The sequence below is a fragment of the Gloeomargarita sp. SKYB120 genome (assembly GCA_025062155.1).
GTDB lineage: Bacteria > Cyanobacteriota > Cyanobacteriia > Gloeomargaritales > Gloeomargaritaceae > Gloeomargarita.
The window spans coordinates 1-57,671 of record JANXAM010000012.1; the positions used below are offsets into that span (position 1 = coordinate 1).

A 57,671-nucleotide genomic window follows, 5' to 3' on the forward strand; every position below is an offset into this window, starting at 1 on the left:
TGTAAGGCTTAGACATGAAAAACCTCTATGAACTCATTAGCCCTATTCTATGCCAAGCTAAACGTTTTTAGCTATAACTTGCTGTCGAAGCGTGTTGTTGAAGCACTCAATCAAGGACGTCCTACCACTCCCCTTGGCACTGGCTACGTGTTGAGAGTTCGGAATCACCTTCCGATAAACTGACCATGAATCAGTATAAAATTTTGCCTGTTTTCGTCAAATAATCGATACTCTCTCCCATAACTTTTTTGCCGTCTCTACGCTTCTATCCCCTACACAGGCCGCTACAATCATACGTGTCTTTCTCCCTAGAACTAGCCAGAGCCATTGGAGATGCTTTTTCGAGCCGCAAAACGATCCTATCTCGTCGCACTCCAGCTCTATCTCTTCATCGTTGTCGGGCTGAATATCCATCACTTCTGATGTATTTATACAGCCAAGATTGCGAAATTCCGGTCACCCGTGAGATGGCGGTAATTGAAAGTCGCTCTAACAAGTTGCCTTTGGGCTTCAGAAATGTATTTTTTTCCTAGCTTCAGGCGTAAATTGCTGATGGCAGTCATAGCAGATATAACGCTGTTTTCCATTGTGGATACGACCGTACTTTACAACGTTTTGAGGCTGGCAACGGGGGCAATTGTACCCATGGCTTCACCCAAATCTAACTACCCCCCTATTTTAACCATTACAAGAACAGGACTACCCGCACACGCCGGCGTAGCAGGAATTTTTCCCATTTCTACTGACTGGCAAATGCCTCAAAGAGTTGGTTGCCGCTCAAGTCGTCACCCGTCGGATGTCCGCCCCAAGTGCCCGCAATTTTTCCTCCAACCGCTCGTAACCCCGGTCCAGATGATGCAACCCACTAATCACGGTCTCGCCTTGGGCTGCTAACCCAGCCAACACCAACGCCGCCGAAGCCCGCAAGTCCGTTGCTGTTACCGGCGCTCCCGATAGAAATGGCACCCCTTGAATCAAAGCATGATTGCCCTTGACACGGATATTGGCTCCCATGCGTTGCAGTTCTGCTACGTGCCGCAGCCGGTTCTCAAACACCGTTTCTGTGACCACGCTGGTGCCCTCGCTCAGGGTCAATAAGGCCATGAATTGCGCCTGCATATCGGTGGGAAAGCCTGGAAACGGCAGCGTTTCAATGTCCGTTCCCCGGTAGGGCCCCTGACCCGGTCGTACCCGTATCGCATTGGGGGGTTCAAACGTCACCGAAAACCCAACTTCTGTTAACTTGGCGGTCACTGGCGTGAGATGCTCGGGAATGACCGGACTGATCCACAACTCAGAGCGAGTAATCGCCGCCGCCACCATAAACGTTCCGGCCTCAATCCGGTCCGGAATGATGGTGTACTCCGTGCTGTGCAATCGCGGCACGCCGACAACCGTGATGGTTTTGGTCCCAGCACCCCGAATTTTAGCCCCCATGCTGCGACAGAAGTTGGCCAAATCCACCACTTCTGGTTCCTGCGCCGCATTTTCAATCACTGTTTCGCCTTCCGCCAGCGTCGCCGCCATCATCAGGGTTTCTGTGGCCCCCACGCTGGGGTAATCCAGGTAGATATGGGCACCTCGTAATTTGCGCGCGTAGGCCTGCACCATCCCATGTTCAATCTGGACTGTTGCACCTAGCGCCTGCAACCCCCGCACGTGCAATTCCACCGGTCGCGCCCCAATCGCACATCCCCCCGGCATGGGAACCCGCGCCACTCCCAACCGCGCTAGCAACGGCCCAATTACAAAAAAACTGGCCCGCAGTTGACTCACAATTTCGTAGGGGGCTAACGAACGGTGCAGGTGCCGTACGTCCAAATCTAAAACGCCGCGATGGTAATGAACTTTCACCCCCAGCGCCGTCAGGACTTGACCCATGCGATGCACATCCACTAAATCTGGCACATTGCGAATCCGGCAATCCTGCGAACACAACAGCGCTCCCGCCATCAAGGCCAGTGCCGAATTTTTTGCCCCACTAATAGTTACTTCTCCCGCTAGCGGCAACCCCCCACGAATCCGCAAGACCGCATTCGCCGCCGTCGTCTCTTGCACTTGTAGATGCATTTTTTCAACTCCTCACCACCGCACTAACCCCCATCTTACCCCAACCCCCAGACCGGTCAAGGGGTTGGTTGCCGCGCGGGTATGGTCAATATACCAACAGGTGCTTGCAGCTTAGGCATGGCTTGTCGCACGAGCGCTGTCACCTGGGTGGTCGTCGCATCGTACATACTCGTGACCAAACGGGGGTATAGACCAATCCCAATCACCGGCACCAGGAGCGACGCAATAATGAACACCTCGCGCGGTTCCGCATCTATAAGCTTTTCGTGAGATACCAGCTCCTCGTTCTCCGGCCCGTAGAAAATTTGTCGCAGCATTGAGAGCAGATAAATCGGCGTCAAAATCACACCGACCGCCGCCAGCAGCAGCACCAGCACCTTGAACGGCACACTGTAGGCATCACTCGTCGCAAAACCGATAAATACCATCAATTCCGCCACAAACCCGCTCATCCCTGGCAGGGCCAACGACGCTAGGGAACAGGCGGTAAACATGGCAAAAATTTTCGGCATCTTTTGTCCCACCCCGCCCATTTCCTCCAAGATCAGGGTGTGCGTGCGGTCGTAGGTGGCGCCTACCAGAAAGAACAAACTCGCCCCGATTAAGCCGTGGGAAATCATCTGCAACACCGCCCCGCTCAACCCCGTCGTCGTATAGGACGCAATCCCAATCAACACAAATCCCATGTGGGAAATCGAAGAATAAGCAATTTTGCGCTTCAAGTTACGCTGGGCAAAGGACGTCAACGCGGCATAGATGATATTCACCACGCCCAAAATCGCCAGGATGGGTGCAAACAGGGCATGGGCGTCCGGCAGCATCCCCATATTCATGCGGATCAGGGCATAGCCGCCCATCTTCAACAAAATCCCCGCCAGCAACATGTGTACCGGCGCCGTCGCTTCCCCATGGGCATCAGGCAACCAAGTGTGGAGCGGGAAAATGGGCAACTTCACCGCATAAGCAATCAAAAACGCCACGTAGCACCAAATCTGCAACGCCAGCGGGTAGGACTTCAGCGCCAACTCCCGCATGTCAAAGCTGATGGGATCGCCGTAAAAAGCCATCGCCAGGCCCGCCACCAAAATAAACAGCGACCCCCCCGCCGTGTACACGATAAATTTGTTAGCTGCGTACTGTCGCTTGTAGCCACCCCAGATTGCCAGCAGTAAATAAACGGGGATCAACTCCAACTCCCACACCAGGAAAAACAACAACATGTCCTGCACGGCGAACACCGCAATCTGTCCCCCGTACATCGCCAGCATCAGGAAGTAAAACAAGCGGGGTTTCAGGGTCACCGGCCAGGCCGCCAGGATGGCCAGCGTCGTGATAAAGCCAGTCAGCAGCACCAGCGGCATGGACAAACCATCCACCCCCACCGACCAATTCAGGCCAATCTGGGGCAACCAGGGATAGCGCTCCACCAGTTGCAAATCCGGCGAATTTAAGTCGTAGCCTTGCCAAAAGCTGTAGCTGATCAACGCAAAATCCACTAGCCCCACCACCAGGGCATACCAGCGTACCGTCCGGCCTTCTTTATCCGGCAGAAATGGAATCGCCAACGCCGCCACAATCGGCAGGAGAATAATGGTCGTCAACCAGGGAAAACTGCTCGTCATGACCCACCACCCTCAACCTAGGAAAACCAGCCCGACACCAGCACCAACCCCAGCACCGCCAGCAGGATCACCAGCGCATAGGTCTGTACCCGCCCATTGTTCACGTACTTCAAGACTTCCCCCGTCACTAGCGTCACTAGCCCTGTCAAATTCACTAGGCCATCAATAATGCGATAGTCCGTCTCCAGGGCTTGGCGGGCCAACCGGCGCAAGGGCAGAGCAAAGTACTGCTCGTACAGGTCATCCCAGTACCATTTGTTCACCAAAAACTCGTACAACTTGGGCAATCGCTCCGCTAGGGGTTCCACACCCGTGTATTTCCCTCCGTAAACAACAAACGCCAGGGTGATGCCGATCAAACCCACACCCACCGACGACCCAGCCATGACCAAAAATTCACCCCAGTCAAAATGCGCCCAGTCTGCCCCAACAGTTAAAACTGACGCCGGTTCCTCGAGAAAATACTCAAAGTAGTTGGCAAATGGCAGTCCCACCCAACCCACCGCCACCGACGGAATGGCGAGTAACACCAGGGGCAAGGTCATGGTCCAGGGTGATTCATGGGGTTCGGCGGCATGACCATGGGTTTCCATGTGGGCTAACTCCTCCACCTGCATGGCACCTGGCCCGAACGCTAACCCGCGAAATTCACCGCCAAACGTCAACAGGTAAATCCGAAACATGTAAAACGCGGTCATTCCTGCGGTCAGCCAACCCACCAACCACAGCCCAGGATTGGCCGCAAACACCACGTGTAGGATTTCATCCTTCGACCAGAAACCAGCAAACGGCGGAATGCCACAGATGGCCAGCGTCCCAATCAAAAACGTCGCAGCGGTAATGGGCATGTATTTCCGCAGACCCCCCATGTTGCGCATATCTTGTGCTTTGTCCGGGTCATGACCCACCACCGCCTCCATCGCGTGGATCACCGACCCTGACCCCAAAAACAACATCGCCTTGAAATACGCATGGGTCATCAGGTGAAACATGCCCGCCGCCGGCGCTGCCACGCCCATCGCCATCACCATGTAGCCCAACTGGGAGATGGTGGAATAGGCCAATCCTTTTTTGATGTCGGTTTGCACCAGGGCAATCGTCGCTCCCAAAAACGCCGTAAACGCTCCTGTCCAGGCCACTACTTGTAACGTTCCTGGCAAGTGTTCGTACACCGGCATCATCCGCGCCAGTAAAAACACCCCCGCCGCCACCATCGTCGCCGCATGAATCAGGGCAGAAATCGGCGTGGGGCCTTCCATGGCATCTGGCAACCACACATGCAGCGGCGCTTGCGCCGATTTGGCCACTGGCCCTAAAAACACCAGAATCCCCAGTCCGGTCGCCGCCCACAACGGCAAGGCGCCTGTGGTCAACAAATCCCCAACCCGTTCCGCCAGCCGCTCAAACTCAATTTCCCCCGTGGTCCAGTAAAACCCCAGAATCCCCAGCAGCAGGCCAAAGTCCCCCACGCGGTTGACAATAAACGCTTTCTGGGCAGCTTCGCGGGCGGCAATCCGCTCATACCAGAACCCAATCAGCAGGTAGGAGCACATCCCCACCAGTTCCCAGAACACATAAATCTGCACCAGGTTCGGGCTGATCACCAACCCCAGCATGGACGCGCCGAACAAACTCAGGTAGGCAAAAAAGCGCGAATACCCTTTGTCATGGGCCATGTAGCCGTCGCTGTAGAGCATCACCAGCAGGGCCACTGTAGTGACAATGACCAGCATCAGACTACTTAGCCGGTCAATCACCATGCCCATGTCCAGGTGAAACGGCCCCGCGACCGCCCAAGTGAAACTCCAGTAGTAGGGTGGGTGTCCTTGCGCTTGACTCCAGAGCAGCGCCAGGGAGTGGCCGAGCGCGATACCCATGAGTGTGAGCACCAACGCCGCATTCACCCGCTTGAGTCGGCTTGTCCACTCGCCAAAGGTAATCAATCCCGTTCCGACGACCGTCGCCCCTAGCAAAGGCAGCACCGGAATGAGCCAAGCGTACTGATAAAGCAACTCTTCCATAGACACCCTACACACGGGGAGAAAACCGCTAACATTTTGCCACAAGTGGATGGGTATGACGGTAGGAAAAAAACCATGACCAGCCCGGCGTTACCGCTTGTTCTCCGGCTTTAGCTCATCCAGAATCCTTTAACAATTGCGCCCAGGGAATGTACGCCGCCACGGTTTCGGTCAGGGTCTGCAGCAGATGTTGGCGTTGTTGAGAAAAGTCAGGCACCTGCGTTGTTAACGGTGGCAATCCCTTCCGAGTACGGAGTTGGTTCAGCCAGGTACGCCGCCAGGCTCCATTCTCAAAAATCCCATGCAGGTAAGTCCCCCACACCCGGCCTGTCGTATCCACATAACCGAGCGCTGGGTCGGTGAACAAGGGTTGGACGTGGCCGGCGATGTGAGTGGAACCCTGGTGAATCTCGTAACCTTTGACGGTTAAACCTGGCACGGGGTACTGGGACAACACCTCCCGCTGGCGCGTGATTTTGTGGGGAGCGATCACAGTCGCAATCGGTAGGAGATTCAATCCCTCGGCCTGCACGTCTTTCCCCTCAAGTCCTAGGGGGTCTTGTACCGTTTTCCCCAGCATTTGCATCCCGCCGCAAACGCCCAGCATCCATCCCCCTTGCTGGTGATAGGCGATGAGCTTTTGCGCTAGGCCCGTTTGATGCAACCACTGTAAATCGGCAATCGTCGTTTTACTCCCCGGCAGGATAACTGCATCGGGATCACCGAAATCTTGTTCACTTTTGACGTACTTCACTTGCACCGTTGGCTCAAATAGGAGTGGGTCAAAGTCAGTAAAGTTACTAATTTTCGGAAGTTGAATCACAGCAATGGTTAGTTCGGAGCTGGTTTTACGGGGCGATAACAAACTCAAAGAGTCTTCCGCCGGTAAATGCGTTTCTAACCAAGGAATCACCCCCAGCACCGGAATTCCTGTTTTTTGCTCTAACCATGCCAGCCCTGGTTGCAATAGCGACAATTGCCCCCGGAATTTATTAATCACCAACCCTTTGATCAACGCCCGTTCTTCTGGTTCCAGCAGCGCCAGGGTTCCTACGATGTGGGCAAATACGCCGCCGGGGTTAATATCGCCCACCAAAATGGTTTTGGCTTGCAGGTATTGGGCCACCCGCATATTGGTCAAATCACGATGCTTTAAGTTGATTTCCGCTGGCGACCCCGCCCCTTCGCACACGATGTAGTCATACTGGCTTTGCAATTCCGCCAGCGCTTCGGTAATTGCCCGCCATCCCCGCTCAAAATAATCGCGGTAATAATCTTGCGCTTGGGTTACCCCGGCCACCCGTCCTCGGATGATCACCTGGGATGTCCGGTCGCCCTGGGGCTTGAGCAGGATGGGGTTCATGGCGGTCGTGGGTTCGATGCCAGCAGCCCAGGCCTGTACTGCTTGGGCGTAGCCCATTTCGCCCCCGTCGGCTGTTACGTAGGCATTCAGCGCCATGTTTTGTCCTTTGAAGGGAGCCACCCGGTACCCCTGCTGCGCCAGCCACCCGCACAACGCTGTTACCAGCAACGACTTTCCGGCATTGGACGTGCAACCGACGACCATCAACGCGGGCATAATAAGGGAAAATCTGCTACCTACTCACTCCTAACCATCATGCTGACCAAATCCCGCTATGTCAAAGGTTTGCAATGTCCCAAATGCCTGTGGTTGGATGCTCATGCGCCAGAAAAAGCCAGTGTTTCGGAAGCGCAAAAACTGCAATGGCAACAGGGGACAGATGTGGGAGTCTTGGCGCGGGATTACTTTCCTGGGGGCGTGCTGGTGACGGGATTTGGGAATCATCAATGCCAACAAAAAACGGCGCAATTGCTCGCCCAAGGAGCAACCTGTCTGTTTGAAGCCACATTCGCCTGGGAAGGGCTGGTGGTGAAATGCGATGTCCTGCGGCAAGTGGCGCCTGACGCCTGGGAAATGGTGGAAGTCAAATCCACTACCCGCGTCAAACCGGAGCACCTGGAAGACCTGGCGATCCAGTGGTATGTCGTGGCGAAAAACGGCATCGCTCTACACAGAGCGGTGATGATGCACTTGAACCCCCATTGTTGTTATCCCGACCTGTCGAATCTCTTTGCCCAAGTAGACGTCACTGCTGAGGTGCAAAAAATTGTCCAACAGATTCCCGAGCGTCTCGCCCAATTCAACGCGATTCTGAGTCAAACAGACGAACCTGACCATCCCATTGGCGACCACTGCGACCAGCCCTATACCTGTACCTTCAAAGCCTACTGCTGGCGTGACGTTCCTGAAGTTTCTATCTTTCAAATTGCTCGACTAGATAAGCAAAAGAAACTTGAATTAATTCGTCGCGGCATTTTCCACATTGAACACCTGCCACCCGAATTGATCCCGACGCTTTCGGAACGACAACAAGCGTTTATCCGGCAATATCTCAGCGGCAAACCCTTGGTTGACTACGACGGTATTAAAGAATTGTTGAACCAGTTGCGTTATCCTCTGCATTTCTTTGATTTTGAAGCCACGAACCCGGCCATCCCCCGCTACCCTGGCACGCGTCCCTACCAGCGCGTTCCTTTTCAATTCAGCTGTCATGTTTTGACGGCAGACGGTACGTTAACTCATTACGACTATCTGCATACTGACCGCGATGACCCACGTCCTCCTTTGGTGCAGGCTCTCGTGCAAGCCATTGGTGAAGAAGGTTCCATCATTGTGTACAACCAGGGCTACGAAAAATCGGTGTTGCAGGAATTGGCAGCAATGATGCCGGAGTTTGCGCCCCAGTTAAACAGCATGGTGGACCGCCTGTGGGACCAAATGGTGATTTTTCGGGACCATTACCAGCACCCGGATTTTTTAGGTTCCACTTCTCTCAAAAAGGTGCTCCCTGTGCTGGTGCCGGAATTGAGCTATCAGGAGCTTGCGATTCAACAGGGGGATATGGCTAAATTCCGTTGGGAAGCTGCCATTTTTAGTGATGACCTAGCCTTCCAAACCCAAACCTGGCAAGAGTTGCGGCAATACTGCCATCAAGACACGCTGGCCATGGTGGCGCTGCACCGGCATTTGGTGGGGCTGGTGGATTCTCAATAAAAAACCCCTCTCCGCAGGGGAAAGGGGCTGTTTCAGCTAATCAGACTTAAGCCTTATACCGCCACCAGCTTGCGGGTTTGGGCTTTCAGTTCACCTTTGGCGTACTTGGCGGCGTACTCTTCGCAGGACATTTGCTTGATTTTGCTGGCGTTGCCCGCCGTCCAGAATTGCTGGTAGCGCTCAGCGCACACCTTCTTCATGTAGGCGATAGACGGCTTCAGGAAGTGACGCGGGTCAAATTCCTTGGGCGCTTTCGCCAGGGCTTCCCGCACCGCCGCCGTGATCGCCAGGCGGTTGTCGGTGTCAATGTTCACTTTGCGCACCCCGTTTTTGATCCCCCGCTGGATTTCCTCCACCGGCACGCCGTAGGTCTCAGGAATCGCGCCACCGTAGGCATTGATCAGGTCAATCAAATCCTTGGGAACGGAGGAAGAGCCATGCATCACCAGGTGGGTGTTGGGCAAGCGCCGGTGCAATTCCTCAATCCGGTCCATGCGCAGGATTTCTCCTTCGGGTTTGCGGCTGAACTTGTAGGCCCCATGGCTGGTGCCAATCGCTACCGCCAGCGCATCCACATCGGTTTTTTCCACAAAGTCCACCGCCTGGTCTGGGTCGGTCAAGAGTTGGTCATGGGAGAGCACCCCTTCGGCGCCGTGACCGTCCTCCTTGTCGCCCATGCCCGTTTCCAGCGAGCCAAGGCAACCCAGTTCCCCTTCCACGCTGACGCCGACCGCATGGGCCACCTTGACCACTTCCGAGGTCACCGCCACGTTGTACTCATAGCTGGCTGGGGTTTTCGCGTCCTCGAGCAACGACCCGTCCATCATCACGCTGGTAAAGCCCAACCGGATGGCCGAGTAGCAAGTGGCTGGGCTGTTGCCGTGGTCTTGGTGCATCGCCACCGGAATGTGGGGGTAGGTTTCCACCGCCGCCAGCACCAAGTGCCGCAGGAAGTTTTCACCGGCGTACTTGCGCGCCCCCCGCGATGCCTGCAAAATCACTGGACTGTCGGTTTCGTGGGCCGCCTGCATGATCGCCTGAATTTGCTCCATGTTGTTGACATTAAAAGCCGGAATTCCGTAGTCGTGCTCGGCGGCGTGGTCCAACAACAACCGCATGGGAACCAGTGCCATAGTCTCCTCCTAAGCTTGCACGCCAAAAGTCTTCACATTATTTTTAACATCTTCCTGGGCCGCCTGGGAAATTTTTAGTTTTCACGCTGCAAACGGGTTAAGTCGGCTAAGACCTGCTGGGCGTGGGTTTCCGGCTTGACCTGGCGGTAGATTTGGGCGATTTGCCCCTGGGGATCAATGAGAAACGTATGGCGAAAGACGCCCTCGAAGGTCTTGCCCATAAATTTTTTGGGGCCGTAGCTGCCGTAGGCGCGCGCTACCTGTCCATCGGGATCAGAAAGCAATAAAAACGGTAGGTTGTACTTACGGCTGAATTTGACATGACTCTCTGGCGGGTCGGTGCTGATGCCAATCACCACCGCCTGGGCCTGCTGCAACGCCGGGTAGATATCCCGAAACCCGCAGGCTTCTTTGGTGCAGCCAGGCGTGTTGTCGCGGGGATAAAAATACAGCACCACCCATTGCCCTCGAAACTGGGCCAATGTCACGGTTTGACCGTCCCCGCTGACAAGGCTGAAAGGGGGTGCCGGCTGTCCCACCGTTAGTTCCCTCATGGGCGTTCCCCCATCGCTAAAAACAAGGCCGGTCGTCCGGGTAGAGGCTGGCTGAGGGCGGTCGCCGGTAGATGCAACTGCAACCGCGCCCCGTACAACAGCAGGTCGTCTATAGTTTTTAAGCGCGCTCGCCAAGTGTCTACCCGCCACGGGTGAGCCGGCCAATCGTCTAGATGGTGCGCCAACGTCTGGAGGGCGGCGCGTGCCGTTTGCCAATGGGTTTTGCTGGGGTGTTGCACCAACTGGGTCAGGGCGCTGTTGACCTGTTGGAATAGCCCTGGGTCGGGAACCGGCAACTGTCCCTGGCGCACCAGAAACAGCCATTCCTGCTGCTGGGCTTGGTAACGTTGCAGCGCGCTTTGAAACGGTTGCCGGTGAGGCAAGGGCACGCTGGTCTGTTGCATCAAGGGTTCCAGCGCCCCGTTGAAGTGGGACATGGCAAACAGGGCGTAACCAGGCCCCAACCCACTGTGGCGCGCCGCCTGCACCTGATCCAGCACGGCGATGGGGGTTGTCCGCATCAGGGAAATCCCCGGCAAAAACAACACCGGCGCCCTCAGGAGCTGCGCAGGTTTGAGCAAATCTTGCAATCCCCTGGTATCTTCCGCGTAGGACATCAGCACTATCATGTCCACCGCCCCCGTCATGGCCCAGGTCTCCCAGTCCTGTTGCAGGCGGTACAGCCGTGAGGGCCGGGAATAGGCAAACACTGCCGCTGAGAGCAGGAGTTCAGGGCGCTTCTGCTTCAGGCGCTGGCTGAGGGTCGTGACGAAATCCGTAACCTGCTGGCTGCGCCAGTGGGTCCAGTCCTGCCACTGCGGTTGGCCAGGGGTCAAAGTCAGCGGGTCGAGACCCGTGCGTTCCTGGTACACCCGCCGTGACGCCATCCCGTAGCCGTAATGCACCCCGCCGCTCTGGAACGGGTAACGGATATAGTCCAAGTGCAGGCCGTCCACGTCGTAGCGGGTGACGATTTCCTCAAACAAGCGGAACAGGTATTCCCGCGCCTGGGGATGGGCCGGGTCTAGAAAGGGTTTGTCCTGCTGGGGCGGGATTGGGTGACCACGGTTATCTAAATTGGCCCAGTCGGGATAAACGCTCAGCACTGGCCCCAGGTAATGCAGCGGTTGACCCACTAGGACGTTGTGGCGTTGATTCCCCACTGCAAACACCCATACCCAGGGGTGCAATTCCAGCTGCCGCTCTTTGGCCAGTTGCACCGCCGCCGCTAGGGGGTCCCACCCGCGCGTCAAAGGATTTTGCTGGGGCGCCACTCGGCTGGGATAGATGGGATAGCCCGCATTCACGGTCTCAAAAAACACCAGGTTCACCCCCGCCGCTTGCAGCCGGTCAAACAGTCGCGCCAGGCCCGCCTCAGAACCCGCCTGCACAATCGCTCCCCGGTCGAGCCACATGGCCCGTATCTCGGGTTTTGCCGGAGCCGCCAGCGCCGGATAGGTTTGCCACAGGCGTTCCTGAGCCTGCAACCACTGCTGGCGAGCTAGTTCTGTTTGTCCTTGCGCGAGCCAGGTGTCCAATTGCCCCAGCACCGATTCAGCCAACTGCAACGCCTGCATTGCCTCAGCGACTTGGGTTTCCCGGTTTTGCATCTGGGCTGAGAGCACAATCGCCCGTACCCGCTCCACCAGTCCACCCAGTTGCCGTTTCATCGTGCGCAGTTGAAATGGATTCAGAGTACGGGGCGCCGGTCGGGCTGGTAGAACCCCGTTGCTGGGGTCGTAGGTGTCCAGGGGAATGCCCCCTTCCTGGGCGTTGACAGCGGGAACCGCACTGATGACCGCCGCCCAGGCGATGACGCTGAGGAGCCGTTTCATAGCGACTTGCTGCGACAGGCCCCTCGAATTGTACGCGCAAATCCCACCCCTTGACATCCCTTGTTAGACTAAGGGGGAACGCGGGCAATGGGGGCCATTCATGGTGGACCATCTCTTTATCCTGGTTCTGAATGCGGGTTCCAGCAGCCAGAAAAGTTGTCTTTACCAATTGCCAACGACCGCATTACCGGACCATGCCGTTGCCCCCCGCTGGCAAGCCCATATTGACTGGACTCGAACACCTGGTCAGGCCGCCATCAAAATCAAGTCCAATAACCAAGTTCACACCCAGGAAATGCCCTTGGCGTCTCGGGCCGAGGTCATGCATAAAGTGCTGCATACCCTGGTGTCTGGACCCACGCAAGTTTTAGAAAGTTTTCAACAAGTGACCCTGGCGGGGCACCGGATCGTGCATGGGGGGACGAAATACGCCGCGCCGACGCGGATCACGCCCACCGTCAAGCAGGACATTCAGGATTTGGTCCCGCTTGCGCCCAGTCACCATCCGGCTCATCTCGAAGGGATTGACGTGCTGGAACAGTTGTTACCCCAAGCCCCGCAGATTGCCGTGTTTGATACCGCGTTCCATCAAACCTTGCCGCTGGCGGCCCAAGTCTATCCCATCCCCTATGCCTGGTACGAAAAAGGCATCCGTCGCTATGGGTTTCACGGGATTAATCATGAGTATTGCGCCCGTCGCGCCGCACAATTGCTGGGCCGACATCCAGCGGACTTACGCTTGATTTGTTGTCACTTGGGAAACGGCGCTTCGTTGTGTGCGATTGAAGGCGGCAAAAGTGTAGATACCACCATGGGGTTTACGCCTTTAGAGGGTTTAATGATGGGGACTCGTTCCGGCTCAATTGACCCGGGTATCATCCTGCACTGGTTACGTCATGAATCCCTCACGGGCGACCAGATTAGTCATTTACTCAATCAAGAATCGGGCCTAAAAGGGGTCTCCCAGCTTTCGGGCGACATGCGGCAGATTCTCCAGGCGCGAGCGCAGGGCCATCCGGGCGCAACCCTGGCGTTTGAGGTTTACATCCACCGGTTAGCTCAGGCAGTGGCGGCTATGTGGGTGAGTTTGGGCGGCTGCGATGCCTTGATCTTCACCGGTGGCGTGGGGGAAAATGCCGCGCCGGTGCGGGCAGAGTTGTGCCAGCGCTTGACTGGCTGGGGTGTCTGCTGTGACCGGGAGAAGAATCAACAGTCCGGCGCCGACCGCGATATTGCCACCCCGGATTCCCCGGTGCGGGTGCTGGTGATTGCCGCCGAAGAGGACTGGGCGATTGCCCAAGCCTGCTGGCAATGGCACAAGCAGCAGGCCGGAAAGGATTAAAATAGGCCCCATAGAGGTTCAGCAGCAGCACCGTGTCAGGGCCGCACATTTTGGTCATTGACAATTACGACAGCTTTACCTACAACCTGGTGCAATACCTGGCGGAACTGGGAGCGGAGGTGCAGGTTTTTCGCAACGACCAGCTCACCCTGGACCAGGTGCGGCAGCTTCAGCCCCAGGGGGTCGTGATTTCCCCCGGCCCCGGTCGCCCCGAAGATGCTGGCATTTCCATGGCGTTAATTCGGGAGTTGGGTGCCACCCTGCCGATTTTGGGGGTATGCCTGGGGCATCAGAGTATTGGGCAGGTCTTTGGCGGTCGGATTGTCGGGGCGCCCACCCTGATGCACGGCAAAACCTCCGAGATTTACCACCGGGGCGTTGGCGTGTTCCAGGGATTGCCCCAGCCCTTTACCGCCACCCGCTACCACAGTTTGGTAATTGAACGGGAGTCCTGCCCTGAGGTGTTGGAAATCACCGCCTGGACCGACGATGGGACGATCATGGGCGTCCGACACAAGCAGTATCCCCACCTGCAGGGCGTCCAATTCCACCCGGAAAGCATCCTGACCACCGCCGGTCATGCGTTGCTGGCGAACTTTTTGCGACAGGTGGGGCGGGAGTAAAATGAAGCTAGAGCGAGCGGGAGAGCCGGTGTGATGGTGATTTGGGTAAACGAACAGCTCGATCCGGGTGGTCTGGTTCACGCCTGCTTGGCCACTTGCGATGAGGAAATCGCCAAACAGTGCTACGAAAATTTTCAGCGAAACTTAACCCCAGCGCAGCGGGCCAGCGGGTGGCAAGTGCGATTGCGGACGGTGCATGCCTGGGAAGACGTACCGGTGACAGCCCAGAAACTGTGCTGAATCTCCCATGACCACGGCGTCCCTGACCCCTAGCCAACAGCGCATCCTCGCTCTCTTGCAGGCCGAAGGACAGGCCTTGTCCGCCCAGGCCATTTATCTGCGGTTAAAACAGTTGCGCCAAGGGGTCGGGCTGGCAACAGTGTACCGGGCGTTGGAGGTATTGAAAAAAAACGGTGTGGTGCAAATGCGGTTGCTCCCAAGCGGCGAGGCCGTCTATAGCGCCCGGCTCCACGACCGCCACCATCTCACTTGTTTGCGCTGTAATGCGTCCATCCCCCTGCGCGATTGCCCTTTGGAAGACCTAGAGCAGTATTTACAAAATATGTACAACTTCAAGGTTTACTACCACACCCTGGAATTTTTTGGGGTTTGTCCTCAGTGTCAGGCGCAGTCGTTGGCCTAGGCCCCTACTGCCTCTTTGGCTGCGTACAGCACTTCGACCGTGATGGTTGTAATTCCCTGTTCACGGGCAAATTTTTCCGTATTGCGTTTGACTTTCCCCCGCACGAAACCTGGCACTTTTTGTAACTCTTTCTGGGCTGCTGCGGTCCAGGTCAAATCAGTCTCTGCTGACAGGGTTTTCGTAATCACCTCTTTGGTGTCGTGGCCGCCGAAAATTTCTAACAGGTGGTCTTCCATTCCCAACGTAAACGAGTGGTAGACCAAATCCGCAATTTGATTGGTGCCTTCATAACCCAAAAAGGGCCGGTATCCTAGGGGAAAGTTCTGGATATGCACCGGTGCGGAGATCACGCCGCAGGGAATGTTCAACCGTTTGCCGATGTGGCGTTCCATTTGGGTGCCGAAAATGGCCGCTGGTTCCACCTGGGCAATCGCATTGGCCACCTGGGTGTGGTCTTCAGTGATGAGTACATCATCACAGTAACCGGCCACCTGCTCCCGGAACCAATCGGCGTCATAGGTGCAATAGGTGCCCGCCCAAACCACATGAATTCCCATCTCTTGCGCGAGAATTCGGGTCATGGCCGCTGCGTGGGTGTTATCCCCAAAAACCACCGCTTTTTTGCCGGTCAAATTCTGGCAATCAATGGAGCGGGAAAACCAGGCTGCCTGGGACTGAAAACGGGTTTGTTCATCAATAAAGGCTTCGTAATCGGCGGGGTAACCCTGGGCATTGAGCACCTGTTGAATCTGGCGGATGCATTGGGCCGTCCCGAGGACCCCCATGGGCGTTGTGGTGACCATGGGTAGGCCGAATCGGTCTTGCAGGTACTGAGCTGCGCGTAAACCCACTTCCCGGTAGGGAACCAAGTTAAACCAGGCCTGGGGTAAGCGGGCAATATCACCCACGCTGGCCCCCAGTGGCAGAATCAAATTCACCTGAATCCCTAAATCCTGCATGAGTTTGGTGAGTTCCCGCCGGTCATGCTGGTGGTGAAACCCCAGCGTTGTCAAGCCCAGGATATTGACCGATGGATAGGGCGTTTTTTCGGTTTGTAATATCCCTTGTTTAGTCGCTTTTTCAATATAGAAACGCACGACTTGCGCCAGGGTTATATCAGCGGCTTGGAGTTCATTCACCCGGTAATGATTGACATCGGCCAACAACACATCGCAGCGGGTTTGTTCAGTCGCCCGTTCCACAAAATTCTGTAAATCTTCTTGCAAGATACTCGACGTGCAGGTGGGGGTCAGGATGATTAAATCGGGGTGGTCTTCGGTGTCTTTGCGGACGATATTGTCCACAACTTTTTCTTGGGACCCCTGGGCCAACACGTGGCGGTCCACAATGCTGGCAGTCACGGGGGTAAAATGCCGTTCTCGCTCCAACATAGAACGCATGACATTGAAGTAGTCATCCCCTAGGGGGGCGTGCATGATGGCGTGAACCCGCTGAAAGGAACTGGCAATCCGCAAGGTGCCGATATGGGCCGGCCCCGCATACATCCAATAGGCTAATTTCATAGGACGTTTTCCCTGACACACCCAAATTTCAGCTTAGGCCCCTTGGAAAACCCGCTGAGATATCTGTCAGAAAACTTCAGTATTTTTAATGCTTCTCATGGTCAGGGATACATTTTGCAGCAAAATAGGTCCGCCATGCTAACGCAGTTGGAAGCGCACGGCAACGTTCATCCCCTGGCGTCCTTGAGGACTGGCGGTAAATTGCCAGCGCCACACCGACTGGATCGCTACTTCGTCTAACTGGGGCGACCCACTGGATTGACGCAGGCTCACCGCCGTTACCCGGCCATCGGGACCGACATCAATCGTCAAAGCCACGCGACCTTCAATCCCTTGCTGCCGTAGATGGGCTGGATAGGGCGGCTGGGGACAACGCAGACAGGTCACAGGCGCAACCGCAGGCCCAGTTTCACGGGGTTCTGAGGCGCCGGATTCCTTAAGAGCTGGGGGTGCCGGTGCCGCTGCCACCGTTGCCGGGGCTTCCGCCGTCGTTGTTCCTGAACCCGGGGCTGGCGCAGACCCACCTGCAGCAGGAACGGAACCATTGCCAACTAGCGCAGGACCTACGGCTTCTTGACCTTCCCCAGGCGCAGCTACTGCCGGGCGACGGGCGCGGGATGGTGTTGCAGGCGTAGGGTGCGGTTCCGAAACCGGTGGCGCAGCGGGAGGAGCAGAGAAGTTCTGCACCGGCGCTGTTGGGATGGGCTGGGGTTGGGAGCTGGTCACACGCACGCGAGGGGGGCCAGGGGTGGCCTGTACGACTGGTTGTGGTGAAGGCCGGATGGCTGGTGTCATGGGTTGTCGAGCTACCGGCGGTGGCGGCGCAGGCTCCGGTTCTTCGATGATCAGTTGCACTGGGGCATAGGTTTCTTCAGTGGACTCACGCCACTGGTCCCACCAGCCCAGCGCCAAGGTCAGTACCAGCGCTGCGTGGGCTAGGACCGAGAGCAGCAACCAAGCCCCAAAATGGGATTCGGATGGCAATTCCTTAGTGCGAATCAACATCGTTATTCTCTACTCCACCATGCTCAAAATTGGCCAAGCGGCGTCAATCCTTTCCACCTTAGCCCTATTTTAATTGACATTTACTTGCGATAACGGTATTCTATCTCCCAGTGGTGACGATGCCAAAATGCAGCCGAGTCAGTTTTTAGCTGCTGGCGGGATAGTTGTTTATCCGTTGCTGGCGCTGTCGGTACTGGTGGTCGCTTGCGCGGGGGAGCGGTTCTGGTTTTGGTGGCGATTGCAACGGGCGCAGGGGCGAGCACTAGCGGAGTTATTGCCAGCTTACGAAAAAGGCCCCGATTGGATTCAGCAACAGGCCAGGCAGTTTGCCCAGGTGCCCTGGGTGCGAGTATGGGAACGGGCGTTGACAGCAGCGGCGACGGACGGTAAGTTGCTTCCTCCTGAGCGGTTTCGGATTGCCCTGCTCAGTGCTGCCCAGCGAGAATTGCCCCGGTTGCGCCGGTTTCAAACGTTACTGGATACGACGGTGACGGTGGCGCCGTTGCTCGGGTTGTTAGGGACAGTCACGGGACTGATTCGGGCGTTTTCATCCCTGTCGCTGGGAAATATCGGGGGAACGCGGGCACTGGAGGTCACCGGTGGGGTGAGTGAAGCATTGATTTCGACGGTCATTGGCCTGGTAGTGGCGATTGTCACCCTGGTGCTGGCGAGTTTGTTTCGCAGTTTTTACCGGCGGCAATTGACGTTGTTGCAGGAGGTGATGGGACATCTGGAATTGATCTATGCCGAATGGTTTGAGGCGCATCAGTTGGAGGAATTGAGCCGTGTTTCCACTCGATGACGAAGGCGAGACGCCGCCAGAGGTCAACATCGTCCCGATGATTGATGTGGTGTTTTCGGTGCTGGCGTTTTTCATCATCGCGTCGGTGTTTTTGACCCGAGCCGAGGGCCTAGAGGTGCAATTACCCCAGGCGGCAACGACGCGGGTGCAAAAGACTCAGACCGTCACTCTGACGTTGACCCAAAACGGGACGCTGTTTTTGCAGGGGCAACGGCTGGCTGGCGAGGAATTGACGCCACGACTGCGGGCATTGCAGGCCCAGGGTAACCGGCTGGTGGTGCTCTTACGGGCGGATGCGCGGGTGTCCCACGGGCAGGTGGTGGGGGTGTTGGACCAACTACGCCAGATTCCTGACCTGCAAGTGGCAATGGCAACCCGACCCCTAGAGGCTCGTCATTCGCGCTAGGGAGTTGGTAAGGTGAGCAGAGAGGAGAACGGTTGAGGGGTTAACACTCTATTTAGGAGGGCAAGTTCGATGCAAACGATGGTGCCAGCGCAGGACTTTTTCCGGGCGGCCTATGAACACCGTTACACCTGGGGACCAGAGTTTCCCGGCTACCAAGCCCAGGTGCAATACCAGGGGAGCCTGGGTAGCGCAACGGGTGAAGTGACGGTGGATAAAAACCTGAAATATACGGTGACGGGGATTGCCGACGAGGCCATCCGCAAGTGGGTGGAGCAGCAGATGTGGGAAATCATTACGCACCTGGGACGGCGACCCTTTGAGAAAGAACATGACGGTCATGTGTTCCACTACGGCGCGGTGCAACCGGATGGCTCCCAAGAAGTGCTCGTGCAAGTGGGGGATGTGACAAACCGTTATCATCTCAAAGACAATCACATCACCATGGTCTATCGTCATCTAGGGCCGCACACGATTGAAATTCACGTGGAGGAGTTTCACGAAACCCCCGAAGGCTCCATGGCAAAGACCTACTGGGCTACGGTGCCAGGGATGCGCTTCCAGTTCTGGGATGAGCATGGTCAAGTGGGCGACTACTGGACAGTCACCCGGCGACGCTCGGTGCAAGAGCAAAACGGTACGCGGCAAGAGCACGAATTGACCTTCAACAACCTGGCATTGCTACAGGGGGTGTAAAGGCACAATCTGGGGACCTACAGGAGTATCCAACACGTGTGCAGCAATGCCGAAGACCTCTTGCAGGTGAGCTGGCTTGAGAACTTCCTGGGGGTCCCCCATCGCCCGCAATCGTCCCTGCTGCAGGAGTCCCACCCGGTCGCTGTAGCGCAACGCCAGGTTCAAATCATGTAGCGCCACCACTAGGGTCAGCCCCCGTTCCTGCTGCAACCGGCGCAACTGCTGGAGCAGATAAAGCTGGTAGTGTAGGTCCAAAAAGGTGGTGGGTTCATCGAGCAGGAGAATTTCGGGGTCTTGGGCAAGGGCCAGGGCCAAAAACACCCGCTGGCGTTGGCCCCCCGATAGCTCGCTCACGGGCCGGTCTTGCCAGGGCAACAGTTCCATTTGCGCCAGCGCCCGGTTCACCTGGGTTTGACTGGCGGCATCTAGGTCCCATTGCCACCACGGTTGATAGGGATGGCGCCCCAGACTCACTGTCTCCCGCACGGTGAGACCCGCTGGCAGTAAAGGTGACTGCGGCAGTAGAGCCAGATGTCGAGCCAATTCCCGGGCACTATAGTCCCCTAACCTGCGTCCATGCAGAAAAACTGCTCCCTGGCTGGGCACCAGCAAACGGCTGAGTAACCGCAGCAGGGTGGATTTGCCCGAGCCATTTGGGCCTACTAGCGTCAGCCATTCTCCTGGGTAGATTTCCAAGTCAATCCCTTGGACCACGGGTTGCCTGGGCTGATAACCCCCTGAAACTCCCACTGCCGCCAAGATGGGTCCTGACATCGCTAGGCACCCCCTGACCGCCGGTACAGCAGAGTGATAAAAAATGGTGCTCCCATCAGGGCGGTCATCGCCCCCACCGGTAGTTCGATACGTCCCAAGCGGGCTAGCGTATCGGCGGTGGTTAGCACCAGGGCCCCCATCACTGCCGCCCAGGGAATCAACCAGCGATAGGTCTGCACGCCCAACAGACGTACCAGATGCGGCACCATCAACCCCACAAACCCAATCAAGCCACTGACGCTTACTGCTGCTGCTGTGAGCCACGTCGCCGTGAGTCCAACTGCCAAGCGCACCTTAGTCAACGAAAGGCCCAAGCTCATGGCCCGTTCATCGCCCAATCCCAAGATGTCCAGCGTCCGTCCCCAGGGCCAGGCCGCCAGCAGTCCCATCACGATAGGTAAGGCAACCGCCTGCACTTCTTCCCAGCCCCGGGCGTTGAGACTCCCCACCAGCCAGTTCAGGGCAATTTGCACCCGGTCGTCGGCAAACAACAGTAGGATGGTGGTGACCGACCCTAGGAACGCGCTGACAGCAACCCCCGCCAAAATCAAGCGCGTCACTGACAACTGGCCCGGTTGCCAGGCCAAGGCGTACACCAGCAGCGCGGTTGCCACACTGCCGACCCACGCCACTAACGGCACCCAAGCCAAGGCCACGCCCTGCACGATGGGAATGACGGCTGCCAGTCCCGCGCCTGCCGCAATGCCCAGCAAATAGGGGTCTGCCAGGGGGTTGCGCAACATCCCTTGCATCAGTGCGCCAGCGGTTCCCAGAGCTGCCCCTACTGCCATCCCGAGCAGCACCCGCGGCAACCGCAGTTCCCAGAGAATGGTTTGGGGGAGTTCTTCGCCCTGTCGCAAAAGTGCCTGCACCACTTGGGACGTCGTCAACGGCACCGAACCGAGCCGGAGCGCCAGGAGACCGATGCCCCCCAGCAGCGCCGTCAATCCTAGCAATCCCGCTACTGGCCGTGCTTTCATTCCTATCTATCTAGAACTGCCAGTTGATCCCCACCGAGATATTGGTTCCTGGCTGGGCCAGGCGGTCCACCCGAAACGCATCGGCGCGGGGGAAATTGCGCAAATCGGCGTACTCAAAGTATTTGGTGTTGGTGAGATTAAAAATCCCCAGATTCAATGACACCAGTGGCGTAATCCGTACGTAGCCCAACAAATCCAAACGGGTGTAGCCCCGAGGGACTAGAAAGACATCTGGATCAGGCACGCGCGGGCGACCCACAAAGGTCCCCACCAGTTCCACACCCCAGCGGTCCTCCTGGCCCCGGAACCGCAATCCCGCGACTGCTTTAAACGGGTCCACCGTGACGAGGGGCCGGTCGTTCGTCAAGTCGTCCCCCACCGCATAGCCCAGTGACCCAAACACACTCAGGCCAAAGGGGTTATCCAGAAACCGGTACTCGCCGCTGAATTCCACGCCATAGATGCGCGCCCGTGCCGCATTGCGCGATTGAAAACGCAACACCGGACCACGAATCCCCGGTAAAGTCGTCGTCCCCACAAAGGCAAATTTCTCGATGAAATTGCGGTAGGAGTTGTAAAAGGCCGCCAAGGTAAACCGTCCCCGCTCCGAGCGCCCCCGAAACCCTAATTCAAAACCGTCACTGGTTTCTGCTTTCAGGTCGGGATTGGGTTCCACATAGTAGGCCGGAAACGTCACCGTGTTGGCAAAGCCGCTGTTGATTTCGTCGTAGGTTGGGGCGCGGAACCCACGGGCGTATTGGGCAAAAAGATTAAACCCCGGCGCAAACCGCCAGACCAACCCCAAGCGCGGTGAAAAACTGGTGGCTTCAAAGTTGGACGTGCGAATCCCCGCCGGCAAGTTACGCAGGAAATCCCGGTCCGGATTAGCCGTCAACCGGTAAAAGTCAAAGCGCAGCCCTGGAATCAAACTCAGGCTCTCACCAATCTGAATCTCATCCTGCACAAAAATCCCCAACCGCAGGGTGTCCGAATCGGGAAAATCTTTGAGTGGGAAATTTTCGGGGATGCGCTCACGGGTCACCGCTCCCGTCACCCGGTCGATTTGAATCTTGTCGCGCGGGCGTTCGTTGCGCTGGATAGAAAAATCTACCCCATAGGTCAACAAGTGTTCCGCTGCCCCCGTGCGAAACGGGCTGGAAAACTGCACACTGGCCCCGGCGATGCGCTCCAGGAAATTCCCCGTGGACTGGCGAATAAACCGCCCCCGGTCTTCAAACGTGTTTTCGGGCACTTCCGTATTTTGGTAGTACAGCAGCACCCTAGCCGACTGCAGCCAACTGGTTTCGGGATTTTGGAAATCGTATTCCAGGCTCACCCGCTGGCGTTGAGTGCGCACCTGCGAGCGAAAGCGCTGGACAGCCCGCGCCCGAGTTTCTTCAAGGATGTTAGCCTGCGCGAACCGGGTGGTCAGTGGCCGGTCTAGGAAATCCCCTGTGAGTTTGAGCTTGCGGCCGTCCCCCACTTGGAACACTACCTTGCCAAAGAAGTTATTGCTCTCACCCGATTGCCGGTCATGGAAGCGGGAGTCCCCCAAGCGATTCGGCTCACGGAAATCTCGCCGGGTGTAGAGCGCCACCCCTGAGACCGGCCCACTGCGAAACGCCACAGCTCCCCGCTGGTTACTCGCGGAATTAGCGCTGGCGTAGTTGGGGAACACCTGAAAGTAGGTATCTCGTCCTGTAATCGCCAGCAAGTCCTCTGGGTCAATAGTGATGAACGACACCACACCCCCTAGCGCATCCGACCCGTACAGCGCTGACCCTGGCCCTTTGAGAATTTCCACCTGCTTGAGCGTACTCAAATCCACAAAATCGCGCCCGATGCGAATCGGCCCCAGTTCAAACTCCCCTGGCAGGCGAATGCCATCGACTTGCAGCAGCACCCGGTTGCCTTCTAACCCCCGGATATTGAAGTTCAACGTGCCATAGCGGGATGAAAAGGGCGCCGACACATTCGGCTGGTAGCGCAACAAATCCTGCGGCGTTTGCACATTGTTTTGCTCGATTTCCTGGCGGTCAATCACCGTCACCGAACTGGGCGATTCCTGCACCTCCCGGGGCGTGCGCGTTCCCGTGACGGTAATTTCGATGTCCTCCGCTTGCGCCGTGCGGCTGTCTCGCGCCGGTGGCGTTTCCGCTTGCGCCAGCAAACAATGGCGGGAAAACTCCGCCACTCCTTCTTCCCAGACTGGACAGGATTTTTGGGCCAATGCCGGGCTGAGCATCACGCCCCACAAGAGAAATGCACCCGTCCATCCATAACGTTTGATAGGCATTGCACACTCCTCCACCTGTTGAACGAATGGGAAAATGGAAACTTAACGCCGTCCCTGGGCAATCGCCTGTAGGCGCAGCGCTGCTTGCCGAATAGCTTCGACACTTCCCGGATTCACCAGTCCGTAGTAATCCAAGGCATACACCTCCCCTTGTCGTACCGCCTTTAACCGCCGCCAAAACGACTGGGATTGCCAGCGGGGCAAGGGATTCTCACCGGGTCCCCCCACCACAATCAGCACCTCCGGGTCCAAGCGCAACACCTGCTCCGGCGACAGGGTGACATAACCTGCGATCGGGGAACGTCCCTGTAAATCCGCCGCCAGGTTCCGCAGGTGAAACCGCTCCAGCATGGAACCCGCCCAGCTATCGCGATTTGGTGTCAAGATAGGACGTTCGCTGACTAGAACCAACACCTCGCGCGCCCGCGCTGGTTTGGGGGCATTCAGGGAACGAAACAGCCGGAGCAAGGGGTCTGGGTTAGTTGCCGTCAACTGAGCCAACTGGCGCGTCACCGCTTCCAGGTCTTCCCAGCGCCGCACATCCACTAAGTGCGTGGCAATGCCTAAAGATTGCAAGCGATTAGCCGTCGGTTCATGAAAAAGACTTGCACCAATGACCACATCGGGTTTCAGGGCTACAATCCGCTCTAAATTTGGCTGCACCCGTCCTTCACTCACCTTGGGTAAACGCGCCAATTCCGGCTGCTTTTCCAGCAGGGAACTTCCCGGCACCCCCACCAGCCGTTGCCCATCTAAGCGGTGCAAAATATCCGCCGTTAACGACGTCAGCGCCACTACCCGCCGATAGGGTTGCGCCCAAGCTACTGTCGCACTTGCCAACAGTATCCCCAGCGCCAGCGCCCTACGCCGCACCCAAAGCCGCATCACTATTGACTCCTTATGTCGTAACCTAACCCCAGTTTATTGAAAATAAAATTCAAAAGCAATAAATGACAGCCAAGTTATCCACGCTTGTTGTCCAGCGGGTCGCAGGGCAAAGTCCCCCTGTTGAAGGTTACTTAGCTGTAGAGCAACTATCGTCAAACCCGCAGAAGCCTGGGAGATTACGGTAAGCGAATGCCATCCATCAGCCGCAGTACGCGCCTGCCCTCGATACCCCGCACATTGATGTCCCATGAGTCGTAGAAAAATGACTGTCGCACCGACACCCCTGGCTCATAACGGAACACATCCCGGAGCGTTTGCGAATTGCTGCGTTCAATGCGCTTGCGGTCAATGACTGTCACCGATGCGGGCGAATCGTCCACTCGGCGCGGCGTGCGGGTGACCACTGTGGTGATAGAGTCTTCATCTACAGCAGGGGGACCGGCCAACTGTGCGAGGAGACAGGCGCGAGAGAATTCGGCGATACCTGCTTGCCACAGGGGATAGGGCGGTTGCGCCATTGCTGGGTTCAGCACAGCACTCCATCCCATCGCTGTTAGCAGAATTTGTAAGCAACCCCGTCGCAGAGTCATGACGCAGTACTCGTTTTGTTTAGTTCCCACAATTTAGCTAATTGCTCCCTGGTACTGCAGAGTCTGATGAGTTTACACAGGGTAGTTTCCCGTGAAACTCTTACAACCGATGCCCGCAGGCCGGACAAAAGCGAAACTCACTTTGAATGGGGGCACTACAAGCGGGACATTCCGTGCGCTGGCGCGGGCGCTCCGGCAACCCAAACATCTGGTCATTACTATGCCCCGGCTTCACCATGGGGTAGCAATTCTCCGTGGGATTTACATGCACATCCATCAATACCGGCCCTGGATACACCAGCATTTCTTTGAGCGCTGATTCCAGCTCATCCCGCCGCCGCACCAGCATCCCCTTGACCCCATACGCTTCCGCCAGCTTCACAAAATCTGGCATGCCCGCTTCCATGGCCGAGTGGGCGTAGCGCTCCTGGTAAAACGCTTCCTGCCACTGGCGCACCATCCCCTGCCAGAAGTTGTTGATAATTACTGTCTTCACGGGCAATTGGTACTGCACTAGCGTCCCCAGCTCCTGGATGTTCATTTGCACACTGGCATCGCCGCTAACGCAAATGACTTGAGCATCCGGTAGGGCCACTTGGACGCCCATCGCCGCCGGCAGCCCAAACCCCATCGTCCCCAAGCCGGAACTGGAAATCCACCGCCGGGGACCGCAGTTCAAAAACTGAGCCGCCCACATCTGATGCTGGCCCACATCCGTCGTGTAGTAGGCATCGGGCGCCAGTTGTCCCAACGTCACAATCACTTCCTGGGGCGAGAGCCATTCCCCTTCCCGGGGCACCACCAGTGGGTAATCCTGGCGCCAGGCGGCAATCTGGGCTAACCAGGGCTTCGTGCGCTCAGGATCAGGCTGCGGCCCAGTCTGCAAATACTGCAACCAATCCACCAGCACCTGCCGCACATCCCCCACAATCGGCACATCGGGCGGGCGATTCTTCCCGACTTCCGCCGGGTCAATGTCCACATGGATCACCTTGGCATGGGGCGCAAATTCCGCCAGTTTCCCTGTCACCCGGTCGTCGAATCGTGCCCCCAACGCAATCAACAAATCGCACTGGCTCACGGCAAAGTTAGCGTAGGCCGTCCCGTGCATCCCTAGCATTCCTACCGACAACGGGTGCTGCTCGTCAAACGCGCCCTTACCCATCAAAGTCGTGGTCACGGGAATCTGGAACCACTCCGCCAATTGCTGAATTTCCCGGTGCGCGCCTGCCGCAATCGCCCCACCCCCCACGTACAGCAAGGGCCGTTTCGCTTCTAGCAATAGTCGGCTCGCCTGAGCAATCTGGCGCGGATTCCCTTTCACCGTGGGCCGATACCCCGGCAACTTCACCTGCCCCGGCATGACCGGCACATAGTCAAACTGCTCTTCCCCCACATCCTTGGGAATGTCAATCAACACGGGTCCTGGGCGTCCCGTACTGGCAATGTAAAACGCTTCCGCCACAATCCGGGCCATATCGCGGGGGTCGCGCACCACATAGGAATGCTTAACAATCGGCAACGTAATTCCAAAAATGTCCGTCTCTTGGAACGCATCACTACCAATGGCCGACCGCCGCACCTGCCCGGTGATCACCACCATGGGGATGGAGTCCATGTGCGCCGTGGCAATTGCCGTTACCAGATTTGTCGCCCCCGGCCCCGACGTCCCAAAACAGACCCCCACCTTTCCCGTCGCCCGCGCATAGCCGTCTGCCCCGTGTCCCGCCGCTTGCTCGTGCCGCACCAGGATATGCTGCATCTTGCCTTCAGCTTCCCAGCGGTAGAGTTCGTCATAGACCGGTAAAATAGCGCCGCCAGGATACCCAAAAATATGCCGCACACCGTGCCGGTACAGGCTATCAATCAGAGCGTAAGCGCCTGTGCAACGGCGGGGAGTCGTTTCAGCACTAGCCGGCGCAGTCGTCGCAGCCGCGGAGGTCGTCGTACTGGTCAACAAGGCAATAACAGTTGCAAAAATTACAAAACGGTTGTGTTTCCTTAGTGTAACGACCGATTTTACCGTTGTCCAGGGTACAAAACGGCCAAACTGGTCGAAAAAATTTAAGAATTTTTAAGCGTTGACCGGCCACGGCTTATCTATGCTGAAAGGGGGAAGGGGAGATGGGTTGAGGGCCAATGACAACCGCGTTGCCTGTGGTGAGCCTGGTCGATTGGACGCAGGGGACGCCCGCCCAACGTCATGAATTTGTCTGGCAAGTGGGTCAAGCGCTGGAGAAGGTGGGCTTTTTCGTTCTAGTTGACCATGGTCTGACGCCCGACCTACTGGCGGCTGCCTATGAACAGGTCGTTGCCTTGTTTGCGTTGCCCCTGGCCCAAAAACAGCGCTACGCCAAGCCCGAATGGCACGGGCAACGGGGGTATGTGTCGTTAGGGCAAGAACACGCCCAAGGCCATCCCCTGCCCGACTGGAAAGAGTTTTGGCACATTGGGCGCACCAACAATCTCTGGCCCCAGGAATTGCCGGATGTGGCACCCATCCTGACCCGCCTGTATGCCGCTTTAGTTACTCCAGGCGATTTCCCTGTATCTCGACCAGCTGCTGGACTTTTTACCCAACCTGGTGCGGGGCGGCGACACCTTGTTGCGCTTGGCGCATTACCCACCCCTACCGGCGGGATTACCCCCTGGCATCCTGCGAGCAGCGCCCCACACGGACATTAACCTGATCACCCTCCTGTGCGGCGCGACCAGTGAGGGACTCGAACTCCAGCAGCGGGATGGTACTTGGTGGCCAGTGCCCGTGCTGCCAGAAGCGCTGGTGGTGGATAGCGGCGACATGTTGCAGTGGTTGACCAATGGACTCCTGCGCAGCACGACCCATCGCGTGATGAATCCCACCGGTCAGAATGTCTCGCGCTACTCGTTGCCGTTTTTCGTCCATCCCCGGCCCGAGGTGGAGTTGACGCCATTGCCGGCCTGTGTCGCCCGCACGGGTGGGGATGCTCGTTTTGGTCGCATCACGGCTGGGGAGTATTTGCACCAGCGCCTGCAGGAAATTGGCGTCGCTGCGCCAGCCACGTGAAATAATAGACCCTGAAGACGTTGCCACCGCACCTATGATTACGGTTGAGCATCTGACCAAGCGCTACGGCTCGACGCTAGCGGTTGATGACCTGAATTTCACTGTGGAAAAGGGGGAGATTTTGGGATTTCTGGGGCCGAATGGGGCGGGAAAAACCACCACCATGCGGATGCTCACCGGCTACATGCCCCCGAGCAGCGGTACGGCGAAAATTGCCGGTTACGACGTGTTGGACGATTCGCTAGAGGTGCGGCGGCGGATTGGTTACTTGCCAGAAACACCCCCCCTGTACCGGGAAATGACGGTGGAGGGATTTTTGCACTTTGTGGCTCGTATCAAAGGGGTCAGCGCCGGCGACCGGGCCAAGCGGGTGGACTGGGCTATCCAGCGCTGCGGATTAACCGAACGGCGACACCAGTTGATCCGCAAGCTATCGAAGGGGTTTCGGCAACGGGTTGGCATCGCGCAGGCGATTGTCCATGACCCGCCTGTGATCATCCTGGACGAGCCAACGGTGGGACTTGACCCCAAACAAATTATTGAGGTGCGGCATTTGATCAAAAGCCTGGCGGGCGACCATACGATTATTCTGTCAACCCACATCCTGCCAGAAGTCAGCATGACCTGCGACCGGGTGGTGATCATCCACAAGGGGCGAGTGGTGGCGACCGATACCATTGACCAACTAGTGAACCGTTCGGATAGCCGCACCCAATATGAGTTAAAGGTGGCAGGAGATGTCCAACCGCTACTGACGGCGCTGTCCCAGTGGACGGGGGTCAAGGGCGTGCAAACCCAAAGCCAGGGCGATAGCCATGTGGTGACGGTCAGCACCGAAGGCAACACCGATATTGGGCCGGAGTTAACCGCGCTGGTGGTGCAATCGGGGTTGCGACTCTACGAAATGAACCGGCGGCGGGCCACCTTGGAGGACGTGTTTTTGCAACTGACAACGGTTGAAGAAACGGGAGATGCAGACACGGATGAATAGGAAATTCCCTGACCTGTGGTAGGATAGACGCCGGAGTTGCGGGGATGAACGTGCGCACGATTTGGGCCAATTTCGTCGCGATTTACCGCAAGGAATTACAGGGGTATTTTGCTACGTCCCTGAACTACGTCATTGCCGGGGTGTACTGGTTTGTCGCCGGGGTGTTTTATATCATCTTGTTCAATGCCGTGCAGGCCAATGTCGCCGCTCAGGATTTGCAAGGTCAAGCGGGATTGGGTGCGCCGCCGGTGGATGTCCCAGCCGTGATCCTGGAGAATTATCTGGGAGTGTTGGGGTCGCTATCGCTGTTTGTCTTGCCCCTGCTTTCTATGAATTTATTTGCCCAGGAACGCCAGCAGGGAACGTTGGAATTGTTGGCCACATCCCCCATTACTACCACTATGGTGGCGATTGGCAAACTGGCGGGGGTTTTGACGTTTTTTATTACATTGCTGCTGCCCATTGTGTTCTATGAAAGTTTGACGTTACTCCAGTCGGAACCGCCCTTTTCTTTTGGGTTGATTCTGTTAGGGCATGGGGCGCTGGTGCTACTGGCGGCGGCGATTTTGTCCTTGGGGTTGTTTATTTCCGCCACCACCGAGAGCACGCTATTGGCAGCAGTGGGTACGTTTGGGTTGATTCTGTTGCTGTGGATTTTGCAAGCGATTGCCGACCGCACGGGGGGTTGGTTAGCCAACATCTTGCGCCACTTTTCCCTGTTGCAAAACTACACCAGCTTGATCCAGGGGTCGGTCAGCAGCACCAGCATCGTCGTGTTTTTGAGTTACGTGGTGCTGGGGTTGTTTTTGACGGTGCAGTGGGTGGATGGCTTGCGGTTCCAGAGGGCGTAGGCGATGCAGGGCGTGACCAAGTTTGTCCGTAACTATTGGCCGACGTGGTTGGGCGTGGCCCTGGTGACAGCGGGCGTGGTGCTAGTCGTCGTGGGGCCGAAAAATCCCCCCTGGGGCGGCCTGGTGCTGGGAGCGGGGATTGCGCTGCTAGGCTATGCCCTGTTCCGGTTGCCCCTGTGGGACCGGCGGGCATTGGAGGTGGGGGGCAATGTCCTGTTGCGTACCCTGGCGGTGCTGGTGATTTTGGGGCTGGTGAATTTCTTGGCTGCTCAGTACCCCGCCAAGGTGGATGTGAGTGCGAACCAGCGGTTTACGTTGGCCCCGGAATCAGAACGCCTGATGCAAAACCTGAAAGCGCCGGTGCGGGTGATTATTTTTGACCAGCAGATTAACCAAGCGGCGCGCCAGTTGTTGGAGAACTACCGGCGGGCATCCCAGGGCCAGTTGACCTATGAAGTGATTGACCCCCGCCGCAATCCGGTGCTAGCCCAGCAGTTTGGGGTGCAGGGGTTTGGCGAGGTGTACCTAGAGAGCGGGCAACGCCGCGAGCGCCTGCGAGAGCAACTGAACGAGTCGAACTTGAGCAATGCCATCTTCCGGTTGACCCAACCCAACCAGGGCAAGGTGGTGTTTATCCAGGGGCATGGGGAACGGTCGCTGGAGCCAGCGCAGCCAGGGCAACGGGCAGGTTTTTCCCAGGCAAAACAAGTCTTGCAGGCGCGCAATTTTGAGGTGCAGCCGCTGAACCTGACGGAAACGCCGCAAATTCCCCAAGGCACCAAGGTGGTCGTTGTCGCCGGGCCGCAGCAGCCGTTTTTGGGGCCAGAAGTCAAGGCTTTGCAAACCTTCGTGCAGCAAGGGGGTGGTTTATTGCTCCTGCTGGACCCCCTAGAGCCGGAACGCAATGACCGGGGCCTGGGACCGTTGTTGCAACAGGCGGGGGTGAAATTAGACGGGCGGATCATTGTCTCCCAAACCGAAATCATCCAGGGGGCCGGACGCGGTGTGGCGGTGACCACCCGTTACGCGGACCATCCGATTACCCGAGATTTCGGCCAGAGTTTGGCGCTGTTTCCCATTGCCCAGCCGGTGGATTTGGTGGGGGAAGGGGAGAAAAACGGTGTGCCCTTGTTCTTGACGGGTCGGGGCATTTGGGCTGAACGCAACACCCGAGAAGAACCCTTTTTTGACCCGCAGCAGGACCGGGAAGGGCCGTTGCCGGTCGGGGTGGCGGTGACCAAGGGCAAGGGACGACTCGTCGTGATTGGCGACTCGGACTTTGCGGGTGATGGGTTGTTCAACCTGCAACGCAATGGGGATATTTTTCTCAACAGCGTCAGTTGGCTGGCCGGTCAAGACAATCAACCCCTGTCCATTCGTCCCAAGGACCCGACCAACCGCCGGTTGAACATTTCGAGGCCACTGGCGACATCGGTGAGTTTGCTGGCGCTGGTGGGGTTGCCTGGAGGCGCGCTGGTGACGGCTGCGGTGGTGTGGTGGCGACGGCGGTAAAGAGTGCTTATCCCTGCCTACACCAAATGCCCATCGTGATGGGGGGGACGGTTGATTGGCTTTACCGCTAGAGTAGGATTAGCACCCTTACCCCTGCCTATGACGGTTACCCCAGCCACGACCACGACGACCCAACTCCATCTGGCGACGCCCGCCCCGTCCCATCCTTACGAGGGGATGGCTTTGGGGTTGGTTTCGGCCCAGAGTTTTCCGGCGGTGGTGGGGATTGCCGACATGATGCTCAAATCCGCCGGTGTGCATCTGGTGGGCTATGAAAAAACAGGGAGTGGTTATTGCACAGCAGTGGTGCGGGGGGACATTGCGTCGGTGCGCTTGGCCGTGCAAGCGGGGATAGAAGCCGCGGAAACCTTTGGTCAGCACGTTTCCAGTTTGGTTTTGCCCCGCCCGTCTGCCGACTTGGAACGGGTCTTGCCCATCAGTCCCACCATGGCGGTGCTGGCGCGGTTGGGTACCCCCGATCCCGAAAACGGCCAAGCCGTGGGATTACTGGAAACACGGGGCTTTCCGGCGCTGGTAGGGGCCGCCGATGCTATGCTCAAGGCCGCCGATGTGCATCTGGTGGGTTATGACCAAACGGGTGGGGGATTGTGTACGGTCATCATCCGGGGCCCGGTTGCCGATGTCACGATCGCCATTGATGCCGGCATGGAAGCCGCCAATCGCATCGGCGAATTGCACGCGATTATGGTCATTCCCCGCCCGCTGGAGGATTTGGTGCATACGCTTCCCCAAAAAGCTGACGTTTTGCAGGAATCGCCGCCGCTGCGCTTGCCCTTGGTGATGCCCCAACGGCAGGCCGCTTGGGTGGATGTGATCGCCCAAGAGGGTTGAGAAAACCGTTAAACCGTGTAGAATGAGGGCATGCAACTGGGGCCAGGAAAAGGCAATGGCAACCGTGATGGTTGTTGAGGATCAAAAGACCCAGCGCGAGATGATTGCAGCCTTGCTCCGGCGCGAGGGTCTGCAGGTGATTGAAGCCGCCGATGGCTATGAGGCCTTTGAGATGGTCAAAGGGGGTCAGATTCCCGACCTGGTGGTGATGGATGTGGTCATGCCCCGCATGAACGGCTATCAACTGGTGCGACAACTGCGCAGCTATCCCCAGACCAGCAAAATCCCGGTGTTGATGTGTTCATCTAAAGGGGAGACCTTTGACAAGCACTGGGGCCTCAAGCAGGGAGCCGATGCCTATATCGTTAAACCTTTTGAACCCGAGGACTTGATTGGGACGGTGCGGCATTTGTTGCGAACGGCGCGGGAGTCGACCTATGGTTGAGACGGTTGGTGGGTTGGGGGAGACTGAAAGAGGCAGTCCGGTAACGGGTGTCCAGGGTGAACTGTACTTGCGGTTTGTGTTGACCTCAGGGGAGGAATTTGCCCTACCGGCGATGAGTGTCGAGGAGGTGGCGGGGATTAGTCCTGACCGGATTAGCCCTGTCCCGAATGTGCTGCCGGTGGTTCTTGGGGTGTACAACTGGCGAGGACAGGTGATCTGGGTGGGCGACTTAAGCCAATTTGTGGGATTGCCGCCTTTGAATCCCAATCGCCCTGAATTGTCGGTGATTGTGGTGGCCAATGGCGGCGTGACCTGTGGCTTGGCGGTGGAGCGGGTCATTGGCGCAGAGTTTTTAGATGTCCAACAACTGCGACCGCCGCTGAGTTCGGAGGGACCTCTGAAAACGCTGGTGCAGGGCGAATGGTCCTTGAACCAGGGGACATCGGTCTTGCGTTTACTCAAACCCCAGGCCCTGGTGGAGGCTCGGCTCTGGCAAGGGGTGGAGTAATCTACACGATTGAATAAAACGGCGAGAGGGGGTTATAAATAAAATGAGCAACAGTTGTAGATTCTTGCCGCTTCAACCCAGCAACAGGTTGTCCCCCAGGAGGAGCCATGGCCACAAGTAATTACTTGAGTGACTATGAGCGGGCCACTGGTGCGTATATCAGTGGTAATTATGCGGAAGCGGCCAGTATCACCGATGCTCTGCTACGCGAGTACGACCATGTGCCAAATCTCCACCTGTTGCGGGGGCATATTTACCTGTGTACCCAAAACTACGCCCAAGCGCGGGCGCATTACCAGCGGGTATTGGCCTTGACCGATGACCCAGAGTTGGTTGAGTACGCCCGCAACGGCATTAACGACGCTGACCACTATTTGAGCCAGCAGGGGTCTTTTGCTCCTGACCTGGTGGAGGAGGCGACCCAGCCGTTGAACGGAGAAGGGCTGGCCAATCCGTTTGTCGTCAGCGACCTGGACACTGAGACGCCCACACCGGAAACCTGGGCGTCGGAGGAACCAGCGGCGGAAAACCCCTTTGCCGGTGTGGAGACGCAAACGGAGGAGAATCCCTTTGCTGCGGTGGAGGAGGAGACAACGGACAACCTTGGGGGAGACCGCACGTTGATTTTTTCCCGGCCTACCCCTGCTTCGCCAGCGACTACACCGGTGCCCCCTGAGCCTTTCCCCGACACCGAACCCGAGGGACACACGGAGCAGGAGCCTGCTGACGCGGCGGCGGATACCCTCCTGATGGACCTAGACCAGCGGTCTCAGCGGGAAACGACCGATGAACCGGGGTTGTTCAGCTTTCAGGAGATGGCGGCGCCAACTCCAGCGGATAACACCGATGCGCTCTTGCTGCAGGCGGACTCAGCGGTGACCCGCCCTGGTCTCAAGCAGCAGCCAGCTGCCTCCGCATCTTCGGTGGGTCCGGCGCCTTTAGCGGTCAGTCCCCCTCGGCAACCGGCACGACGGATTTCTCAGTCCCTGGTGACCGGTGCGGTGGTGGCGGTGTTGGCGGGCGTTCCAGCGCTGGGGGTGCCCAACAAACCCCTGGGAGCGGTGCTGGCGGCGGTGCTGGGGGGCGGTGCAGCAGTGGTACTCGGTGGGAGCAGCGGCAGCGTCAAGACCCAGCGGGTGCGCCAGTTTTGTGAGGAATTGCGCTTGAGTTGTGAAGCTTTGGGGCGCGGGGAATTTCAGTCGGCTTTGAGCGTAGTGGGCCAAGATGAATTTGCTGAGGCGGCGGTGGCCTTTAACCAGATGCTGGCCCAGATTCAGGAGCGGTTCAAGCAACTGCAAGAGACGGCAGAGGAGGTCGAGCGTTCGCGGGAGGACCTGCAGCGCCAGGTCATTCGCTTGCTGGATGACGTGGAAGGGGCTGCGCGCGGGGACTTGACGGTGCAGGCTGAGGTCTCGGCGGACATCTTGGGGGCGGTGGCGGACTCGTTCAACTTGATTATTCAGAACATTCGCCAGATTGTGCAGCAGGTAAAGACCTCAGCCCTGCAGGTGGGGCGGAGTGCCATGGACAGCGAGTACTTTGCCCGCGAATTGTCCTCTAACGCGCTGCGGCAGGCCCAGGAGCTTGCCAGCACCCTGAACTCGGTCCAAATGATGACCGACTCGATCCAGCGGGTGGCTGAGAGCGCGCGTGAGGCGGCGGAAGTAGCCCGCAAGGCATCGGAAACAGCCCTACGGGGTGGAGAAGCGGTGGACCAGACGGTGGCTGGGATTCAGAGCATTCGTGAATCGGTGGCAGAAACTACCCGCAAGGTCAAGCGGTTGGCTGAGTCGTCTCAAGAGATCAACAAGATCGTCAACTCGATTGGTCAGATTGCCCAGCGCACCAACCTGCTGGCGCTGAACGCTAGTATCGAGGCGGCCAAGGCGGGGGAAGCGGGCCGGGGGTTTGCAATCGTGGCGGATGAGGTGCGGCAGTTGGCGGACCGAACCAGCCGCGCGTCCAAGGAAATTGAGCAGATTGTCTTGCAGATCCAGAGTGAAACCGGCTTGGTGATGACCGCTATGGAGGAGGGGACACAGGCGGTGATCCGAGGGACGCGGGTGGCGGAGCAGGCCAAGCGGGCGCTGGAGGAAATCATCCAGGTGTCGAAGCAGATTGACGACCTGGTGCAATCCATTACCGCTGACACGGTGCGGCAGACGGAGGTATCTCGGAACGTCACTCAGGTAATGCAGTCGGTGGAATTGACCGCTCAGGAGACATCCCAGGAGGCCCAGCGCGTGTCGGTGGCGCTGCAGAATCTGGTGGAAGTGTCCCGAGGCCTGCAAGCTTCGGTGGAACGGTTCCGCTTAGGCACGACCGAACCCCTCTAGCACACAGGAGTTGAGCCATGGACGCCGAACAGCACAAGCGGATTCTCGGCTACTTTCTCCAGGAGACGCGTGAGCATCTAGCGCTGTTGCAGCAGGCGGTCACGGTTTTGGAGCAACAGCGTCCGTTTCAGGCGTGGGCGCAGGTGCCGGATTGGTTCCGCGCTGCTCATTCCGTTAAGGGTGGAGCGGCCATGCTCGACCTGGAAGGGGTGCAACAGGTGGCCCTGCGGCTGGAGAACTGTTTGAAGATTTTGCGGGACTGCCCCCACCAACGGCCCGTGGCCTTGAGTCCTGAAGTGGTGGATTTGTTCCGGCAAGGGCTAGGGGCGCTGGAAACCCTGGTTCACCACGTCGAGCAGACTGGTGAGTTGCCCTTTGAAGTAGGGCAGTCGGTAGTATTGGCCCACGAGCCAGCCTTCATCCAACTGGAGGCCCTGTTGCAGATTGCGGTGCAGGGCGAAGGCCTGCCAATGACTTGGGAAACACCAGTGACAACGGCGGCAGAAGAACTGGATTTCGATGCCCTGTTTGCCGAGCTTGACCAGCCCACCAGCACGGCAGCGGTGACTCCCGAGGCTCCGGCCAACACGCCTGAAGATTTGGCGACGCTGGCAGAGCTGTTCGCCCTGGAGTCGGAAACCACATCCCCAGCCGACGCGCCCAGCGATGAAGAGTTGGGAGCTTTGGCGGAATTGTTTACCCTGGGCGAGGACCAACCGGCTCAAGCTAGCGACCGGGATGACGCGGCGGCGGACTTGCCAGCACCTGAGGTTCCGGCTGAATCAGCGCTTGACTGGGGTGATGCCAGCGCCGCGTCGGATAGAGACCAGACTGAACCTTCGACCGGGGAAATACCGGCGGAGACAGGGGATTTGAATGTGGACGCTGCGCCGACTCTGGAGGACCTGGAGGCGTTGGCTCTCGAAGAGACACCGACCCAAGAAGCTGTGGATTGGGTGACGGAAACTGAAGCTGAGCTGGCGGATTTGGACGAATCCAGCGCGACTTTGGGTGAGCTGAACCTGGAAATGGCCGAAGCACCGGCCCTGGAGAACCTAGATTTTGGGGCGACGTCAACCGAGGGCGCCCTGGATTGGCCTGCAGAACCGGGTGAAGTACCGGAGTGGTTGGACTGGGCGGAAACCGAAGCTGCTTTTGGGGAATTGAACCTAGAAGTGGACACAGGGCAGACTGTGGATGACCTGGAGACGTTGGCCCTTGACGAGGCGCTGACGCAAGCGGAGACCGAAACGCCAGAGTTGCCTGATTTGGCGGGCTTTGAGGAGGCGGAAACTGAACTCACCGGGGAGGAAGAGAGCCAGGCGCTTGACAGCGAGATGACGCTCCCAGCAGAACTGGCAACGGATGCGTCGGGGTTGCTGGGGAATACGGCGGCAGAGCTAGAAGCAGCCCTGGCGAGTTTTGCCCAGCCGGAAACCGAAACAACGACCCCTGAACCGCCGCCCGAAGGTCCTATCGCCGATTTTGACCTGGAGCAGGAATTGGCCAACTTGGACGACCTAGCGGCAACCACGGCGCCTGACTTGGCCGAGGACCTGGATTTTGACCTGTCGGAAACGGGCGAATTGACCTCGGAGGATGACCTTGGGTTGCCAGAAGTTGACGACTTGGAAGCCGTTTTGGCCCAGGACCTGGCGGCGGCGTCAGACGACGTGGGCGAACTCGAGCAATGGCTCAGCGACGTGGAGATGCCGGCGGATTTGCCCGACATTGATGCCATTGCCCAAGAGCTGAGCGTGTCTACCCCGTCAACGGCGGCGACTCCGCCGGAACCCGTGCCGACGGCTGCTGAGGAGCCGGCGACCCCGAGTAGCTCTCTCTTGGAGCAGACCATGCGGGTGCCGGTGCGCCAGTTGGACAACCTGAGCAATTTGATCGGGGAGTTGGTGGTGTCCCGCAACACGCTCAGTGAAGACCAGAACCGGTTGCGGCAGTTTTTGGAAAATCTGTTGCACCAGGCGCACCAGTTGAACGACCTGAGCCAGCGGATGCAGGACCTGTACGAGCGGTCGCTGCTGGAGGGGGCATTAAGTGCCGGTCGCAGCGGTGGTTCCCGCTTGGTTGAGGCGGGCGGGAGTACCCAGCACAGCACCGGAGCCGAGTTTGACGCCCTGGAGATGGACCGGTTTACCGGCTTTCACGTCCTGTCCCAGGAGATTGCCGAACGGGTCTTGCGGGTGCGGGAGGCGGCGGCAGACATCGAGTTTATGGTGGAAGCGATAGAAGAGGTAGTGCGCAGCTTCCAGCGGATTACAACAGGTCTGCAGGAAGGAATCAACAGCGCCCGGATGGAGCCGTTTTCGCGGGTGACAGACCGGTTGCCACGGGCGGTGCGGAACGTGGCCCTCAAGTGTGGAAAGCAGGTGCAGTTGGAAATCGAGGGCCGGGAGACGCTGATTGACAAGATGATTTTGGAAAAGTTGATGGACCCGATGACCCACCTGGTGAACAACGCCATCGTGCATGGGATCGGGACGCCTGCGCAACGAACCGCCGCCGGGCAATCGCCGACGGGACGGATTGTGATCCGGGCGGGGCATCAGGGCAACCAGACGGTGATCACGGTCAGCGACGACGGGGTGGGGATCAATCCCGACCGGGTAAAGGCCAAGGCGATTGAGCGGGGGTTAATCACCCCCGAGCAGGCCCAGTCCATGAGCAAGCAGGAAGTTTATCAGTTGCTGTTCATGCCGGGCTTTAGCACCAAGGACCAGGCGGACGAGTTTGCCGGTCGGGGCGTGGGCTTGGATGTGGTGCGCAAGAACCTGGCGGAAATCCGCGGGACGGTGGTGGTGGATTCGGAAGTGGGCAAGGGAACGACGTTCACGATTCGTCTGCCCTTGACCCTGAGCATTTCCAAGTCGTTGCCTTGCCTAGTGAGCCATGCGCGGGTGGCCTTCCCAATGGACGGCGTGGCGGACGTGCCGGTCGAGGTGACGCCGCAGATGATCACGACGGGACCGGACGGCAAGCCCTTGCTGGAGTGGGCGGGCCAGCGGATTCCCCTACGGCGCTTGAGCGAGTTGTTGCACTTTGGGCGCCTGCTGGGACGAGGGAATATCTACGGCACTAGCACCCAGGAGGGCATGGCCATCGTGGTGGTCCACAGCTTGGGACGCTACGTGGCCTTCCAGGTGGATCAGGTGCTGAGCGAGCAGGAGGTGGTCATCAAGCAACTGGGCGGGCCGGTGAAAAAACCCCTGGGGATTGCCGGCGCGACGATCCTGGGGGATGGCCGGATTATGATGATTGCCGACGTGCTGGAGCTGGTGGATTTGGCGCTGGGGCAGATGCCGCCGCCGAGTTTGCCGCTGTGGCAAGCGCCGACCATCATCGAGCCGGAGACCACCGACGAACCCACGGTGCTGATCGTGGACGATTCGATTACGGTGCGGGAGATGCTGTCCATGACCTTCAGCAACAAGGGGTATCGCGTCGAGCAGGCGCGGGACGGGCTGGAGGCCTGGGAAAAACTGCAGGATGGGTTGCCCTGCGACTTGATGTTCTGCGACATTGAAATGCCGCGGATGGACGGGCTGGAGTTGCTCTCGAAGGTGCGCCGCGACCCCAAACTCAAGGACTTGCCGATTGCCATGCTCACATCGCGGGGGGCGGAACGGCACCGGCAAATGGCGATCCAACTGGGGGCCAACGCCTACTTTACCAAGCCCTACCTAGAGGAAACGCTGCTGGAGGCGGCACGGCGGCTGTTGCAGGGGGAAAGCCTGGTCAAACCCGCCAACTAACCGCTGCCAGACCTACACTACAATGAGAATCATTATTACAGGTAGGGGGCCATGACCGCAGGAATGGATGTGACCTTGCCCAAACGGGGGTTACCGGTTACCATCATCACGGGATTTTTGGGCAGTGGCAAAACGACGTTGCTCAACCACATCCTGCAAAACCGGCAGGATTTACGGGTGGCGGTGCTGGTGAATGAGTTCGGCGACATCAACATTGACAGCCAGTTGCTGGTGGCAGTAGAGGAGGGAATGATTGAGCTGAGCAATGGCTGCATCTGCTGCACCATCAACGACAGCCTGGTGGAGGCGGTATATAACGTCCTGGAGCGGCGGGAACGGGTTGATTACCTGGTGGTGGAAACGACAGGGGTGGCCGACCCCTTGCCGATTGCCTTGACGTTTTTGGGGACAGAACTGCGGGATTTGACCCGGCTGGACTCGATCTTGACCGTGGTGGATGCGTCGGCTTTTGCCCCCGACCTTTTCCACAGCGAGGCGGCCCTGAGTCAACTGACCTATGGGGATATCATTTTGCTCAACAAAATTGACCTGGTGACCCCCGAGCGGGTGCAGGAGTTATCGCAGCGCATCGGCGAGATGAAGGCGGGGGCGCGGATTCTCCCTGTGACCTACGGCAAGGTGCCGTTGCCCTTGATCCTGGGGGTGGAATCGCCCCATGACCAACTTCAGACGTCGTCAGGGCCGCATCACCATGACCATGCGCACCACCACCATTCCCATCACTTGGAAAACGACGGGTTTGTGGCGGTGTCTTTTACCAGCGACCGGCCCTTCAATTTGGAAAAGTTTCAGTTTTTCCTGACGGACCAATTGCCGACGACGGTGTTTCGGGCCAAGGGGATTTTGTGGTTCGACCGGAGTACCTTGCGCTATATCTTTCAACTGAGCGGCAAGCGCTACAGCTTAGACGTGGACGACCGGCCCATTCCCCCGCAGAATCAACTGGTGTTTATCGGGCGGGACCTGGACCGGGAAGCGCTGCTGCGGGATGTGACCGCCTGTTTGGTCTAGGGGGGCAGCTCTAGGGCAATTTGGCCAAGAAACCCTTGGCGGAAGTCCTGCAGGAGTTTTTGGGCACAACGGTGCAGGTCGCCTCGGAAGTCCCGCTCGGCTAGGGCGGCTAGGAAACTTTCCGGCGTATGGGCCTGTGGATCCAACCGGTAGCGTCGCTGTAAACCGTCAGGGGGCTGGCGCGCCTGGGATGGCAATTCCCACAGCCGCACTAACAGCGCGCACGCGACCAGGGCGTGGTCGTAGACGGCTTCACTGATGTCGTCGCAGATTGCCAGGTGCACGGCGGCCTGCTGGTCGTCCAGGCGGGGGGGTAACAGACCTGGCGTGTCCAAGAGTTCCAAATCGCCGCCCAGGCGCACCCACTGGCATTGCCGCGTGACTCCTGCCTTAGCGGCACTGGCGGTCACCCGTCGGCCCAGCAGGCGATTGATGAGGGCAGATTTGCCTACGTTGGGACAGCCCACGACTGCGACCCGCACGGCACGCGGGAGCATTCCCCGACGTTGCCGACGGCTGTTCACGCGCTCACCCACCTGCGCTAGGGCGCGCCGGAGTTGCTCTAGTCCCTGTCCCTGGCGAGCTTCCGTGAGCAGGACGGGCCGCTCCGGGGTTTGGAGCGCTGCTAACCACTGTTGACCGACCGCTGGGGGAATCTGGTCCCGCCGGTTCAACACTACCAGACCGCTGGCGGCCACCTGCTGCAACAGGGGGTGGGTGCTACTCGCCGGAATCCGGGCATCCCGTACCTCCACCACCACGTCCACCCGCTGCAGGTGTTCCCGAAGCGCCTGAACCGCCCGCGCCATGTGACCGGGGTACCACTGCACAGGGGACAACGGCATAGAACGGCCAGGATTTACAATAGACAGAGACTCAAGCTGGTGACTTTCCTATTATCGCGAATCAGGGCGGCTGGGCATGAGCAACGACCGTATCCGCATCTACGACCTCTCCCGCGAACTGAACTTGGACAACAAGTCGGTACTGGAGCTGTGCGACCGACTGCAGGTCCCCTACAAGACCTGTAGCAGCACAATCAGCGAGCAGGATGCGGACCGGATTCGCCGCGCAGCCCAGCAGAGCCGTCTCAGTTCAGCGCGTCCCGCTTCTCGCCAAGCAGCCCCCAAGCCCGCCGAACCGACGCCACCCAAAAGCAAAGAACTGCAAATTCGCAGCTACAGTTACCGACAAAAGCCGGAAGCGCCGGCGGCGCCAACGTCGGCACCTAGTAAACCTGAAAAGCCCGAGGCACCGCTGCGCCGAGAAACGCCCCGACCCACGCCACCTCAACCACGGCCCCAGCGACCGATTTTGAAAAGCCCGGAAGCGCCGAGTAAACCAGTGGCTCCCGTGCGGCGGGAAACGCCCCCGCCGGTCCGTCCTGAACCAGAACCCAGCACGGTGGAGGTGGTGTTGTTTCCGCCTAAGGTCAAAACCGACAGCAAAGCGCCGGCCAAGCGCAAGGACCGGGAAGTGGAATTGGCCGATGAAGAACGGGAAAAAGCCAAGCTCAGCGCCGCCTTCAAGAGCAAACGCCGCCAGCGGAGCCGCGACTTTGACGATGACGAGGACTTGGACCTATTGGAACTGGAGACCACCAGCAGTAGCAGCCCAGACCCAGCCCACAGCACCGCCAGCATTTACCTGATGCGGCCGCCCAAACCTAAACCCACCAGTCCAGTGACGGTGAAACCCCAACCCCGACCGTCCAAACCGCACCGTCCTGAACCGTTGCCGGCCCGAGTCACGGCGCCACCACCGCCAGAACCTACAAAGCCCGAGTTCATCGAGGTGACCGGTAGCCTGACCGTACAGCAGTTAGCGGAACAACTGGTGGTGCCAGCTACTGAGATCATCAAAACCCTGTTTCTCAAGGGCAAGATGGTCACTGTCACCCAAACCCTCGACCTGCCCACCATCGAACTGGTTTGCCGAGAGCTAGGGGTCGAAGTTATTACGGCGGAGACCGACACCAGCACCGCCGCCCGCAAGGAAACGGAGATGCTGGAGGCCGCCGACTTAGAGAACCTGCAACGGCGCCCACCGGTGGTGACCGTCATGGGGCACGTGGACCACGGCAAAACCACCCTGCTGGATGCAATTCGCAAAACGCGAGTGGCGGCGGGCGAAGCGGGGGGCATTACCCAGCGCATTGGCGCTTACCACGTGGATGTCCCCCACGAAGGCACGACCAAGCGCATCGTCTTTCTGGACACGCCGGGCCACGAAGCGTTTACGGCCATGCGGGCGCGGGGTGCCAAGGTGACCGATATTGCCATCCTGGTGGTGGCGGCGGACGATGGGGTGCGGCCCCAAACCATTGAGGCCATTCGCCACGCCCAAGCGGCTAAAGTGCCCATCATTGTGGCCATCAACAAGATTGACAAGGAAGGTGCCCAGCCGGAGCGCGTCAAGAATGAGCTAATGCAGTACGGTTTGGTGCCGGAGGAGTACGGCGGCGACACCATCATGGTGCCGGTAAGTGCCCTGAAGGGTCAAAACCTGGACACCCTATTGGAAATGGTGTTGCTGGTGGCGGAGGTGTCCGACCTGTACGCCAACCCCGACCGTCCGGCCAAAGGCACGGTGATTGAGGCGCATCTCGACCGTACGCGGGGGCCAGTGGCGACCCTACTGGTGCAAAACGGGACCTTGCGAGTGGGGGATGTCCTGGTGGCCGGAGCGGTTTTTGGGAAAGTGCGGGCGATGGTGGACGACCGTGGTCAACGGTTAGAAGCGGCGCCCCCCTCGTCGGCAGTGGAGGTCTCTGGTTTGACGGAGGTGCCCATCGCTGGGGACGAGTTTGAGGTCTACAGCGATGAGAAACAGGCGCGGGCGGTGGCGGAGGAACGGGCGCAGCAGGAACGCAATCGGCAACTGGCCCAGCGGCAGATTACCCTGGGGACACTGTCGCAGCAGGCCCACGAAGGCCAGCTCAAGGAACTGAATTTGATTCTCAAGGCGGACGTGCAGGGGTCTGTTGAGGCCATTGTCAATGCCCTGAAGCAACTGCCCCAGCAGGAGGTGCAACTGGGGATTCTGCTGGCGGCGCCGGGAGAAATCACTGAAACGGACGTAGACCTGGCGGCGGCTAGCAAGGCGGTGATTGTGGGCTTTAACACCACCCTGGCCCCTGGGGCGCGCAAAGCGGCAGACGCTGCAGGAGTGGACATCCGCGAGTACACCATCATCTACAACCTGCTGGAGGATATCCAGGCGGCGATGGAGGGGCTGCTGGAGCCAGAACTGGTGGAAGAGTCCTTAGGTCAAGCGGAAGTGCGGGCGGTGTTCCGTCTCGCCAAGGGGGTGGTTGCCGGATGCTACGTGCAATCTGGCAAGCTCCAGCGCAACTGTTTGATGCGGGTGCGGCGCAACGGCCAGGTGGTCTGGCAAGGCACGCTAGATTCCCTGCGCCGGCACAAGGACGACGTGCGGGAAGTGGCCGCCGGGTTTGAGTGCGGGGTGGGCTGTCAGGATTTCCAGGACTGGCAGGAAGGGGACGTGATCGAGGCCTATACGCGGGTGACCCAGCGGCGCAAGCTCACCGGTACAACCGCCTAGGCCTGCATCTGCTGGAACCACTGGTGCAGTTGGGCCAACTGTTGTCCTGGTGGCAAGGTTGCCAGGCCCCGCACCGTAATTTTGCCAGGGCGATAGACGAAGCGGGAATGCAACTGGGGAGACAGCCGCCGTAACAGCTCCTGCCAGGCCGGCTCCGCCATGCCAGTTTCCAAAATCACGTGGGGCGCCTCGGGACGGATGCGCCGGATGCCCATTTGTCGGGCCAACAATTTCACCCGCATCACCAGCACCAACTGCTCGACCGGCGGGGGAAGTTCACCGTACAGACGGCACCAGGCGCTAGTGATCTGGTCAATGTCGGCCTGGGTTGTGGCAGCGGCCAGGTCGCGGTAGGCTTGCAATTTCAACTCCACGTTGGGCATGTAGCTGGCCGGGATAAAGGCGGTCACGTTCAAATCAATTTGGGTGTCATCCACTGTGGGAATCTGGCGGCCCCGCAGTTCTTCGAGGGCCTCCTGCAACATCTCCAAGTACAGGTCAAATCCAACAGCGGCAATATGTCCCGATTGCTCTGGCCCTAGCAGGTCGCCCGCTCCCCGAATGTCCAGGTCCCGCAGCGCTAGTTGGTAGCCAGAACCCAGATGGGTAAATTCTTGGATGGCCTGCAAGCGGGCCTTGGCTTCATCGGTGAGCTGTTCATTTCCTGGAAACGTCAACCAGGCATAGGCTTGCACTCCCGTGCGTCCCACCCGACCGCGCAGTTGGTAGAGTTGGGCCAACCCAAACCGGTGCGCGTCCTCCACAATGATGGTGTTGACGCGGGGAATGTCCAGCCCCGATTCCACGATGGTGGTGCAGACCAGGATGTCCGCCTCGCCGTTGCTAAACGCCAGCATGGTTACCTCCAATTCCTCTGGGGGTAACTGCCCATGCGCGACCAGGATTCTCGCGGTCGGGAACATCTGGCGAAGCTGGGCGACGGTGGTTTCCATGCCCTCGATGCGCGGCACCACGTAAAACACCTGTCCGCCCCGGTCGAGTTCCTGGGCAACGGCGGCGCGAATCGTCTCTGGCTGGTAGGGCACCAGACGGGTTTTGATCGGGCGGCGGGAAGGCGGGGGCGTGTTGATTAAACTCATGTCCCGCAACCCCGAAAGCGCCATGGACAAGGTGCGGGGAATCGGTGTGGCGGTTAGAGTCAGCACGTCCACCGACGTCTTCATCGCCTTGATTTTTTCCTTGTGGTTGACCCCAAAGCGCTGCTCCTCGTCCACCACCAGCAGTCCCAAATCCCGAAATTGAACTTCAGGGCTCAGCACCTGGTGCGTTCCCACCACGCAGTCAATTTCACCGGTTTTGAGCTTGGCGATGATTTGCTTGCGCTCCTGAGGACTGCGGAACCGGTTCAGCAGAGCAACGTGAATGGGGTAGGGGGCAAAGCGCTCCTTGAGGGTGTGGTAATGCTGCTGGGCCAAGACCGTCGTGGGGGCTAAAAACGCCACCTGTTTGCCCGCCATCAGCACTTTGAAGGCCGCCCGGATTGCCACCTCCGTCTTGCCAAACCCCACGTCGCCGCAAATCAAACGGTCCATGGGCCGGGGCGATTCAAGGTCCGCTTTGACGGCTTGAATGGCCTTGGCCTGGTCGGGGGTCAAGGGGTAGGGGAACGAGTCTTCCAACTCCTGTTGCCAGGGCGTATCAGGGGGATAGGGCGGGCGGGTTTGCGCGGCGCGTTTGGCGTAGAGTTCTAGCAAATTGACCGCCAGTTTTTTCAAACTCTTGCGGACTTTCTCGCGGGTTTTTTCCCAAGCTTTGCTGGCCAAGCGGTGTAATTCCGGTTTGGCACCCCCGGCGCCGCGATAGGGCGACAGCACCCCCACCTGGTCCACCGCCACGCGCAATTGGCCATCGGCATATTGCAACACCAGGTACTCCCGCGTTTGGTCCCCCACCTGCAAGCGTTCGAGACCCAGAAATTGCCCACAGCCGTGATGCCGATGAATCACATAATCGCCCGGTTGCAGCCGGTTGGGGTCGAGCGTCAGGGAGCGGGTCGAGCGGCGACGGGGCTGCAATGTCGGTGAGCCGAGCCGGTGTTGCCCAAACAATTCCCGGTCCGTGACCACCAACAGCCCCAATCGGGGGAGCCACAGGCCCTGCAGTTCTGCCAGACCGCTGTATTTCAAAACCACTGGCATCCGCTCTCGCCCTAAACGTTCAATCGCCGCTAAGTCCTGGGCATTGGGCACCACCTGCACCGGACAATCGTGCTCCTGGAGCACGGCGGCGCAACGCGCGGGCTGGGCTGACAAAATCCACGTGCGACAGTGTTCCCGCTGTTGCCGGATGAATTGCGCCAAAGGAGCAAATTGATGCGGGTGCCGGGGAATCGGGCGAGTTTCTAGGTTGATGCCAGCGCCGGTACTCCATTCGTAGCAGTGGATTTGTCGGTAGGACGCGAGTCGGGTTTGGAGCGTCTCCCAATCCCAGTGCTGGAGCGGTGTGTCGGGTTGCCATTGCTCTTGGGCATGTTCCCACCAGCGCTGGTGGTGCTGCTGACACTGGAGCGGTTCATCCAGCACCACCAGCACCTGCGCCGGGAGATAGGCCAGCAGGGAATCCATCTGGGGAAACGCCTGTCCCAAAAACCGTCGGTAACCCGTCAAATCGGGCACCAGGTCTGGCAGTTGCCAGCGCACCAACGCGCGATAGTCCACCGGTGCGACCCACACCTGGTCAAGGGGCGTCAAGGGGCGTTGGGTTTGGGGGTCAAACGCCTGCAGCGTTTCCAGCGCATCGCCCCACCACTCCAAGCGAATAGGCCACTCCTGGGTCACTGGATAGACATCCACAATGTCTCCCCGCCGGCTCCACTGGCCTTCGGTTTCAACCTGGTCCACCCGTTCATAGCCCAGCGCCGTGAGTTTTTGACTCAGGTCCTCGAGGGAGGGGCAACTAGCTTTGGTCAGGGTAAGGCCGATGGAGTCGAAGATGGATGCCGGAGGGAGATGGGGTTGCAGCGCCCGGTCAGTGGTGACCAAGACGGCAGGGGGCTGGCCTGTTTGGAGTTCCCGGAGCACTTGCCATTGTGCCCATAGCACCTCCGGTTCAGGGTCAAAGGGTTCGTAGGGCGAGGCTTCCGTCGTGGGATAACTGCCCACTCGCAACTCCCCCATCTGTTCTGCCAAGGCCGTCCACTGGGCTGCTTCCTCTAAATTGGCTGTGATGACCAGTAACGGTTGACAGACAAGGCGGGCCAGAGCGCTGACCAACAACACCTTTCCCAAGCGGGGTAAACCGGCCAGCACCAGGGGCTGTTCAGAAGACAGGGACTGCGCCCACGTTTGCACCAGGGGGAGTTGCGCTAGGTATTGACACAGAGAAGCACAGGTCATCCTAGAGCCAACCGACCAACATCAACGCTAGACCGCGCGAATGATCAATAGAATCATGCCCACAATCAAAGCCACCGTACCACCCGTGATGATGGACTAGCCGGTCATTGGCCTTTTGATAGGTTTCCATGCGGTCATTGAACTTCGTCACTTCCACCCGCAGTTCGGATAGGTCTCGGGCGATGGTTTCTACCCGTTGGTTGGTCTGTTCTACTTGCTGGGCAAGTGACTCCACCCGCTGATTGGTCTGCTCCAGTTGGTGAGCGAGTGATTCCACCCGTTGGTTGGTCTGTTCTACCTGCTGGGCAAGTGACTCTACCCGCTGGTTGGTCTGTTCCAACTGATGGACTAACGTTCCCACCTGTTGGGCTAGGATTTCAATTTGCCGCGTGTTTTGAGCAACGTTTTCAGCAATGGTTTCCAGCGTAATCGGACTGCTCATGGGGCTAGCCTCTGTACCACTCCCATCTTAAATCACCGCATCAAACCCACCAGATGCAACGGTCCCCATCCCGTAATCCACTCGACCAGCAAAGCTAAAAAACCGAGCATCGCCAAGCGCCCATTCCAGACCTCCGCCGTCGGCGTCAGGCCCCATTCCCAGCGCTCCTGGGGGTAAATCTTCACCGGTTTTTGGACGTTAATGACCTGGTTGAGCAACACCGGTGGCGCTGCAACGGCTTCTATCACTGCCTCGGCCAAATCCTGAATAAACCGGGGATGGGTATTGAGCGCGGGCACCCGGTGGAAGTTGATAATCCCGCTGTGGTGAGCCAACTCCCGGTATTCCTGGTCAATTTCCTGCAACGTTTCAATGTGCTCCGACACAAAACTGATGGGAATCACCAGCAAATCCCGCACCCCTTGAGCCGCCAACGCTGGAATCACATCCTCTGTGTAAGGTTTGAGCCATTCTACGGGTCCCACACGACTTTGGTAAGCCAGCGTGTAGTCATTGGGACGGTCAAGCGCTCGCACGATGAGTTCCACCGATTTTTCAATCTGCGTTTGGTAGGGGTCGCCCTCCTGGTCCACATAACTGCGGGGGACGCCGTGGGCGCTAAACAACAAATGGACGTGCTCAGGCGCCGGCAAGGCGTCAAGCGTTTGACGAATCAAATCAACCATCGCTTCAATGTAACCCCGGCGCTGGTACCAGTAGGGAATCACCGTGTGTTCAACCTGAGATAAATAAGTACCTGCCTGGCGCAGCCGTTCCAACAACCGCAGGCTCGACCCGCTAGTGCTGATGGAGTAGTGGGGATACAGGGGTAAAATCACCAGTTTTTTAATCCCATCCCGTTCCATGGCCGCCAACGCCTCTTCCGTAAACGGGTGCCAGTAACGCATCCCCACATAGACGCGCGCCGGGCAACCCATCTGGTGTAATTGCTGCTCTAGAGCCTGGGCCTGCTGTTCGGTAATCCGGCGCAGGGGCGACCCGCCACCAATCCGGCGATAGTTTTCACAAGAGCGCCGGTGACGCATCGCAGCAATCAACCAGGCCAGCGGCTTTTGCAACCAGGGAAACGGCAACCGGATGATTTCCGGGTCCGCAAACAGGTTGTAAAGAAACGGCCGTACATCCTCTAATTTTTCCGGCCCCCCTAAATTCAGCAATAGAACACCCAACTGCTGGCCCACGACCCCTGCCCCAGTCCTGCGATTTTTTACATTTATTTAAGTTTAGCCTAATTTTTTTCACCTGCCAGCCGCAGCTTTACCAGCGCAGCAGGGCCGCCATCCCGCCCATCTCTTTGAGTAAGCGCTCCTCCGCTGCGCCCCGCACAAATTCCAGTTCGGTCCCGTAGCTCGCTGCCAGCGCTAGGACGTGCTCCCGCAGAGCGACTGCTTCCGGCTGTGCACACACCACCTGGGCAATCTCCGGCGTTGCCGCCACAAACCCGTCTTCGGGACAGCGCCAGACCGTAATATCCAACGACCAGGGCAAAATCCAGCGCCGTACCCGTCCCAGTTGGAGCGCATCCAACACCGGGTCAATGCCCCACAAACCGGGCTGTTCCTGCACTTGGTTCAACAGCGCCAGTTCCTGTTGCCGCTCCACCTCGCAGAGCACCGGTTCCACCCGCCGCCAGATTTGGTCAATCGCTTCCTGATGCGCTTCTGGCCACAGGGGCAACCGGCTTACCACCCGTTGCTGCAACCGCCGGCTTAGGTAACTTTCGAAATGTCCTGTTTGCCAGTGCTCACCGATCAACACCAACCGCCCAATCCGTAACCGTTCGACGGTTTGTTCCAGCAGATGCGCCAGCCGGTGATAAAACGCATGCAACCAAGCATCTACCCGCGCCGCCGTGCGTTCCTGGAGCGAAAGTTTATCGCAGCGCCCGCCCGGGGTAGCCGAACGCGCCCGCCAGGTTGCCGCAATTCGCTCACTCAAGGTCTGGAGTTGTTGCCACTCGTCTTGGCTGATACCTGTCAATAACTCGTCTTCTTCCCGAATTTCATCCAAAAAAACTTCAAAAAATCGCCAGCGCGCTCCTTCGAGCAGCAAAATTCCCGTGCGTTCGTACTCATCCACCGCCAGCCACAAGGGGGTGAAATAGGGCGCACCGTAACGTGCTTCCACCCGTCCCTGGCGCAAATCTACCACCGGCAACTCCACCTGCAAATCTAACCGTTCCGTATGGAGATGGCCATGCCCATCCCGATAGGCAAAAAGGGCAAGGGTACGAGCGTGGGGCCATTCAGCCTCCAACAGGGCATACACCTGGTCGTACAATGGCTGGTCCCGTTTCCCGTGACGGTCCCGAATCTCCGGCAGATGCTTCAAGGTTTGGTCAATGCGTTTGAACCAGGCGCCATTGGCGTTTTCCGGTTTGGCAGGGTTGACATCAGCATACAGGGATAAGACGCCTTCTTCAGCACTCGCCGCCCACTGCCGTAACCGCTCCAACTGGCTTTCAATCGTCAACATCTCTCCCTAACCCACCCACTGACGATAACCGCAACCGAACTAGCTTTTACTCCGCCTCATGACCAGCCGCCAGCAATTGCCGGTATTCGGGACTTTGGCTCCAGCGGTCAATCTCTTGGGCGCGCAACACCGGCACGGGATGGGTCAAGGGCAACGACCGGGTGAGCTTCAGCCAATTCCACCCCTGCTGGTCATAGGCCCGCGCCTGCGCCAAGAATGCTTCACCGTTCAATTGCCCGGCCAGACTCGGCGAACCACCGGCCAGCTTCATCAACACATTCACCACTACCTGTACATCCTGAGCCACCAGCAACGCCGCCCGGTCACAACTCAACTCCGCACAGCGCAGCCACTGCAACAATGACGCCTGCAACCCCTGGGCCAACCACAATCCCCAGTTGGGAATCTGTCCCGCCGCCAGCACCAGCAAATTTGCCAGCGTCAAGTACACCCCATGCTCACACTTCAAATGTCCCAGTTCATGGGCCATCACCGCCTGAATCTCCGCCGGCGTCAACAGCTCCACTAGACTCGTATGCAGCACAATAAACGGTTTGTGGCCCTTGACTGCTAGGGTATAGGCATTGGGTTGGGGGTGCTGGCGTACATACAACTGCGGTACATCAATGTCTAAAATACGACAGGCTTCCTGCAGCAATTCATACAGCCAGGGCAATTGACGAACCCCCACCTGCACAGCGCTGGCCATGTTTTCCAGATAGAACCATTCTTGAGCCGCCGTCCCCAGGGTCAATCGCATTAGCATGTCCAGGCCGGGAATTCGCTGCAACGCCTGAGTGGCTTCCCGGTCGAGCGGGTGACGAAACTGCTCTGCCCGTAGCCCCAGCAACCGCCGCTTTTGGCCCATGGCTCTTGTGTTTGACAAAGACATCACGTCCAGTCTAGCACAGGCGAAAAACCGGCTTTTTGGCTCTATACTGGCAGGAAAGCCACCGGGAGCGCCCGACCATGCGATGGCCAGTTTTAACCGTGCTAGCGAGCTTGACCCTGCCAATGAGCTGGTACCCTTCCAGTTGCGGCCCATAGGCATAGAACGGGCAGTCCGTCGGCAAAATCAAACCCCCTTTGTGCCCTTGGCGATGCCGGTGAAGTTGAACTTGGTCAGGGAGTTGCTCAAGCCCAAGGTTCCCCCACAAACCCTGCAAAGCCTGGATTTGAGTTCGCCGATTAGTTTAACGGTTGCCAATTCCGTCATTCCCGACAAGGCTTTTCTCGGTTTTTTTCTACCTGAATACGTCGCTCCCTATAAAAACAGCGCCACCCTTGCCGGCAACGCCGCTCAGCTCCAAGTCTTTTTGAATGCCCTGTCGCCGGGATGGTATGTCTTTGATTTCTACATTGACACTTACCAAGAAATGAACCTGAAATTTATCAAGTTTGCAGCCGATGGGGATGCGCAAGAGCGACTGGTTAAACCAGGCAAAGGTCAGCACCAACTTTTTGTAAGTCAAGTCACCAAACCCGGTTGGTATGTATTTCAGTTGTCCCAGGATATAAGGAGTATGGAATTTTTATCGGGTTGATATGTCGCAGGTGAAATGAACACTCCCTGGGTCGGTTCAGCTCAACTAGCTCCATCCCGACTGCTTTTGTGGCTCAGCACGCTGGTGTTGGGACTAGGGGCAATCGTGGTGCTCTGGCCGGGATGGGTGGTGGTGCAAACGTCATTGCGTCCTGGATGGCACTGGCAAAATTACGTCTCTGCCTGGCAACAAGCCCAGCTTTTACCGGCTTTTATCGTTTCAGCGGTTGTAGCGGTCGGCGTGGTCATCACTCAAGGCTTGACTTCAGTGCTGGCCGGGTATGCGCTGGCTCGCTACCAGTTCACCGGGAAAAACCTGGTTTTGGCGTTGGTAATTGCCAGTATTGTAGTGCCGTTGCCGGTGCTGGTGATCCCGGTTTTTCTCATCCTGAAAACGGCGGGGTTACTCAACACGATATGGGCCTTAATTCTACCCAGTAGCGCCAGTGGATTTAGTATTTTTTTACTGCGCCAATACTTTCTCACGATTCCGGTGGAACTCGAAGCCCAGGCAATGATTGATGGGGCCAAACCCTGGCAAATTTTATGGGAAATTATCTTGCCCTTGTCGCGCCCAGCCCTGGTCACGGTGGGATTGCTGGCCTTTATCGGGGAATGGAATGACTTATTCAAACCGCTGGTGTTTACCACTCGTCCCGAACTGCGCACGGTGCAGTTGGCGTTGGCCGGTTTGCAGGAGCAATTCACCAGCGACTGGGCAGTTTTGATGGCGGCTATTGTTCTGGCGACGCTCCCGATTGTCGTGCTCTTTTTGTGGGGGCAACGGGCGCTGCTACAGGGGATCGCCACTGCTGGTCTCAAGGGCTAGCGGAGTTAACAAGGTTACAGCAGGCCGGGGGCATAGGGTGTCATAATAAAAGGATGGTTTATCCCCCATGGGCCGAAGTCATGGTTTACCGCAGCTGGTTATTGACGTGGTTATTGGGGATACAACACCGGCTAGGCCAAGGCTGGCATCAACTCTGGCAGTGGTTGCGCTGGTTGTGGTTTCGACCGCCGGCGCCACCGGCGCTAGCCACCAGTACCCTGACCACTGCATCGCCACCCAAACCCTCCTGGCGGCAATGGCTACAAAAACTCTGGCAAAAACTCCGGCGTTTTCCCTTGCTGGGCGCTGCTCCGAAACCGGAATCTTTGCCTGGTGCGACGCCCGCCCGACCCTTACCCATCATTGCCCCCTCACCTGTCTTGCCTGAACCCACCCTGGAAGTTCCCTCCGTCGTGGAAAGTTACGAACCCCACTGGCTCGAGCAACTGCTGCGCTGGTTGGATGAAACACTGTATTTCTGGGAGTGCAAGCTGCGGGACTTCTGGCATTGGCTGCGGGGATTTCTCTTTGGTTAGGAGCCGACTAGGCGCACCGTATCGCGGATGATCAGAAAAACGCCCAACCCCAGCAGGAGTAGCAGCCCTGTTTGCACAACGCTTTCCTGCAGCTTGGGAGGCAAGGGACGACCGCGCAGGGCTTCAATTCCCAGTAGAAGTAATTGACCCCCATCCAACGCTGGCAAGGGCAAGATGTTGATGACCGCCAGATTGATACTAATCAATGCGGAAAACTGCAGTAGGTTCTCCCAGCCTGATTGCGCCAACCCCGCTCCCATGGCCACAATGGCCACGGGTCCGGCAACCTGGTCGGCGGTTTGTTGGAAATGCTGCAGTAGTTCCCAATAGCCGCGCAACGTACTGCTTAGCAATCGGTAAAACTCCTGCGCTCCCAACCCAATGCCGTCCCACAGATGGCGCGCATGGCGTATCTGTACCTGAACATTTTCTTGCAACTGCACACCAATCCGGCCACGACCGCTGGGCGCCAATTCGGGAACCACCGTCACCGTCAAGCGAGTTTCCTGGCGCTGAAGCTCCAGCCGAACGGGTTGATTAGGACGGGATTGAATCGTCTGCACCACGTGGTCCACAGCGGCTTTGCCGGTTGGGAGAGGGGTTCCGTCCACCGCCACGATGACATCGCCCGCTTTCAAGCCGGCGCGTTGGGCGACCGGACTCATTTCCACCGCAATCTGGGGCACCCGCACGCCCGGTTGATAGACCAGTTGGGGTAGGCCAGCGGTCAGCACCTGGGTCGTCAAGATAACGTAGGCGAACACCAGATTGGCCAGGACACCAGCGCTCATCACCCAGGCGCGGTCCTGAATCGGGCGGTTGCGCAACAGGTTGGGGTCCTGACTAGAGATCGGACTATTGGGGTCGTCATCGGGAAATCCCACGTATCCCCCTAGGGGAATTGCCCGCACTGCGTATTGCACCTCCTTGCCCTGGTAGGACCACAGGGCCGGGCCAAACCCTAGGGAAAACTGGCTCACCCGTATCCCCAGGAGCCGCGCTACTAGGAAATGCCCCAGCTCATGCACCAGAACCAGCAGGGCTAAAACCCCAATCGCCGCCACAACAGACATGCAATCCGCGCCCCCAATGTCCTATCCGACCTATCTTAACCCAGTTTCGCCCGGGATGGGGTTGGATACCAGACGCCAGGGATTTGCGGTACATTAAAGGATGTAAACAAACGGGGTATTGACCCGCACCCACTGTTTGAGATACTGCACTTATGTTTACCAAACAAGTAACCGACTCTCCGTTGTTCAAGTGGTTCGACGAACGCTTGGACTTGACGGCGATTTCTGACGATGTTGCCAGCAAGTATGTACCCCCCCATGTCAATATCTTTTACTGCTTGGGTGGCATTACATTGACTTGCTTTTTAATCCAGTTCGCCACGGGGTTCGCCATGACCTTTTACTACCGGCCCACGGTGGCGGAGGCGTTTAACTCAGTGGCCTATATCATGACCGAGGTGAATTTCGGCTGGTTGATCCGCTCGATTCACCGCTGGTCGGCCAGCATGATGGTGCTGATGATGATCCTGCACGTATTTCGCGTGTACCTGACCGGCGGCTTCAAAAAACCCCGGGAGTTGACCTGGGTTACGGGCGTGGTGCTGGCGGTGCTGACTGTGTCGTTTGGGGTCACCGGCTACTCCCTGCCCTGGGACCAGGTGGGCTACTGGGCGGCCAAGATTGTGACGGGTGTGCCGGAGGCGATTCCGGTGGTCGGTCCGATGCTGGTGGAGCTGCTGCGCGGGGGCGTGGCGGTGGGCCAGGGAACCTTGACCCGCTTCTACAGCGCCCACACCTTTGTCCTGCCCTGGTTGACGGTGGTGTTCATGCTGATGCACTTTTTAATGATTCGCAAACAGGGCATTTCTGGCCCCCTATAAGCTGACGCTGTGTTAGGCTAATCCCATCTGCAAGGAGAGTCCTATGTCCAATATCAAAAAACCGGATTTATCCGACCCCAAACTGCGCATGAAACTGGCCAAGGGTCTGGGTCATAGTTCCTACGGGGAACCGGCCTGGCCGAACGACTTGCTGTACATCTTCCCCATCGTGATCATGGGGACGTTTGCCTGCATTGTCGGCTTGGCGGTGCTCGACCCCAGCATGATCGGTGAGCCGGGTGACCCCTTTGCCACACCCTTGGAAATCCTGCCGGAGTGGTATTTCTATCCCACGTTCCAGTTGCTGCGCATCCTGCCCAACAAGCTGCTAGGGGTGCTGGCGATGGCGTCGGTGCCGGTGGGTCTGGCGCTGGTGCCCTTTATCGAGAACGTCAACAAGTTCCAAAACCCCTTCCGGCGACCGCTGGCGACCACGGTGTTTTTGGTGGGGACGCTGGTGACGATTTGGCTGGGGATTGGGGCGACGTTGCCCTTGGATAAGGCCCTGACATTGGGCTTGTTCTAGGTCTGACGGGAATACCGTGGCGGTGGGGAGTTGGGCGGCTTCTCACAGCTACGGTATGCCTTTTGGTAAACTGGGTGACAATCGAGTGGGGCAAACGCGATGGATATCATCTCTCTGGCTTGGGTGGCCTTGATGGTAAGTTTTACGTTTTCGATTGCCCTGGTGGTCTGGGGGCGCAACGGGTTCTAGGGTATGACCGACGCCTACCGGCAGGGCCTGCGGGCGATGGAAGCAGGGCGCTATCGGGAAGCGGTAACGGCGCTGAAATCGGCTTTAGAGGCGCAGCCCCATGACCCGCAGATTAAACTTTGGCTGGCGATGGCCTACGAAGCGCTGCAGGAGTGGGGGCTGGCAAGGGACCTGTGCCGGGAGTTGACCACCCACCCAGACCCGAAAGTCCGTCAGCAAAGCCAGCAAGTGCTCTACATCCTGGAGGCGCCCCGATTGCGCCGGCGGTCAGAATGGGTGAATCGAATTCCCTTGCTAACCGAGGAAGCAGCGGTCCCCTGGCGGGTGGGGATACCGAAAAAAGTGAAACCACCAGAGGAAGACCTGCCGCCGCCCCGTTCCGTGGCCCAGAGCAATGGCTTTGTTCCCCTGGCGTTAGGCGCCCTGCTTATCCTGCTGGTATGGTGGGGCTGGGTCGGGTAAATGCCAGGAACGCTCTACGGGGTCGGCTGCGGCCCCGGCGACCCTGAGCAAATAACCATCCAAGCCTGGAAACTCCTGCAGCAAGTGCCGGTGGTTGCGGTGCCCCAGGGGTCGAAACCAGACCTGGGTATCGCAGCCCAGATCGTTCAACCCTGGTTGCCCGCCAGCACTCAGCTTCTCCCACTGGAATTGGCCTTTAGCAGCGACCCGGCCTTGACAGAGGCCCGCTGGCGCCAAGCCATTGCCCAGCTTTTGGTTCCCCTGCAACAGGGCCTGGACGTGGCCTTTGTCTGCGAGGGGGATAGCACGTTCTACAGCACTTTTGGGATGCTGACCCGTTACTTGCCGCCGGACATTCCCCGGCGTTGGATTCCAGGGGTATGTTCTCCTTGTGCGGCGGCGGCAGCGCTAGGGATGCCGTTGGTACAACAGCAGGAACGGTTGCTGGTGGTGCCGGCTCTGTATCACCTGGAGCAGTTGGCAGACGCCTGCGCCAGCGCCGAAGTGGTGGTCCTGTTGAAAATGGCCCGTTATTACCGGGACATCTGGCGGTGGTTGCAGACCCAGGATTTGTTGACCCGCAGCTATGTAGTGGAGTGGGTGGGCTGGCCCCACCAAAAAATCTACAGCGATCTACGGGCTTACCCCGACTTGGACCTATCCTATTTCTCGCTGATGGTCATTCGGTCGTCAGGCTGAAGGAGTGGCCGCAACTGCAGGTGCGCCGGGCCTGGGGATTCTGGAAGCGAAAACTGCCCCCCACCAAGTCCTCCGTGTAGTCCAGCGTGAGACCCGCCAGCAGGGGTTGGTGTTCCCGCCGCATCACTACCTGCATCCCAGCCATTTCAGCAACGAGGTCGGTGTCCAGGAGTGCTTGGTCCAGGGGTTCCAGAGCCAAATGGTAGGCATAACCGGCACAACCGCCAGGAACCACCGCCAGCCGCAGGCGAGTTGCCACTTGACCCGTCCGGCGTTGCCACTGCTGAAGCGCTCCAAGGGCCGCTGGAGTAAGACGCATGTTGATTGTCATTGGTCAAGAAGCGCTGGTAATCGTGACCCGTTGGACCACCAGGGGCGGGCTGAAGGTGTCGTCCTGCCACGCTGCGGCTGCACCCACCACCATGTCCGCCTGCAAAATATCGTACACATTGCCGGCGATCATCGTGTCTTTCACGCGGCCTTGCACCACCCCACCCTCCACCCAGTAGCCTAGGTCCACATTCACGGAAAAATCCCCGGAAATGTCGGCGCCGCCCCCTAACACCTGGTCCACCAGCAGGCCCTTGTCCAGTTGTTGCAGCAGCTCCTGGTCCGTCAGCGTCCCCGGCTGCACCCACCAGTTCACCAGCATTGGAAAGGGCGCGCGGGTCAACCCTGGTCGAAAGCCGTTGCCAGTGCTGGTTTCCCCCCATTGACTGGCTGTGTACTGGTCGGTGTAAAAGCGGGTGAGTACACCCTGCTCAATCAAAGTCAGCGGTTGGGTCAACACGCCCTCATCGTCAAAGGGACAACCGTGCAGGGAAAGATGGGGGTCCTGCCGGCAGGTGAGACAGGGATGGACGACAAGCTGACCCCGTTTATCGGCCCAGGGAGAGGCCCCCTCCAGGACCTGTCGGCC

General features: G+C 58.3%; 51 protein-coding genes and 3 pseudogenes (1 of these 54 running past the window's edge). 29 read left to right on the top strand and 25 right to left on the bottom strand.

The genetic code is table 11. The features are described 5' to 3' along the window. Nucleotides 1-564: 564 nt before the first annotated feature. The 5 genes and pseudogenes from NZ705_05950 to NZ705_05970 form a co-directional block, all read right to left on the bottom strand. Nucleotides 565-663 (bottom strand): annotated as a pseudogene (locus NZ705_05950) (hypothetical protein). 114 nt (nucleotides 664-777) lie between these two features. After that, nucleotides 778-2,070 carry a UDP-N-acetylglucosamine 1-carboxyvinyltransferase gene (gene murA / locus NZ705_05955; GenBank protein MCS7292506.1) on the bottom strand — a complete coding sequence of 431 codons (1,293 nt, stop codon included), beginning with the start codon at nucleotides 2,068-2,070 and terminating at the stop codon, nucleotides 778-780. A gap of 56 nt (nucleotides 2,071-2,126) precedes the next feature. Beyond that, nucleotides 2,127-3,692 (bottom strand): photosynthetic/respiratory NAD(P)H-quinone oxidoreductase subunit D1, encoded by a 1,566-nt coding sequence (gene ndhD1 / locus NZ705_05960; GenBank protein MCS7292507.1) that lies wholly within the window; start codon nucleotides 3,690-3,692, stop codon nucleotides 2,127-2,129. Between the two features lie 17 nt (nucleotides 3,693-3,709). Next, complete coding sequence (locus tag NZ705_05965) at nucleotides 3,710-5,713, bottom strand: NAD(P)H-quinone oxidoreductase subunit 5 (GenBank protein ID MCS7292508.1); 2,004 nt, start codon at nucleotides 5,711-5,713, stop codon at nucleotides 3,710-3,712. Nucleotides 5,714-5,828: 115 nt separating this feature from the next. Then, nucleotides 5,829-7,292 (bottom strand): cobyric acid synthase, encoded by a 1,464-nt coding sequence (locus NZ705_05970; protein ID MCS7292509.1) that lies wholly within the window; start codon nucleotides 7,290-7,292, stop codon nucleotides 5,829-5,831. A gap of 39 nt (nucleotides 7,293-7,331) precedes the next feature. On the opposite strand from NZ705_05970, the gene NZ705_05975 reads away from it, so the two are divergent. After that, nucleotides 7,332-8,789 (top strand): DUF2779 domain-containing protein, encoded by a 1,458-nt coding sequence (locus NZ705_05975; protein ID MCS7292510.1) that lies wholly within the window; start codon nucleotides 7,332-7,334, stop codon nucleotides 8,787-8,789. 53 nt (nucleotides 8,790-8,842) lie between these two features. Here the strand turns inward: NZ705_05975 and fba are convergent, their stop codons facing one another. From fba to NZ705_05990, 3 genes are all read right to left on the bottom strand, one after another. Next, the gene (gene fba / locus NZ705_05980; GenBank protein MCS7292511.1) at nucleotides 8,843-9,922 is read right to left on the bottom strand and encodes a fructose-bisphosphate aldolase class II; all 1,080 of its coding nucleotides are present in this window, start codon (nucleotides 9,920-9,922) and stop codon (nucleotides 8,843-8,845) included. A gap of 74 nt (nucleotides 9,923-9,996) precedes the next feature. Then, the gene (gene bcp / locus NZ705_05985) at nucleotides 9,997-10,476 is read right to left on the bottom strand and encodes a thioredoxin-dependent thiol peroxidase (GenBank protein ID MCS7292512.1); all 480 of its coding nucleotides are present in this window, start codon (nucleotides 10,474-10,476) and stop codon (nucleotides 9,997-9,999) included. Continuing rightward, entirely contained in the window at nucleotides 10,473-12,311 is a 1,839-nt protein-coding gene (locus NZ705_05990) for a family 10 glycosylhydrolase (GenBank protein ID MCS7292513.1), read from the bottom strand. The genes bcp and NZ705_05990 overlap by 4 nt, the downstream gene beginning before the upstream one ends. 100 nt (nucleotides 12,312-12,411) lie before the next feature. Between NZ705_05990 and NZ705_05995 the strand changes: the two genes are divergently transcribed. Genes NZ705_05995 through NZ705_06010 form a run of 4 tightly spaced genes read left to right on the top strand, consistent with a single transcriptional unit; the run spans nucleotide 12,412 to nucleotide 14,919 of the window. Next, entirely contained in the window at nucleotides 12,412-13,653 is a 1,242-nt protein-coding gene (locus NZ705_05995) for an acetate kinase (protein MCS7292514.1), read from the top strand. A gap of 32 nt (nucleotides 13,654-13,685) precedes the next feature. After that, nucleotides 13,686-14,276, top strand: coding sequence for an aminodeoxychorismate/anthranilate synthase component II (locus NZ705_06000; GenBank protein MCS7292515.1), 591 nt, complete (start codon nucleotides 13,686-13,688; stop codon nucleotides 14,274-14,276). Nucleotides 14,277-14,309: 33 nt separating this feature from the next. Further along, the gene (locus tag NZ705_06005) at nucleotides 14,310-14,516 is read left to right on the top strand and encodes a glycogen debranching protein (protein MCS7292516.1); all 207 of its coding nucleotides are present in this window, start codon (nucleotides 14,310-14,312) and stop codon (nucleotides 14,514-14,516) included. Nucleotides 14,517-14,523: 7 nt separating this feature from the next. Beyond that, nucleotides 14,524-14,919 (top strand): transcriptional repressor, encoded by a 396-nt coding sequence (locus NZ705_06010; GenBank protein ID MCS7292517.1) that lies wholly within the window; start codon nucleotides 14,524-14,526, stop codon nucleotides 14,917-14,919. Here the strand turns inward: NZ705_06010 and bchB are convergent. Continuing rightward, entirely contained in the window at nucleotides 14,916-16,442 is a 1,527-nt protein-coding gene (gene bchB / locus NZ705_06015; GenBank protein ID MCS7292518.1) for a ferredoxin:protochlorophyllide reductase (ATP-dependent) subunit B, read from the bottom strand. The genes NZ705_06010 and bchB overlap by 4 nt on opposite strands. A gap of 138 nt (nucleotides 16,443-16,580) precedes the next feature. Next, the gene (locus NZ705_06020) at nucleotides 16,581-17,447 is read right to left on the bottom strand and encodes a TonB family protein (GenBank protein ID MCS7292519.1); all 867 of its coding nucleotides are present in this window, start codon (nucleotides 17,445-17,447) and stop codon (nucleotides 16,581-16,583) included. Nucleotides 17,448-17,574: 127 nt separating this feature from the next. Between NZ705_06020 and NZ705_06025 the strand changes: the two genes are divergently transcribed. From NZ705_06025 to NZ705_06035, 3 genes are all read left to right on the top strand, one after another. Beyond that, nucleotides 17,575-18,249, top strand: coding sequence for a MotA/TolQ/ExbB proton channel family protein (locus tag NZ705_06025; protein MCS7292520.1), 675 nt, complete (start codon nucleotides 17,575-17,577; stop codon nucleotides 18,247-18,249). Next, entirely contained in the window at nucleotides 18,233-18,655 is a 423-nt protein-coding gene (locus NZ705_06030; protein MCS7292521.1) for a biopolymer transporter ExbD, read from the top strand. Before NZ705_06025 ends, NZ705_06030 begins: the two co-directional genes overlap by 17 nt. A 69-nt stretch (nucleotides 18,656-18,724) precedes the next feature. Beyond that, nucleotides 18,725-19,348 carry a DUF3386 domain-containing protein gene (locus NZ705_06035; protein ID MCS7292522.1) on the top strand — a complete coding sequence of 208 codons (624 nt, stop codon included), beginning with the start codon at nucleotides 18,725-18,727 and terminating at the stop codon, nucleotides 19,346-19,348. Here NZ705_06035 and NZ705_06040 read toward each other — a convergent pair. From NZ705_06040 to ilvB, 6 genes are all read right to left on the bottom strand, one after another. Beyond that, nucleotides 19,334-20,122 (bottom strand): ABC transporter ATP-binding protein, encoded by a 789-nt coding sequence (locus NZ705_06040; GenBank protein ID MCS7292523.1) that lies wholly within the window; start codon nucleotides 20,120-20,122, stop codon nucleotides 19,334-19,336. The genes NZ705_06035 and NZ705_06040 overlap by 15 nt on opposite strands. 2 nt (nucleotides 20,123-20,124) lie before the next feature. Further along, nucleotides 20,125-21,102, bottom strand: a complete 978-nt coding sequence (locus NZ705_06045; GenBank protein MCS7292524.1) for an iron ABC transporter permease — start codon at nucleotides 21,100-21,102, stop codon at nucleotides 20,125-20,127. Between the two features lie 10 nt (nucleotides 21,103-21,112). Next, nucleotides 21,113-23,398, bottom strand: a complete 2,286-nt coding sequence (locus tag NZ705_06050; protein ID MCS7292525.1) for a TonB-dependent hemoglobin/transferrin/lactoferrin family receptor — start codon at nucleotides 23,396-23,398, stop codon at nucleotides 21,113-21,115. 42 nt (nucleotides 23,399-23,440) lie between these two features. Next, a complete protein-coding gene (locus tag NZ705_06055) occupies nucleotides 23,441-24,283 on the bottom strand; it encodes an ABC transporter substrate-binding protein (GenBank protein ID MCS7292526.1) in 843 nt (280 codons plus the stop codon). Nucleotides 24,284-24,462: 179 nt separating this feature from the next. Then, the gene (locus NZ705_06060; GenBank protein MCS7292527.1) at nucleotides 24,463-24,876 is read right to left on the bottom strand and encodes a TonB-dependent receptor plug domain-containing protein; all 414 of its coding nucleotides are present in this window, start codon (nucleotides 24,874-24,876) and stop codon (nucleotides 24,463-24,465) included. A 100-nt stretch (nucleotides 24,877-24,976) separates the two neighbouring features. Beyond that, nucleotides 24,977-26,833, bottom strand: coding sequence for a biosynthetic-type acetolactate synthase large subunit (ilvB, locus tag NZ705_06065; GenBank protein ID MCS7292528.1), 1,857 nt, complete (start codon nucleotides 26,831-26,833; stop codon nucleotides 24,977-24,979). Nucleotides 26,834-27,015: 182 nt separating this feature from the next. Between ilvB and NZ705_06070 the strand changes: the two genes are divergently transcribed. From NZ705_06070 to NZ705_06125, 12 genes and pseudogenes are all read left to right on the top strand, one after another. Beyond that, on the top strand, nucleotides 27,016-27,561 hold the full coding sequence (locus NZ705_06070; GenBank protein ID MCS7292529.1) for a 2-oxoglutarate and iron-dependent oxygenase domain-containing protein: 546 nt from the start codon (nucleotides 27,016-27,018) through the stop codon (nucleotides 27,559-27,561). Continuing rightward, nucleotides 27,488-27,922 carry a hypothetical protein gene (locus tag NZ705_06075; protein MCS7292530.1) on the top strand — a complete coding sequence of 145 codons (435 nt, stop codon included), beginning with the start codon at nucleotides 27,488-27,490 and terminating at the stop codon, nucleotides 27,920-27,922. Before NZ705_06070 ends, NZ705_06075 begins: the two co-directional genes overlap by 74 nt. Before the next feature lie 34 nt (nucleotides 27,923-27,956). After that, the gene (locus NZ705_06080) at nucleotides 27,957-28,913 is read left to right on the top strand and encodes an ABC transporter ATP-binding protein (protein ID MCS7292531.1); all 957 of its coding nucleotides are present in this window, start codon (nucleotides 27,957-27,959) and stop codon (nucleotides 28,911-28,913) included. Nucleotides 28,914-28,957: 44 nt separating this feature from the next. Then, the gene (locus NZ705_06085) at nucleotides 28,958-29,764 is read left to right on the top strand and encodes an ABC transporter permease subunit (GenBank protein ID MCS7292532.1); all 807 of its coding nucleotides are present in this window, start codon (nucleotides 28,958-28,960) and stop codon (nucleotides 29,762-29,764) included. Nucleotides 29,765-29,776: 12 nt separating this feature from the next. Next, nucleotides 29,777-31,276 (top strand): Gldg family protein, encoded by a 1,500-nt coding sequence (locus tag NZ705_06090; protein ID MCS7292533.1) that lies wholly within the window; start codon nucleotides 29,777-29,779, stop codon nucleotides 31,274-31,276. Between the two features lie 177 nt (nucleotides 31,277-31,453). Further along, a pseudogene (locus NZ705_06095) lies at nucleotides 31,454-31,672 on the top strand (BMC domain-containing protein). Nucleotides 31,673-31,723: 51 nt separating this feature from the next. Next, nucleotides 31,724-32,026 (top strand): annotated as a pseudogene (locus NZ705_06100) (carbon dioxide-concentrating mechanism protein CcmK). Nucleotides 32,027-32,183: 157 nt separating this feature from the next. Next, nucleotides 32,184-32,573: a response regulator gene (locus NZ705_06105; protein ID MCS7292534.1), complete on the top strand. Its 390-nt coding sequence runs from the start codon at nucleotides 32,184-32,186 to the stop codon at nucleotides 32,571-32,573. Beyond that, the gene (locus NZ705_06110; GenBank protein MCS7292535.1) at nucleotides 32,566-33,081 is read left to right on the top strand and encodes a chemotaxis protein CheW; all 516 of its coding nucleotides are present in this window, start codon (nucleotides 32,566-32,568) and stop codon (nucleotides 33,079-33,081) included. Before NZ705_06105 ends, NZ705_06110 begins: the two co-directional genes overlap by 8 nt. Nucleotides 33,082-33,188: 107 nt before the next feature. Then, nucleotides 33,189-35,417 carry a methyl-accepting chemotaxis protein gene (locus NZ705_06115; GenBank protein MCS7292536.1) on the top strand — a complete coding sequence of 743 codons (2,229 nt, stop codon included), beginning with the start codon at nucleotides 33,189-33,191 and terminating at the stop codon, nucleotides 35,415-35,417. Nucleotides 35,418-35,434: 17 nt separating this feature from the next. Continuing rightward, nucleotides 35,435-39,184, top strand: a complete 3,750-nt coding sequence (locus NZ705_06120) for a response regulator (protein ID MCS7292537.1) — start codon at nucleotides 35,435-35,437, stop codon at nucleotides 39,182-39,184. A 51-nt stretch (nucleotides 39,185-39,235) separates the two neighbouring features. After that, nucleotides 39,236-40,216 carry a GTP-binding protein gene (locus NZ705_06125; GenBank protein MCS7292538.1) on the top strand — a complete coding sequence of 327 codons (981 nt, stop codon included), beginning with the start codon at nucleotides 39,236-39,238 and terminating at the stop codon, nucleotides 40,214-40,216. Here the strand turns inward: NZ705_06125 and ylqF are convergent. Beyond that, nucleotides 40,213-41,061 (bottom strand): ribosome biogenesis GTPase YlqF, encoded by an 849-nt coding sequence (gene ylqF, locus NZ705_06130; GenBank protein ID MCS7292539.1) that lies wholly within the window; start codon nucleotides 41,059-41,061, stop codon nucleotides 40,213-40,215. The two genes, NZ705_06125 and ylqF, sit on opposite strands and share 4 nt — an antisense overlap. A gap of 76 nt (nucleotides 41,062-41,137) precedes the next feature. On the opposite strand from ylqF, the gene infB reads away from it, so the two are divergent. Further along, on the top strand, nucleotides 41,138-43,780 hold the full coding sequence (gene infB / locus NZ705_06135) for a translation initiation factor IF-2 (protein MCS7292540.1): 2,643 nt from the start codon (nucleotides 41,138-41,140) through the stop codon (nucleotides 43,778-43,780). On the opposite strand, the gene mfd is transcribed toward infB, so the two are convergent. From mfd to NZ705_06160, 5 genes are all read right to left on the bottom strand, one after another. Next, nucleotides 43,777-47,136: a transcription-repair coupling factor gene (gene mfd, locus NZ705_06140; GenBank protein MCS7292541.1), complete on the bottom strand. Its 3,360-nt coding sequence runs from the start codon at nucleotides 47,134-47,136 to the stop codon at nucleotides 43,777-43,779. The two genes, infB and mfd, sit on opposite strands and share 4 nt — an antisense overlap. Before the next feature lies 1 nt (nucleotide 47,137). Beyond that, a complete protein-coding gene (locus NZ705_06145; GenBank protein MCS7292542.1) occupies nucleotides 47,138-47,578 on the bottom strand; it encodes a hypothetical protein in 441 nt (146 codons plus the stop codon). Between the two features lie 32 nt (nucleotides 47,579-47,610). Further along, nucleotides 47,611-48,780, bottom strand: a complete 1,170-nt coding sequence (hemH, locus tag NZ705_06150; GenBank protein ID MCS7292543.1) for a ferrochelatase — start codon at nucleotides 48,778-48,780, stop codon at nucleotides 47,611-47,613. Nucleotides 48,781-48,856: 76 nt separating this feature from the next. Continuing rightward, complete coding sequence (locus NZ705_06155) at nucleotides 48,857-50,074, bottom strand: VLRF1 family aeRF1-type release factor (protein ID MCS7292544.1); 1,218 nt, start codon at nucleotides 50,072-50,074, stop codon at nucleotides 48,857-48,859. Between the two features lie 46 nt (nucleotides 50,075-50,120). Next, nucleotides 50,121-50,942 (bottom strand): M48 family metallopeptidase, encoded by an 822-nt coding sequence (locus NZ705_06160; protein ID MCS7292545.1) that lies wholly within the window; start codon nucleotides 50,940-50,942, stop codon nucleotides 50,121-50,123. 106 nt (nucleotides 50,943-51,048) lie between these two features. Between NZ705_06160 and NZ705_06165 the strand changes: the two genes are divergently transcribed. The 3 genes from NZ705_06165 to NZ705_06175 all read left to right on the top strand — a co-directional run bounded on the left by NZ705_06165 (nucleotide 51,049) and on the right by NZ705_06175 (nucleotide 52,982). Beyond that, nucleotides 51,049-51,618 (top strand): hypothetical protein, encoded by a 570-nt coding sequence (locus tag NZ705_06165; GenBank protein ID MCS7292546.1) that lies wholly within the window; start codon nucleotides 51,049-51,051, stop codon nucleotides 51,616-51,618. 15 nt (nucleotides 51,619-51,633) lie between these two features. Continuing rightward, nucleotides 51,634-52,446: a carbohydrate ABC transporter permease gene (locus NZ705_06170; GenBank protein MCS7292547.1), complete on the top strand. Its 813-nt coding sequence runs from the start codon at nucleotides 51,634-51,636 to the stop codon at nucleotides 52,444-52,446. An 80-nt stretch (nucleotides 52,447-52,526) separates the two neighbouring features. After that, nucleotides 52,527-52,982 carry a hypothetical protein gene (locus tag NZ705_06175; GenBank protein MCS7292548.1) on the top strand — a complete coding sequence of 152 codons (456 nt, stop codon included), beginning with the start codon at nucleotides 52,527-52,529 and terminating at the stop codon, nucleotides 52,980-52,982. Here NZ705_06175 and rseP read toward each other — a convergent pair. Then, nucleotides 52,979-54,055: an RIP metalloprotease RseP gene (rseP, locus tag NZ705_06180; protein MCS7292549.1), complete on the bottom strand. Its 1,077-nt coding sequence runs from the start codon at nucleotides 54,053-54,055 to the stop codon at nucleotides 52,979-52,981. The genes NZ705_06175 and rseP overlap by 4 nt on opposite strands. A 152-nt stretch (nucleotides 54,056-54,207) precedes the next feature. Here rseP and NZ705_06185 point away from each other — a divergent pair, with 152 nt between their 5' ends. From NZ705_06185 to NZ705_06205, 5 genes are all read left to right on the top strand, one after another. Beyond that, entirely contained in the window at nucleotides 54,208-54,876 is a 669-nt protein-coding gene (locus NZ705_06185) for a cytochrome b6 (protein ID MCS7292550.1), read from the top strand. Nucleotides 54,877-54,919: 43 nt separating this feature from the next. After that, nucleotides 54,920-55,402 carry a cytochrome b6-f complex subunit IV gene (gene petD, locus NZ705_06190; protein ID MCS7292551.1) on the top strand — a complete coding sequence of 161 codons (483 nt, stop codon included), beginning with the start codon at nucleotides 54,920-54,922 and terminating at the stop codon, nucleotides 55,400-55,402. Between the two features lie 99 nt (nucleotides 55,403-55,501). Next, complete coding sequence (locus tag NZ705_06195; GenBank protein MCS7292552.1) at nucleotides 55,502-55,591, top strand: cytochrome b6/f complex subunit VIII; 90 nt, start codon at nucleotides 55,502-55,504, stop codon at nucleotides 55,589-55,591. A 3-nt stretch (nucleotides 55,592-55,594) separates the two neighbouring features. Next, a complete protein-coding gene (locus NZ705_06200; protein MCS7292553.1) occupies nucleotides 55,595-56,053 on the top strand; it encodes a tetratricopeptide repeat protein in 459 nt (152 codons plus the stop codon). After that, nucleotides 56,054-56,752, top strand: a complete 699-nt coding sequence (locus tag NZ705_06205) for a precorrin-2 C(20)-methyltransferase (protein MCS7292554.1) — start codon at nucleotides 56,054-56,056, stop codon at nucleotides 56,750-56,752. Here NZ705_06205 and NZ705_06210 read toward each other — a convergent pair. Further along, entirely contained in the window at nucleotides 56,733-57,083 is a 351-nt protein-coding gene (locus NZ705_06210; protein ID MCS7292555.1) for an iron-sulfur cluster assembly accessory protein, read from the bottom strand. The two genes, NZ705_06205 and NZ705_06210, sit on opposite strands and share 20 nt — an antisense overlap. Nucleotides 57,084-57,086: 3 nt before the next feature. After that, nucleotides 57,087-57,671 carry the 3' portion of a TldD/PmbA family protein gene (locus NZ705_06215; protein ID MCS7292556.1) on the bottom strand. Its footprint extends 717 nt past the window's final position, so the window shows 585 of its 1,302 coding nt (coding positions 718-1,302); its start codon lies beyond the right edge, outside the window — the gene reads right to left on this strand; the stop codon is at nucleotides 57,087-57,089.

Coding starts and splice junctions, on each gene's coding strand:
- NZ705_06210 (MCS7292555.1), bottom strand. CDS start 57,083: ATGACAATCAACATGCGTCTTACTCCAGCGGCCCTTGGAGCGCTTCAG.
- NZ705_06070 (MCS7292529.1), top strand. CDS start 27,016: ATGACAACCGCGTTGCCTGTGGTGAGCCTGGTCGATTGGACGCAGGGG.
- NZ705_06060 (MCS7292527.1), bottom strand. CDS start 24,876: ATGACTCTGCGACGGGGTTGCTTACAAATTCTGCTAACAGCGATGGGA.
- NZ705_06120 (MCS7292537.1), top strand. CDS start 35,435: ATGGACGCCGAACAGCACAAGCGGATTCTCGGCTACTTTCTCCAGGAG.
- NZ705_05995 (MCS7292514.1), top strand. CDS start 12,412: ATGGTGGACCATCTCTTTATCCTGGTTCTGAATGCGGGTTCCAGCAGC.
- NZ705_06085 (MCS7292532.1), top strand. CDS start 28,958: ATGAACGTGCGCACGATTTGGGCCAATTTCGTCGCGATTTACCGCAAG.
- NZ705_06170 (MCS7292547.1), top strand. CDS start 51,634: ATGAACACTCCCTGGGTCGGTTCAGCTCAACTAGCTCCATCCCGACTG.
- bcp (MCS7292512.1), bottom strand. CDS start 10,476: ATGAGGGAACTAACGGTGGGACAGCCGGCACCCCCTTTCAGCCTTGTC.
- NZ705_06045 (MCS7292524.1), bottom strand. CDS start 21,102: ATGAAAGCACGGCCAGTAGCGGGATTGCTAGGATTGACGGCGCTGCTG.
- infB (MCS7292540.1), top strand. CDS start 41,138: ATGAGCAACGACCGTATCCGCATCTACGACCTCTCCCGCGAACTGAAC.
- NZ705_06055 (MCS7292526.1), bottom strand. CDS start 24,283: ATGCGGCTTTGGGTGCGGCGTAGGGCGCTGGCGCTGGGGATACTGTTG.
- NZ705_06105 (MCS7292534.1), top strand. CDS start 32,184: ATGGCAACCGTGATGGTTGTTGAGGATCAAAAGACCCAGCGCGAGATG.
- NZ705_06025 (MCS7292520.1), top strand. CDS start 17,575: ATGCAGCCGAGTCAGTTTTTAGCTGCTGGCGGGATAGTTGTTTATCCG.
- NZ705_06185 (MCS7292550.1), top strand. CDS start 54,208: ATGTTTACCAAACAAGTAACCGACTCTCCGTTGTTCAAGTGGTTCGAC.
- mfd (MCS7292541.1), bottom strand. CDS start 47,136: ATGACCTGTGCTTCTCTGTGTCAATACCTAGCGCAACTCCCCCTGGTG.
- NZ705_06040 (MCS7292523.1), bottom strand. CDS start 20,122: ATGTCAGGACCCATCTTGGCGGCAGTGGGAGTTTCAGGGGGTTATCAG.
- NZ705_05990 (MCS7292513.1), bottom strand. CDS start 12,311: ATGAAACGGCTCCTCAGCGTCATCGCCTGGGCGGCGGTCATCAGTGCG.
- NZ705_06005 (MCS7292516.1), top strand. CDS start 14,310: ATGGTGATTTGGGTAAACGAACAGCTCGATCCGGGTGGTCTGGTTCAC.
- fba (MCS7292511.1), bottom strand. CDS start 9,922: ATGGCACTGGTTCCCATGCGGTTGTTGTTGGACCACGCCGCCGAGCAC.
- NZ705_06020 (MCS7292519.1), bottom strand. CDS start 17,447: ATGTTGATTCGCACTAAGGAATTGCCATCCGAATCCCATTTTGGGGCT.
- NZ705_06050 (MCS7292525.1), bottom strand. CDS start 23,398: ATGCCTATCAAACGTTATGGATGGACGGGTGCATTTCTCTTGTGGGGC.
- NZ705_06175 (MCS7292548.1), top strand. CDS start 52,527: ATGGTTTACCGCAGCTGGTTATTGACGTGGTTATTGGGGATACAACAC.
- NZ705_05970 (MCS7292509.1), bottom strand. CDS start 7,292: ATGCCCGCGTTGATGGTCGTCGGTTGCACGTCCAATGCCGGAAAGTCG.
- NZ705_06080 (MCS7292531.1), top strand. CDS start 27,957: ATGATTACGGTTGAGCATCTGACCAAGCGCTACGGCTCGACGCTAGCG.
- NZ705_06115 (MCS7292536.1), top strand. CDS start 33,189: ATGGCCACAAGTAATTACTTGAGTGACTATGAGCGGGCCACTGGTGCG.
- murA (MCS7292506.1), bottom strand. CDS start 2,070: ATGCATCTACAAGTGCAAGAGACGACGGCGGCGAATGCGGTCTTGCGG.
- NZ705_05965 (MCS7292508.1), bottom strand. CDS start 5,713: ATGGAAGAGTTGCTTTATCAGTACGCTTGGCTCATTCCGGTGCTGCCT.
- NZ705_06200 (MCS7292553.1), top strand. CDS start 55,595: ATGACCGACGCCTACCGGCAGGGCCTGCGGGCGATGGAAGCAGGGCGC.
- NZ705_05975 (MCS7292510.1), top strand. CDS start 7,332: ATGCTGACCAAATCCCGCTATGTCAAAGGTTTGCAATGTCCCAAATGC.
- NZ705_06145 (MCS7292542.1), bottom strand. CDS start 47,578: ATGAGCAGTCCGATTACGCTGGAAACCATTGCTGAAAACGTTGCTCAA.
- NZ705_06165 (MCS7292546.1), top strand. CDS start 51,049: ATGGCCAGTTTTAACCGTGCTAGCGAGCTTGACCCTGCCAATGAGCTG.
- NZ705_06125 (MCS7292538.1), top strand. CDS start 39,236: ATGACCGCAGGAATGGATGTGACCTTGCCCAAACGGGGGTTACCGGTT.
- NZ705_06155 (MCS7292544.1), bottom strand. CDS start 50,074: ATGTTGACGATTGAAAGCCAGTTGGAGCGGTTACGGCAGTGGGCGGCG.
- ylqF (MCS7292539.1), bottom strand. CDS start 41,061: ATGCCGTTGTCCCCTGTGCAGTGGTACCCCGGTCACATGGCGCGGGCG.
- rseP (MCS7292549.1), bottom strand. CDS start 54,055: ATGTCTGTTGTGGCGGCGATTGGGGTTTTAGCCCTGCTGGTTCTGGTG.
- ndhD1 (MCS7292507.1), bottom strand. CDS start 3,692: ATGACGAGCAGTTTTCCCTGGTTGACGACCATTATTCTCCTGCCGATT.
- NZ705_06160 (MCS7292545.1), bottom strand. CDS start 50,942: ATGGGCCAAAAGCGGCGGTTGCTGGGGCTACGGGCAGAGCAGTTTCGT.
- bchB (MCS7292518.1), bottom strand. CDS start 16,442: ATGAAATTAGCCTATTGGATGTATGCGGGGCCGGCCCATATCGGCACC.
- petD (MCS7292551.1), top strand. CDS start 54,920: ATGTCCAATATCAAAAAACCGGATTTATCCGACCCCAAACTGCGCATG.
- NZ705_06035 (MCS7292522.1), top strand. CDS start 18,725: ATGCAAACGATGGTGCCAGCGCAGGACTTTTTCCGGGCGGCCTATGAA.
- NZ705_06205 (MCS7292554.1), top strand. CDS start 56,054: ATGCCAGGAACGCTCTACGGGGTCGGCTGCGGCCCCGGCGACCCTGAG.
- NZ705_06010 (MCS7292517.1), top strand. CDS start 14,524: ATGACCACGGCGTCCCTGACCCCTAGCCAACAGCGCATCCTCGCTCTC.
- NZ705_06110 (MCS7292535.1), top strand. CDS start 32,566: ATGGTTGAGACGGTTGGTGGGTTGGGGGAGACTGAAAGAGGCAGTCCG.
- NZ705_06195 (MCS7292552.1), top strand. CDS start 55,502: ATGGATATCATCTCTCTGGCTTGGGTGGCCTTGATGGTAAGTTTTACG.